The sequence below is a fragment of the Staphylococcus pragensis genome (assembly GCF_004785665.1).
In the GTDB taxonomy this organism is placed as follows: domain Bacteria; phylum Bacillota; class Bacilli; order Staphylococcales; family Staphylococcaceae; genus Staphylococcus; species Staphylococcus pragensis.
The window spans coordinates 288357-344164 of the sequence record NZ_SRPJ01000002.1; the positions used below are offsets into that span (position 1 = coordinate 288357).

A 55808-nucleotide genomic window follows, 5' to 3' on the forward strand; every position below is an offset into this window, starting at 1 on the left:
GGGGAAATATTATGAAAAGGAAACCAACATTTTTTGAAGCAATATCAACAATTATTGTAATGGTGATTGTTGTCACTACAGGCTTTATTTTATTTGATATACCTATTCAAGTTTTATTATTAATCTCTTCAGCCTATGCAGCATTAATTGCTTTTCGTGTAGGTCTTAGATGGGATGATTTAGAAGAAGGGATTACTCACAGATTAACGACTGCGATGCCTGCAATTTTTATTATATTAGCAGTAGGAATCATCGTGGGGAGTTGGATGTACTCAGGTACAGTTCCAGCATTAATTTATTATGGTTTAAAATTTCTTAATCCTAACTATTTCTTAATATCTGCATTTATTATTTCAGCAATTTGTAGTATTGCTACAGGTACGGCATGGGGTTCAGCTTCAACAGCTGGTATCGCTTTAATTTCAATAGCTGGTCAATTAGATATAAATTTAGGAATGGCAGCAGGTGCTATTATTGCAGGCGCTGTTTTTGGTGATAAAATGTCGCCATTATCAGATACTACTAACTTAGCTGCATTAGTCACTAAAGTTAATATCTTTTCACATATTAGAGCAATGATGTGGACTACTATTCCAGCTTCGATTATCGGTATGGTGGTATGGTTTTTCGCAGGTTTAAACTCTAAAAGCAGTGCCAATTCTAAACAAATTAAGGAATTATTAAATGAACTATCAACAGCCTATAATATAAATATTTGGGTTTGGGTACCTTTAATAGTCATTATTATATGCTTATTGTGTAAAGTATCTACAGTACCATCAATGCTAGCTTCTAGTTTAAGTGCACTTATTGTAGGCACATTGAATAATCATTTCAATATTATTGATGGTTTTAAAGCAACGTTTGATGGTTTCAAACCTGAAATGACTGGGATGAGTCATTTTTCTGATAATGCTAAGACCTTGATGGAACAAGGCGGAATGATGAGTATGACGGAAATTATTGTTACCATCTTCTGTGGTTATGCATTTGCAGGAATTGTAGAAAAATCAGGTTGTTTAGATGTGATGTTACAAACTGTAGCTAAAGGCGTAAAATCAGTTGGTACGTTAATACTGATTACGGTTGTATGCTGTTTAATGATGGTGTTCGCTGCAGGGGTAGCTTCTATCGTTATTATTATGGTCGGCGTGTTAATGAAAGACATGTTTGAAGATATGAACTTGGATAGAAGTAATTTATCAAGAACATTGGAAGATTCAAGTACTATGGTGCTTCCTTTAATACCTTGGGGAACATCAGGTATATACTATGCTCAACAGCTAGACGTTTCAGTTGATCAATTCTTTATTTGGACAGTACCATGTTATCTATGTGCTGTGTTAGCAATTATTTATGGTTTCACTGGTATAGGTATTCGTAAAAAAAGTTCAAGTGAAAATGTAAATAATTCGTAAATTAAATGTTTAAATTCTTTTTTAACGGATATAAATAAGTATGTTAGAACAGTACATAGATATTTTATAGCGATGATATCTTATATATTTGTTTTAACTAACAATATCCTCAAAATATAAGTAAGTAGTGGATTCAATTTTTGTAGCGAGAATTGAATCCATGAACGTGAAACTATTCAAATGAATTAGTATTATTGTTATATGTTATATGTAAAATGAAAAAGGTTAAGCAGAGACTTGTATGAGTTTCTGCTTAACCTTTTTTTTTAGCATTAAAAAAGGATTGTCGAGAGCGACAATCCTTTAATGAGTATATCTATAATTAGTGAATGTAGCTGAATGCAGCAGCTTGGCTAGCTGATAATGTACGTGAAGTTACAACACCAGGACCATAACCATAGTTCATTTCAGATACAGTTACTGAACCGTCGTTACCAACGCTTTCAACGTAAGCAACGTGACCATAAGCACCTGCAGTAGATTGCATAATTGCACCTGTAGAAGGTGTGTTATTTACTGTGTAACCAGCTGCTGAAGCGGCATTTGCCCAGTTATTAGCGTTGCCCCAAGTTGAGCCGATTTTACCGCCAACTCTGTCATATACATAATAAGTACATTGACCTGCAGTGTATAAGTTACTTCCAGCGCTTGCAGAGTTAGAAATTGAAACGCCGTTAGATGATGGTGCAGCTGTAGTAGTTACTTTAACGTTACTATTTGAAGTTGAGTAACTAGTAGTTGTGTTTCCAGTAGTTTGAGTACTTGCATTATAAGATTGAGTGCTAGTACGGCTATAGTTATTGCTAGCATAGTGATTGTAGCTATTGTAGTTGTAGTTACTGCTATTATTGTTGTTATTATAGCTATAATTGTAGTTGTAGTTATAGTTGTATTGATTAGAGTTATTATTGTTATAGTTATTGTTGTTATTTGAAGTATATGTTTGGTTAGAATGATTTAAACGATCTGGGCTCCAGTTACCTTTCCAAGTGTAATGATAATTACCTTGTTGGTCGATAGTGTAAGAGTAGCTGTATGAAGTTGGATCGTTTGGATTGTAACCTTGTTCAGCTGCTTGAGCTTCGTGACCATGTCCAGCGATAGCGATAGTAGCAACTCCTGCAGTAGCGATTGTAGCTGTAGCGATTTTTTTCATTGTTAAATATCCTCCTGAGAATTAAATTAATTTTTATTTATTTAATAGTCATTGGTTGACTTTAAGTCCGATTATTAACTTGTTTCTTTTCGACAAGGAATACTTTAGCAGAAAAAAGTAGATTTGTGGGCGTTGTTACCGTTTTGTAATTTTTTGCTAATATATATTAGTTGTATGAATAATAGCTGAAAATTTTTGTAATATTTAAAAATACTGTCATATCAGTTTTTAAAAGACTTTATTAAAAGAAAACTCATTTTGTTGTAATCTTACTGTAAAAAAATAGCAAAATTTATTTTTCTTTAAAAACAATAAATTTTATAATTTTTGAACTGTATTTTAACATTTGGTTAATGATTATTTGTTTATTGAACAATTTAGTTTAAGGGAAAAAATGAAAAAAATGGATAGTATTTGTATGAAAAATGATACTTTAAGAACGCTATATATGAAATAAACTAAAAATAAGATAATAAAGTGATATAATTAGTCAAAAGTTTGCTACTGGTAGTACCGAAATAAAACATACAATTATATATGAAGATAGACATTCGATGAAGAACGATTAAATGATACGTCGTATTAAGTAATCGTTGATAGGAAAGTGAGTTATAGGGGAAGTTAACTTAATTTCTATTTATGTCGTGTCTTTATATATTATAAAGTGAGAGGACATATGTATGATTAATAACTTTTCGGTAAAGCTATTAAAAAATATAAAGATAAGTAGGCAAAAGGAATCGAATATAAAATTAATCTATTGGTTAAAAGGAACAGGGCAGATTACGTTAAATTTGGATAAGTTTAAAATGAAAACACGTGATTTGATGTTTATTATGTTAAATGATCTTTATTCTATTGAAAGTAAAGAAGATTCAGTCGTTGTAGTAATGGAAATTGCTTTTAAAGATTATTTAAGATTTGCAGATGATTATATTAAATTACACGGTTATATATTTTCATCGATCGAAAGAAAACAAATGGAACCTTTCATTATTAATTTACTTGAATTTGAATGTCGGAAGCCCAGAATTCTTCATATAAAAGATAAACTAGTGAAGCACTTATGTGTAGAACTAGGATATATTCAACGCAAGCATCGTCAGAATTCTAAGTTAGAGAATGCATTAGTTGATGAAGTCCATGAATATATCATCGAACATCATAATCAAAAGATTAATAGACAGGACCTTGCGAATTCTCTAAATATGTCAAATAAAGAATTAAGTCAGGTCATTAAATATCATACGCCCTACAATAATATTACTCAGTATATTAATGATGTTAGGTTAAAGTTATGTTTAATAGATATTTTAAAGAGTAAAACACTTATTCAAGATATCGCATTTGAACATGGTTTTAATCATTTTCCACGTTTTATTGCGTTATTTAATGAAAAGTATGGCGCCACGCCTGGACAAGTAAGAAAAAATAAACAGCCCTTAAATTTAAACAATTTAAAAACAAAAGAAATGCCTTTTGATGAGGAAGCCCAACTTACTCATTGCCGAGGCAAAAAGTCATTATCATTAATTACGATAATAATTACTTCTATATAACTATAAGTGGTAAATGTGTACTGAATAATTATTACTAGAAAATTAATGCTTATCTAATTTTTAAAACATGAACATGATATATGAAGATATTGATATCTCAATTGAGGATAGAAATATAAACGTCTATCTTCTTTTCCAATGATTTTAAAATTGGGTTTATATGTAAAATCATGAGGTGACATATATCATGGAGAAAAGAAAATTAGAGCTGTTGTTATTTTATTTAATCTATATTAAAGCAATAAGCGAAGTTTTAAAGTATTCAAGAAACTTAACTTTAGAACAACTAAAGTTATTAAATGAAATTATTATTTATAATGAAACTCACGAACGTGGGGTATATATAGAAGATTTAATCAAGACTATGCATATGTCTAAACGAAATATTAGATATTATTTAGAACATTTGTATCATTTGAATTGGATTATTAAAGTGCGAGATGATGCGGATCAGCGACGTTTATTAATTCTACCAACTGACTTATATCATAAAAAACTAGACATTTTATTTATAGAAGTTGAAGAAGTAATTAAATTAAAATATTTCAGTCCAAATTTGAAACATCATCATTCTTTAAAACTATCCTATGTCATCATTATTTATAGTGCTTTAAATCAAGTGGAACAAATTGCCCAACAATTTAATTTAACATTAGATGAGTTATTTGTTTTAGGGAAATTAATCTACTATCATGATACTATTTCCTTAAAATCAGTATGTGATTTCTCTCATCATTGCCTAATAGGTATTCCTAATACCATTAACCATTTATCACAAAAAGGTTACATCACTAAATGTAGGAATAATAAAGATGAACGTTTAGTTAATATTAAAATAGTAGAATCACGAACATATGAAACAGAAACCTTATTCATTCAATGTTACAATAAACTTCAAATGGAAATGAAAATTAATGATTTAATATGAAACAAGAAGGAGTTTATTTTTATGATATTAGATAATGTAAATCCTAATGATTTATTCCCTACTGAAAAAAAGGGACCTTCAGTGTTAGGTATGATTGAATATAAAGTGCAAGGGCAAACTGAGTTTGAAGGCGCATTTATAGCCACATCTGAACGATTGATTATGAATGTAGATATGAATGGCCAATTTTATTATAGAAATATTCCATATAATGAAGTGCAACATATTGAATACGATGGTGAAAATATTATTTTCACATTTAATATTGGCAAAGTGCCGATGACACAAATTCAAACTGAAGATGTTCAATCTTTCGTGAATTACGTTAAAGAGAAGATAAATTAAATAAAACAAAGTGATAATATCTAGGATAGTTCTTAAAATTTTTATGTAAGAACTATCCTAGTATTTTTTTATTTCGGAGTATAGTACTTAATTGATTAAGCATAATTTAATTGAGTGAATTAGAAATTAATATATAATATCATTTTAAGTTCATAAAAATATTGAAATATTATACTTAAATGTTATAAAATAAATTTTATAGCATAAGAAATGTTTAGTTTAGTAGTAATAGTACAAATGAACCTTGTAGCAACGAGATGTACATCAAAGGAGTGGTTTAGAATATGGGACAAATTAAAGACATCAACGATTTAGTTAACGCAACATTTCAAGTGAAAAAATTTTTTAAGGATACTAAAAAGAAGTATAACTTAAATTATGAAGAAATTTATATTTTAAATTATATTGTTAAAAGTAAGACCAATGAAATAACTTCTAAAGAAATTGCTACTTATTCAGAGTTTAAACCTTATTACTTAACTAAAGCATTACAAAAATTAAAAGATTTACAGTTATTATCAAAAAAACGTAGCATACAAGATGAAAGAACAGTTATTGTTTATGTAACAGACGAACAACGCGAAAAGATTAACAAATTAATTGCTGAACTAGAAAAATACATTAAATAAAATTTCGGCATTAATATAATAAGTTTGTATGTAGACTAAGATATGGGGGCCATATCTTAGTCTTTTTTTATGTCCATTATTTTTGTGGTCTTACCAGTTGTCTTTAATTTGTTAAAGTCGAGTGTTAAACTAAGATTAAACGATACTTTATATAATGAATAGGTGAGGTAAGATGAAAGATTCATTTTTAATAAATTCTGAAATTCAGAGAAAGTGGATTAAAAAATTTCAAACGATAGAAGATACTTTTAAAGAAAGAGCGGCATATAATGATATCCATTCAAGTTTCCCTTTTAAAAATATTGAATGGTTAGTAAATGAAGGATATAGTTTGCTTACTTTACCAGTTGAATATGGTGGAGAGGGTGCCACAATTGAAGATATGGTTGTATTACAAAGTTATTTAGGATCGCTTGATGGCGCTACTGCACTCTCAATAGGATGGCATTTAAGTGTAGTAGGCCAGTTATATGAACAACATATGTGGGAAGAAGCGATGTTAAAACAATTTGCGGGTGACATCAGAAATGGTGCATTAGTGAATAGAGCGGTAAGTGAAGCGGATACAGGTAGCCCTACGCGTGGTGGACGCCCAGCGACGCATGCCACTAAAACTGAGAGTGGTTATAAATTAAATGGAGTAAAGACGTTCACTTCAATGAGTAAAGCACTTACACATTATATCGTTGCTGCCTATGTAGATGACATTGAGGAAGTAGGTTTCTTCTTAGTTCCTCGTGAAATAGAAGGCGTAGAAATCGCTGATAATTGGGATATGGTAGGGATGAGAGCCACAGAAAGTCATGACTTAGTACTCAATGATGTCTATGTTCCTTTTGAGAATTTTGTTGAAGGAAGACGTAAACCACAACCTAATGGGTGGATTTTACACATACCAAGTACGTATTTAGGCATCGCACAAGCCGCTAGAGATTATGCCATTGAATTTGCTAAACATCATTCACCTAATAGTATTAAAGGTACGATTGTAGAATTACCAACCGTACAACAAAATGTCGGCAAAATGGAATCTTTATTACTTTCAGCAAGACATTTTTTATGGAGTACTGCTAAGGGCTACCAAACTATTGAACAAAATCCAAATGTATGGAATGAAACGTCAGCAAGTAAGATTTTAGTAATGAATCAAGGGCTAGAGGTTATTGATTTAGCGATGAGAATTGTAGGCGCTAAAAGTTTAGAAATGGATAGACCATTGCAGCGTTATTATCGTGATATGCGTGCCGGTTTGCATAATCCGCCTATGGAAGATGCAGCATACACTAATATAGCGAAATCAGTTCTCGATTTATTTTAAAATTTAAAAATAGTAATTAAAATAATTAGCTTAAATCAACAATTATTGATTTGGCTAATTATTTTTTATTTAAATATTGAAATAATTTATTGTAATTTAGCAAGTCTTCTTGTATAATTTTGATGAAATTGATAATCGTTATCACTAGGAGGAAATATGAAAAAGTTAATTTTTCCATTAATCGCGTTAATTATCGTTTTAGCTGCATGTGGGAACGGTGGTTCAAACGATTCAAGTAAATCAGGTTCAAAAGAAGAAACAAAGTCATATAAGTTAGATAGTGGCAAAACAATTAAAATTCCTAAAGATCCACAACGTATTGCTGTTGTTGCTCCAACGTTTGCTGGTGGTTTACATAAATTAGGGGCTAATATCGTTGCTGTTAGTAATCAAGTAGATCAAAGTCCAATTTTAAAAGATAAATTTAAAGATGTGACTAAAATCGGTGATCAAGACGTAGAAAAAGTTGCTAAACAAAAGCCAGATTTAATTATCGTTTACTCAACTGATAAAAATATTAAAAAATATGAAAAAATCGCACCAACAATCGTTGTAGATTATGGTAAGCATAAATATTTAGAACAACAAGAAATGTTAGGTAAAATCGTTGGTAAAGAAGACGAAGTTAAAAAATGGGAAGATAAATGGAAAGAACAAACTGACAAAGATGGTAAAGAAATCAAAGATGCCATTGGTAAAGATTCAACTGTTTCTATCTTCGATGAGTTTGACAAAAAATTATACACATACGGCGATAACTGGGGTCGTGGTGGCGAAGTAATGTACCAAGCCTTTGGTTTAAAAATGCCTAAAGGTCAGCAAGAACTTGTTAAAAAAGAAGGCTGGGCTGAAGTAAGCCAAGAAAAAATTGAAGATGTAGCGGGAGATTACATCGTTTCAACAGGTGAAGGTAAATCTAAACCAAGTTATGAAAATACAAATATTTGGAAAAACTTACCAGCTGTTCAAAAAGGTCATGTAGTTGAAGTGAAAGCGGAAACGTATTGGTATAATGATCCATATACACTTGAATTCATGAGAAAAGATTTAAAAGATAAATTAATCAAAGCAAGTAAATAAAAATATATTTAATAGCGACTATCAATTTTAGTGATATTTAGTTATGGTTATGTAATGAGAGGCTGAGACAAATTAAAATGTCTCAGCCTTTGCTAATATATTGGCAGTAGCTGACTGGTTTGAAAATGCGCTTAAATCAGACTTTTTCAAATCTAGTCATCCTTGCCGGGGAGCGGGGCCCCAGCACAGAGAATTTCATTAAGAAATTCCACTAATAAAGCAAGCTGGGGTTGGACGACGAAATTTATTTAATTTCTGTCCCACTCCCTTTATTTTATAAATTAAAGGAGTTGTTATGATGACTAAAGTGTATTTCAATCATGATGGAGGCGTAGATGATTTAATTTCTCTCTTTTTACTTTTGCAAATGGAGAACATTGAACTTATTGGTGTGAGTACCATTGGAGCAGATTGTTACTTAGAACCCTCGCTCAGTGCGTCTTGTAAGATTATTAACCGCTTCTCTAATTCTTCATTAAAAGTTGCACCATCTTATGAACGTGGAGCTAATCCTTTTCCAAAAGAATGGCGCATGCATGCTTTCTTTATGGATGCCTTACCTATATTAAATGAACCAACGTCCAATACACAATCTACTATGAGTCATTTAGAGGCTTATCAAGATATCATCGAAACGTTAACGCATTCTGAAGAGCAGGTGACCTTACTGTTTACTGGTCCACTTACAGATTTAGCAAAAGCATTAAAAACGAATCCAGACATTACTAACAATATCGCTAAACTTGTTTGGATGGGTGGGACTTTTCTTGAAAAAGGAAATGTAGAAGAACCTGAACATGATGGCACAGCCGAATGGAATGCATTTTGGGATCCAGAAGCAGTAAAAATTGTATTCGACAGCGACATTGAAATAGATATGGTGGCCTTAGAAAGTACAAATCAGGTACCACTTACACCAGCTATACGACAAATGTGGGCAAACGAACGTTCATATATAGGCGTAGATTTCTTAGGCGTTAGTTACGCAGCAGTACCGCCACTCACACATTTTGTGACCAATTCAACTTATTTTTTATGGGATGTCTTAACGACAGCTTATGTAGGTAAAGCGGATTTAGTGCGCTCAACAGAAGTTAACGTTGATGTAGAAAGTCATGGACCGAGTCAAGGACGTACATACCGTACAGAACAGGGACGCCCAATCCATGTAATTACTGAAGTACAACATGATGAATTCTTTGATTACATTACTAATTTAGCTAAAAAATAGAAATGTAAATCAAATGTAAACTTTTTATACAAATAAGTTTACATTAGTGGTATAATCATCTTCGTAAAAGGAGGATGTATGATGAGTACAAAGAATTTAGTATATACAGCTTTAATGACAGCAATTATATGTGTCTTAGGATTAGTTCCTGGGATTCCACTTCCATTTATGCCTGTACCCATTGTTTTACAAAATATTGGGATATTTTTAGCAGGTATTATTTTAGGTAGAAAATATGGCGCACTAAGTGTCATTGTATTTTTATTACTAGCAGCTGCGGGTTTACCAGTCTTATCTGGAGGTCGTGGTGGTATTGGTGTATTTGCAGGACCATCAGCCGGTTTCTTATTCTTGTATCCAGTAGTAGCATTTTTAATAGGATTAGTAAGAGATCGCTATATTCAAAAAATTAATTTTATCGTGTTATTCATTCCAACAATTGTATGTGGCATTTTATTATTAGACATTGTAGGGACAATTATCATGGGCTTCATTATTGGAATGCCCGTAGGTAAAGCGATTGTCATCTCATTAACATTTATGCCTGGAGATTTAATTAAAGCTATCATAGCTTGTTTAATCGGTACAACAATGTTAAACCACTCTCGTTTTAAAAATTTGATACAATAAGCGTATTAAATTGTTTAAATACGTAGGGGATGAACGATATGGGCACAATATCTATGAAAAACATTGCTCAAGAAGGTCAACTTTATTTGGAAGATAAGCAAAAACTTATCTATTTAACACCTTCTCAACCACTGAAATATGATACAAACAAATGGGTTTATAAAACACTTCCCACTTTAGAACAATGGCATCAAGATATGGCACAACAATTTAAATTACATAAGCAACAATCATCTAATCACTTAGCATTTACTTTTCCGGAGAATGAATCACTCAATCCAACATGGCTTTCTGAAATTAAAAAAGCTGGCTTTCAATTAGGCGTATTAGAACTATATATAATAGATGGAACAGAGTTAGCTCAATTTAAACGACGACCTGATATAACAATACGTCGAGTAGATGTTAATAATATAGAAGATTATTTAGCTATCTATCGTTCGTTTGCTTTACCATACGGAGAAGCCTTCGCGAATGAGAGTGTTAACTCTACAAGAGAAACCATCTTAAATAAAGAAGATACGGTTTCAAGATGTGTTGCCTATTTAGAGGGAAAAGCAGTAGGAACTGTAGATGTTATTGAAACTGAAGAAACGGTAGAAATTGATAGCTTCGGTGTACTAGAAGGTCACCAACGCCAAGGTATAGGTACAACAATGCAATCTTATATTGGTGACATAGCAGGTGCACGTCCTGTTATACTCGTAGCAGATGGAGAAGATACCGCGAAAGATATGTATATTAAACAAGGCTACATCTATCAAAGTTTCATTTATCATATCGTTAAAGAAGATGTAGAATAAAAATAAAAAGAAGTGACGTCATCAAATATTTAATTTGACGACGTCACTTTTATTCTCTCTGGATGACTATAGACGTTAAAGTTACCGTCTCTTATAAAACCGATTGCTGTAATATTGAGATCGTTTGCGAGTGTAACTGCTAGAGTGGTAGGCGCTGATTTAGATAAAATCACACCTACGCCAATTTTAGCTGCTTTTAGCAATATTTCCGATGAGATACGACCGCTAAAGATAAGTACTTTATTTCTCACAGGAATATGACGTTGCAAGCAAAAGCCATAGAGTTTATCTAATGCATTATGACGACCAATATCTTGTCTGTGTTCGAAAAATTCGTTGCCATCACTAATAGCCGCGTTGTGTAAACCACCTGTTTTCTTAAATAAGGTACTTGCACTTTGTAGCGCAGTCATCATGTTCAACACTTGTTTAGGCGTTAAAGTGATTTTAGACATAGATGTTTTAGCAACAGCTGCATCATTATGAAAGTAAAACTCACGACTTTTCCCACAACAGGACGCAATCATTCGTTTAGTGGAGTATTCGAAACGATCGCCTAAATCTTTCGTCAACTCTACATGCGCAAATCCTTTACTATCATCAATTTGTAATGATTTTATTTCTTCTTTTTTGAAAATGGCGCCCTCAGAAGCTAAGAAACCAATGACTAATTCTTCCATATGAGTAGGACTACATATGACAGTCGCAAATTCAGTGCCGTTAACCATAATAGTTAATGGGAATTCAGTTACATAGCTATCGGTCGTTTCAATTAATTGTCCTTGTTCATAGCGAACAATAGATTGCCCTTGAAGTACATCTTTATCCATTTACGGATCTCCTTTATCGATAGATAGTTCTATAATAAAACTTTTTCCAATATTTCTAAAAGATTATGTTTATAATGATGATTGTATCTATATCAGAATAAGTTATAAATATTTAAAATATAATTTTAAAATATTTGTTATTGAACTTTTCAATAAATAAAAAAAAAAAGAGTATAATTAAAATTAGAACAATTTATTAGGAGGCTGAAGGAATGAATATAAAACATTTTGTTGCTGCAAGTGCTACATTTGCAGTTGTATTAGCAGGTTGTTCAAATTCTGGAAGTAGTGATGATAACAAGAAATCATCAGAGTCAAGCAATGATGGACAAAAACAAGAATTAAAAATTTCAGCGGCAGCTAGTTTAGGTGACGTGAGTAAAGAACTAGAAAAAGAATTCAAAAAAGATCATAAAAATGCGGATGTAACATTTAATTATGGCGGTTCTGGTGCTTTAAGAGAACAAATTGAAAAAGGTGCACCTGCGGATGTATTTATGTCTGCAAACACTAAAGATGTTGATAAGCTTAAAGATGAAAACAAAGCGCATGATACATATAAATATGCACATAATCAGCTTGTTTTAATCGGCGATAAAAATAGTGATGATGCGTCTGTTAAAGATTTAAAAGGTAACGAAAAATTAGCAATTGGTGAAGTGAAAACAGTACCAGCTGGTAAATATGCGAAACAATATTTAGAAGATCAAGGGTTATATAATCTAGTTAAAGATAAATTAGTATTCGCGAAAGATGTAAAACAGGTTCTAAATTACGTTGAAAAAGGTAATGCTCAAATGGGCTTTGTTTATGAAACTGATTTATACACTAATAATAAAAAAACAGATAAAGTAAACGAAATTAAAAAAGCAGACCTTAAGAAACCGATTACTTACGAAGCGGGTGCAACTTCAGATAATAAACTTGCTAAAGAATGGATGGATTTCTTAAAATCTGATAAAGCGAAAGACATCTTAAAAGATTATCATTTCGAAGTTTAAGGAGGTATAAAGTATGCCTGATTTAACACCTTTTTGGATATCCATTGAAGTGGCTGCGATAAGTACTATTATTGTCACAATCATAGGTATAGTTATTTGTCGGCTACTTTATAAAAAAAGAGGGCATTTTACTAAACTCCTTGAAAGTTTTATTCTATTACCTATTGTTTTACCGCCCACAGTGCTAGGGTTTATTTTATTAATTATATTTTCTCCTAGAAGTGCAGTAGGACAATTTTTTACAAATGTACTACATCTTCCAGTAGTATTTACAATGACAGGGGCAGTAATTGCGTCTGTCATTGTTAGTTTTCCATTGATGTATCAACATACGATTCAAGGATTTAGAAGTATCAACCCTAAAATGCTCAATACGGCACGTACTATGGGAGCTAGTGAGAATAAAATCTTCTTTCGTCTCATTCTGCCTTTATCTAAACGTTCTATTATTGCTGGTGTTATGATGAGCTTTGCACGTGCTATTGGTGAATTTGGTGCGACATTAATGGTTGCAGGTTATATCCCTAATCACACAAATACGCTACCGCTTGAGATTTATTTCTTAGTAGAACAAGGAAGAGAAAATCAAGCTTGGTTATGGGTGCTTGTGCTAGTGGCTTTTTCAATTACAGTTATTGGTATATTAAACTTTGCAAGCCGAGACCTTCCAGAGGAGGTAGAATAAATGTTAAAACTGAAATTACAGTATCAATTAAAAAAGACATTTATCGATATCAATATTAATGATGCTGCTCCTAAAATTTATGCTATACGTGGACCTTCAGGTATTGGTAAAACGACAGTACTTAATATGATTGCAGGTTTGCGTAAACCAGATAGTGCTTATATAAAAATCAATGATCATGTGATTTTAGATACAAATAAAAACGTCAATGTTAAGATTCAAGATAGACGTATCGGTTACTTGTTTCAGGATTATCAGTTATTTCCTAATATGACAGTAAGGAAGAATATTACATTTATGGCAAAACCTTCTGTACATATTGAGGACCTAACAAATCAATTAAATATACGTCATTTGATGGATCAGTATCCAGCTACACTTTCTGGTGGTGAGGCTCAACGTGTTGCTTTAGCACGTACGTTAAGTACTAAACCAGATTTAGTTTTACTAGATGAACCTTTTTCTAGTTTAGATGAAAATACGAGAGATGAAGGAATTAAACTTGTGAAACGTGTGTTTAAAGAGTGGAAGATTCCAATTATCTTTGTTACACACTCCAATTTCGAAGCCGAAGTATTGGCTGATAAAATAGTTAAGATTGACTAAAACAAGCACCTTTTTTTATTGAGGTGCTTTTTTAGTTTATAATTATATAATAAATTGACTTCAAATTAGAGAGGGTTTAATGAATGACACACGAGCGTTATTCAAGACAAATATTATTTAAAGCAATCGGTGAAAAGGGTCAAGAGATGATTGCTAATAAACACGTTTTAATTGTTGGGATGGGTGCATTAGGTACACATGTGGCTGAAGGTTTAACTCGTGCAGGTGTTAAAGCGCTAACGATTGTTGATAGAGATTATATTGAATTTAGTAATTTACAGCGTCAGACGCTTTTCACTGAAAAAGATGCTGAAAATATGCTACCTAAAGTCGTGGCTGCTAAACACCACCTTGAACAAATTAATTCAGATATTCACATTAACGAACATATTCAACATGTAGATTATTATTTTTTAGATACCCATGCTAAGGATATCGACTTAATTATAGATGCAACAGATAATTTTGACACACGACAGTTAATAAATGATTATGCTTATAAGATGGATATCCCATGGATATACGGAGGGGTAGTGCAAAGTACGTATGCACAAGCAACCTTTATTCCTGGAACAACGCCATGTTTTAATTGTGTGATGCCACAGTTACCATCTATTAATTTAACATGCGATACTGTGGGTGTGATTCAACCTGCTGTAACTATGACAACAAGTTTTCAACTAAGGGATGCACTTAAATTATTAACTAGTAATGACATACCAACGAAACTTACCTATGGTGATATTTGGGACGCTAGTCATTATACGATTGGTTTTAGTCGTATGCACCGTGAAGATTGTCCTACTTGTGGCAATGAACCAACTTTTCCGTATTTAAATCAAAATCACACATTATATGCTACTTTATGTGGTAGAGATACAGTACAGTATGAAAATCCGGATATTACTCAAGAGATGATAACGCAGTTTCTTGATAATCATCAATTAAAATATAAATCTAACCAATACATGGTAATGTTTGAGTTTAAAGGACATCGATTCGTAAGCTTTCAAGGTGGACGCATACTTGTACACGGTACAACAAAGACTTCAGAGGCGATCAATTTAATTAATCAATTATTTGGATAAAGGAGTGTTTAAGATGCACCAACATGAACATGAAAAAGTAGAAAGAAATATTCGTTGTGCAGTTTTAACAATTTCGGATACACGTGATAAAGAAAGTGATAAAGGCGGACAATTAGTCCAATCTTTATTACAAGATATGAATGTAGAAGTGGATGAGGAACATTATGCTATTGTCAAAGATAATAAAGAAGATATTCAATCTCAAATAGACAGTTGGTTGGCTTCTGATATCGATGTTATTATCACTACCGGAGGCACGGGTATTTCTCAAAAAGATATCACTATAGAAGCGATACGCCCATTACTGGATAAAGAAATTGAAGGCTTTGGCGAATTGTTTAGATATTTAAGTTATACAGAAGATGTTGGCACGAAATCACTTCTTTCAAGAGCGATTGCTGGTACTGTATTAAATAAATTAATCTTTACACTTCCTGGTTCAACTGGGGCAGTTAAACTAGCAATTGAGAAATTAATTAAGCCTGAATTAAATCATATGGTATATGAATTGAATAAATAATAAAAAGTCATGAGCGAGTAAAAATGATAGGTTTCCCTAATTTAATTACAAGCTCATGACTATTATAATTAAAAAGAACTTAACGTTGATAATCTCCTGATTTGCCACCAGATTTAGATTCAAGATAAGTTTCGCCAATAATCATACCTTTATCTACTGCTTTCGTCATGTCATAAATAGTTAAAGCAGTTGCTGAAGCTGCCGTTAATGCTTCCATTTCAACGCCAGTTTTACCAGTAGTAGATACGATGGTTGTGATATTTAATGTGTAAGTATGATCTTCATTAACTTGCCATGAGAAGTTGACATCAATACCAGTTAAAGGTAGTGGGTGGCACATTGGAATAATAGTGGCTGTATTTTTAGCAGCCATAATACCTGCAATTTGTGCAGTATTTAACACGTTACCTTTTTTATTTGTATTATCAATGATTTGTTGATAAATAGTTTGATTAACTGTAATGCTTGAATGGGCTTGCGCAGTACGCTTTGTAATGTTTTTATCTGAAACGTCTACCATTTTAGCATTACCTTGTTCGTTAATATGCGTGAATTCTGACATAATAACCCTCCTAGTAGAGTTAGTATATCACGAATTTTATTATTTTATGGAGATGAGAAGAATGGCTGTAGAAAAAAGAAATCCAATACCTGTAAAAGAAGCAATTCATCGAGTAGTACAACAAGATATTTTTACGAAGCATACTACTGTAGCTTTAGAAGATAGCTTAGGTCATATATTATCTGAAGATATCGTGGCAACTTATGATATTCCACGCTTTAATAAATCACCTTACGATGGCTTTGCGATTAGAAGTGAAGATTCAGCAGGGGCTTATTCTGAGAACCGTAAACAATTTAAAGTGATTGATCATATTGGTGCGGGCGCCGTATCTGAAAAAATAATAGGACAAAATGAAGCTGTACGTATTATGACAGGCGCGCAATTACCTGAAGGCGCTGATGCAGTAGTGATGTTCGAACAAACGGTTGAAGATGGTGATACATTTACTATTCGTAAACCTTTTGAAGAATATGAAAATGTGTCACTAAAAGGTGAGGAAACAACAACTGGCGATGTTGTTCTGAAAAAAGGACAGGTGATTAATCCGGGTGCTATAGCTGTGTTAGCTACTTATGGTTATACTGAAGTACCTGTTACTCAAAAACCAAGCGTAGCAATTATTGCTACAGGAAGTGAATTGTTAGATGTACATGAAGAGTTACAACCTGGTAAAATTCGTAACTCTAATGGTCCAATGATTCAAGCATTAGCTGAAAAATTCGGCTTAAAAGTAGAGACTTATAAAATTCAACAAGATGATTTACAAAGTAGTATTGAAGTTGTCAAAGATGCAATGGCTAAACATGATATTGTCATTACAACTGGTGGCGTATCAGTTGGAGATTTCGATTACTTGCCTGAAATATACAAAGCAGTAGATGCGGAAGTATTATTTAATAAGGTAGGAATGCGTCCTGGTAGTGTAACTACTGTTGCCGTAGCGAATGGTCAATATTTATTTGGTTTATCAGGTAACCCATCAGCTTGTTTTACTGGGTTTGAACTCTTTGTGAAACCAGCTGTTCAACATATGATGGGGGCTACAGCTTATTACCCGCAAGTCGTTAAAGCAACTTTAATGGAAGATTTTTCAAAAGCTAATCCATTTACACGTTTTATTCGTGCTCATGCATCTTTCTCTCGAAGTGGCGCGACAGTTGTACCATCAGGGTTTAATAAATCAGGCGCAGTAGTAGCGATTGCGCACAGTAACGCAATGATAATGTTGCCAGGAGGAACACGTGGATTTAAAGCTGGCCATACAGTCGATGTCATCCTTACTGAATCGAATGTTTTCGAAGAGGATATGACGTTATGATTTTTCAAATAGTAGGTTTTAAAAATTCTGGGAAAACAACGCTCATGCAACATACTATCAAATTTTTAAAATCACATGGCTATACCGTAGCTACTATTAAACATCATGGACATGAAGGAGAAGATATCACCCTACAAGACAGTCAAGTTGATCATATGAAACATTTTGAAGCGGGTGCCGATCAAAGTATCGTGCAAGGTAGCGAATATCAACAAACAGTTACACGTGCGCATAAACAAAACCTTACTCAAATTATTGACGAATCTGTTACAATAAGTTGTAATATCATTTTAGTTGAAGGCTTTAAAAATGAAGACTTTGATAAGGTGATTGTGTATCGTAACCAAGAAGAACTTAATGAATTATCAAATTTAAGTCGTGTGCGTTATCGTTATCATTTTCAAGAAGAGAATGCACTAGAACATTATGAAGAATGGTTACTAGATTGGATTAAACAAAAGGACTGACATATATAATGAAACAATTTGAAGTCGTTACTGAGCCAATTGAAACTGAACAGTATCGAGACTTTACTTTAAATGAACATCAAGGTGCGGTTGTAGTCTTTACAGGGCATGTACGTGAATGGACGAAAGGTGTTAAAACAGAATACCTAGAATATGAGGCATATGTCCCAATGGCAGAGAAGAAACTTGCACAAATTGGTGATGAGATAAATGAGCGTTGGCCTGGGACGATTGCTACGATAGTGCATCGTATTGGGCCACTTCAAATTTCTGATATAGCGGTACTTATCGCGGTATCATCACCTCATCGTAAAGATGCATATCGAGCGAATGAATATGCGATTGAACGTATTAAAGAAGTTGTGCCTATTTGGAAAAAAGAAATTTGGGAAGATGGCGCTGAATGGCAAGGCCATCAACGTGGTAGTCACGAAGAAGCAACTAAAGGAGATGTCTAACGTGAAGGTGTTATACTTCGCAGAAATAAAAGAGATATTACAGACTGACTCTGAAATGATAAATATTAATGAGGAGCTTAGCGTAGAGCGCTTTGAACAAATGTTATTTGAACGTCACCCCTCTATCAAAGATAAAAAATTTCAAGTTGCAGTCAACGAAGAATTTGTAAAAAAAGAGGATATCATACAGCCAACAGATGTCGTGGCATTGATTCCACCAGTTAGTGGGGGTTAAAAGGGAATGAAAGCAATTATATTAGCAGGCGGTCATTCAGAACGTTTCGGCAAAGCAAAAGCCTTTGCTGAGATTGATGGCCAAATGTTTTATCAACGTATTATTCATGTGCTAGAAGAAACGAACATGTTTAATGAGATTATTATTAGCACGAATGATCAGCTTGCTAACCAATTTAAACATGACAATATTATTGTCGATGATTCAGAAGAGAAAGATAAAGGTCCACTTGCAGGTATCTATACCGTAATGAAAGCGTATAGTGACGAAGAATTATTCTTTGTCGTATCTGTAGATACACCGATGATTACTGGGAAAGCGATTAGCGCGTTATATCAATTTATGGTTTCTAAATTAATTGAAGATCAAATTGATATTGCTGCTTTCTCTGAAAATGAAAAAATTATACCAACTATCGCATTCTATAGTCCAGACATCTTAAATATTATGGAACAAGCATTGAAATCAGATGATTATAGCTTACGACATGTCTATCAACAGGTGAATATTAAGACGTTAGACGTAAACGAAATTAACTCACCAGACTATTGGTATAAAAACATTAACTATCAACATGACTTGGACACTTTAAAACAACAAATAAATTATTAAGGAGGTCCGTGTTATGGTAGCTCAAATTAAGGATAAACTAGGACGCCCTATTCGAGATTTGCGTATATCAGTAACTGATCGTTGCAACTTTAGATGTGATTACTGTATGCCGAAAGAAATCTTTGGGGATGACTTCGCATTCTTACCGAAAGATGAATTATTAACGTTCGAAGAAATGGTCAGAATTGCTAAAGTTTATGCTGAATTGGGTGTGAAGAAACTACGTATTACCGGTGGAGAACCGCTACTAAGACGCAATTTATATCAATTGATTGAAGAACTTACGCGTATAGATGGTATTGAAGATATTGGAATGACGACGAATGGCTTATTATTAAAGAAACATGGTCAAAAACTCTATGATGCTGGTTTACGCCGTATTAACGTGAGTTTAGACGCGATTGATGATGAAGTCTTTCAAGCTATTAATAATCGTAATATTAAAGCTTCTACGATACTAGATCAAATTGATTATGCTGTATCGATCGGTTTCCATGTAAAAGTTAATGTGGTCATTCAAAAAGGTATTAATGATGATCAAATTATTCCAATGATTGAGTATTTCAAAGATAAAAACATCGAAATCAGATTTATAGAATTTATGGATGTCGGTAACGATAATGGTTGGGACTTTAGTAAAGTGGTTACTAAAGACGAAATGTTAGAAATGATTGAAGAACAATTTGATATAGAACCTTTACCTCCTAAATATTATGGAGAAGTGGCTAAATACTATAGACATAAAGATAATGGAGCGAAATTTGGGCTCATTACAAGTGTATCAGCTTCATTCTGTTCTACTTGCACGCGAGCACGTCTATCTTCAGATGGAAAATTTTATGGTTGCTTATTTAGTACAGTAGAAGGTTTTAATATTAAATCGTTTATTCGCTCAGGCGTTACAGATGATGAATTAAGAGAACAATTGATTCATTTATGGAATGTACGTGATGACCGCTATTCAGATGAACGAACAGAACAAACAGTGAAGAATCGTCAACGTAAAAAAATTAATATGAATTATATCGGTGGTTAAATGTTAAGCTATAGCAAAGTGATTAATTAATATCAATTGCTATAGCTTTTTAATTAAGTAATGATTTGCTCTCGATTAAATAGTTAGATGGAAAAAATATGGTTTAAGTATGGAATGTATGAGTAGAAAAGACCTCATGAAAATCAAGTTTTATATTAAATAAGTAATGATATTAAAATAAAATTTGTAATAGATTAAATTGTGTATATGTTATATAATTAAATTAAGCAATTTTAATTATGTAATGCAATTACTACAACAGAGAATCAACATTGGAGGCATTTTTATGAATAACAAAGTACAACGTTTTATAGCAGCTGAAAGAGAATTAAGTCAATTGAAACACTGGTTAAAATCATCATATAAAATTTCAATAGAAGAATTTGTCGTACTTTTTAAAGTCTACGAAGGTAAAAAAATTAGTGGTAAAGAATTACGTGATACATTACATTTTGAAATGTTATGGGATACAAGTAAAATAGATGTAATTATTCGTAAAATTTATAAAAAAGAACTTATTTCAAAATTACGTTCTGAAACAGATGAAAGACAAGTATTTTATTTCTTTAATGCAAAGCAACAACAATTATTAGATAAAATGAAAAGTGAAATTGAAGCAATTGGTATTGCTAACTAATAAATAATTAAAATACCGCAATGACGTTAAATTAATAACGTATTGCGGTATTTTTTTATAATTTAATTTGTTGTGCTTTTAACTTTTCGTCCATGTACAAAGAAGTAAAGGGCAGTACATAAAACAGCTACTACAGCCATAATAATATAAACTTGAGTATAAGTAATTGAATTAGTGAACAAGCCTAGTAATGAAGGTCCGAATCCAATACCTATATCTAAACCGATGAAGTAAGTAGAAGTAGCGATACCATATTTACTTGAAGGTGAAACTTTAATAGCAATGGCTTGCATTGAAGATGATAAGTTACCATATCCAACACCTAAAAATACACCTGAAAGTAACAACATCCAGCTGCTATGACTTATTACTAATAAAACGAAAGAAATGATTAAGGCTACAAATGCCGGATAGACTACCACATTTTCATTTTTAGCATCAATTAAACGACCAGCTATCGGACGAGTAATTAACGAAGCAACAGCATAACAAATAAAGAAATAACTAGACGCTTCTACTAAGTGACGTTGTTCAGCGAAGAATTTTAAGAACGTTAGAATTGAAGCGTAATTCAAACCGATAACCATCATCACAATAGCTACTGGCACGGCTTCTTTAGCAACAAAATTGTGAATACTGAAACTTGAAGCTTTTGAAATTTTTTTATCTGTATCATTCGTAACAGGGTTAAAGTCAATTTTAATAAAGATTGAAATAAGTAAGCTAATCACGCCAAGAATAACACAGATTACAAATAATAGATTAATTGAAAAAGATTTCATTAATAAAATCCCGAAAAATGGGCCAACTGCTGTTCCTAATACTAAACTTAAAGAAAATAAACTGATGCCTTCACTTTTACGTGATACAGGCGTTACATGTGCAGCAATTGTACCAGTTGCTGTTGTGGCTACTGCAGTAGCAATACCATTAATTAAACGTACAAACATAAGAAAGCCAATTGATCCAGGAATAAAATAAAGTAATTGCGTAATAACTAAGAAGATAAGTCCAGTAATTAATATCTTTTTAGGACCAAATTTATTGACATACTTCCCAGTAGCAAAACGTCCAATTAATGAGCCAACGATAAAGAGACCTACAACTAGACCTGAAAGGCTGTCAGAAGCATGAAACGATGTTTTACTATAATCAGCGATAATAACAAGTAATAAATACATGCATAAATACACAAAGAAGTTAATCGTAAAGTTCACAGTGAAACTCTTCGTAAAAATAGGTTGTTTTAAATTTTGAGCTTGGTTCATTCTTTCTCTTCCTCCTCAGATAATGTTTGATGTAATTTAGCCATAGTTGAAATAACATGTTCTAAATCTTCAGTAGTTAAATTTGATTTTTCAATCAAATGATTTTGAATAGGGATAATTCGATAATTCACCTCTGTAAAAAACTGTTGGCCTTTTTCAGATAGATTCAAAATCTTCTCTCTTTTATCTTGACCTGTTGTAATAGTGAGCAATTCTTTTTCAGATAACGCTTTAATAATCTTTCGAGTGGTAGGTTTTTCAATAAAACGGCGCTTAGAAATTTGAACTAGTGTAGTAGGAGCACTATTTGCTATATCTCTTAGTACTAACCACTGACCAGTATGCAAATCAAATTCATCTAATATAGGTTGCGTACGTTTAATATAAGGGCGATAAATACCAATAAAACTATTAAAGAATTCATTTGTAAGCATAAAATAACTCCTTTTATAAATAGTTAGCTAAGCTAACTATTGAAATGACAAATAATATTATACGACTAAGCTGTAAAATTTGCAATAGCAAGATAACAAGATAAATAGAAGTAATATTACCTACATTTTGATAAAATAAAATTGAATTGAAATATAAAAAAGGGGAAAAACTGATGGAATTGAGATTTGACCATATTATTCATTATGTTGATCAATTAAATAACTTTAAATATCCTGGTAATATTTTGAAATTAAGTGGTGGGGGGAAACATCATAAGTTTGGTACATTTAATCGTTTAGCATATATTAATGAAAATTACATTGAATTATTAGATGTAGAAGATGTTGAAAAGTTAAAAAAAGAAGCTAAAACGGAAGAAGGTCGAGTGGCATTTGCTACAAAGATTGTACATGATCATTTTCAACAAGGTTTTAAAACAATGGCTTTTAGAACAACAGATATAGAAGCGCTAAAACAAACACTTCATGAACATAATGTAGATACAATTGGACCTATTGAAATGCATAGAGAAAATAAAAAGGGAGATAAAACGGGCTGGAAATTATTGTATATTGCTGACCCTGATTATATGGTTAAACCTCCGTTCTTTATAGAGTGGGAAGATAGTGAGGAACAACGCAATGAAAAATTAGCAGATTTATATCAAAAGCATTTTACTATTGATCGCATTATTATTCATAGTTCTAAGCGTTCGAAGACACTATCAAAATGGCAGAAATGGTTTAAAATGCGCATTATAGATGAAGGTGAAGATTACACGGATTTACAACTCACTGATGACAACATCATTTATCGTGTTCAAGATGGCCAGACATCTGGCTATAAAACAGTCGTATTTAAAGATAAAGAAGCGACTGCACCTTATTCCATCATTGTGAAAGGTGCTAAATATCGCTTCGAACCAGTAGACTGAAATCTAATATAAATAAATATAAGTGCTATGTGCAATTAGGGCGATATGCACTATTGCTAATAATAATGATAGGATGCTTAACATTGTCGAAAGACGTGTGGTTCTAAGCAATAGAAATAGCACAGTTAATACTAAACTTAAGCCAACAAACATCACTCTTAGACTAAAGTATGCAATTGAAAGTGGTTGGCTTAACGTGATTATAATAGCAATGAGATTAATAATGATAAAGATAGCTAATAATATATTTCTCAATGTCCATTACCTCTTTTATATAAAAAATTGGAAATTTTAATTTTAGAGTCTATATAGTATAGCAGATTTTAAAGAAATTAAATAATCTCAAACTTCAATAGTATGTTTGTCGACACTCACTATTGTAGACTGTATAATGATAATTAATGTGAAAATAAAGGAGTTTTTTATAGCATGGAAAAGATGAATATCACTAATCAAGAACATGACGCATTTGTAAAAAACCATCCTAACGGCGACTTATTACAACTTACGAAATGGGCAGAAACAAAACGTTTAACAGGATGGTATTCAAAACGCGTTGCCGTTGGAGAAAATGGTGAGATAAAAGGTGTAGCTCAATTATTATTTAAGAAAGTACCGAAATTACCGTTTACATTATGCTATGTATCTCGTGGATTTGTAACGGATTATAGTAACAAAGCTGCACTTGAAACACTTTTAGAAGAAACAAAAAAAGTGGCTAAAGCTGAAAAAGCATATGCTATTAAAATCGATCCAGATGTTGAAGTGGAACATGGGACGGAAGCACTTAAAAACTTAAGAGCATTAGGCTTTAAACATAAAGGCTTTAAAGAAGGCTTATCAAAAGATTACATTCAACCACGTATGACAATGATTACGCCTATTGATAAATCAGATGATGAAATCTTTAAAAGTTATGAACGTCGTAACCGTTCAAAAGTACGTCTAGCTTTAAAACGTGGTACAAAAGTAGAACACTCAGACCGTGAAGGGTTAAAAACATTTGCTAATTTAATGAAGATTACTGGTGAACGTGATGGCTTCTTAACACGTGATATTAGTTACTTTGAAAATATTTATGATTCATTACATGAAGATGGCGATGCAGAATTATTCTTGGTTAAATTAGAACCTAAACCAGTTTTAGAACAAATTAATAAAGATTTAGCAGAACAAGAGGCTGAAAAAGAAAAACTTCAAACTAAATTAGAAAATAAACCAAATGATAAGAAAAATGCAAACAAACTTAACGATGTTGAGAACAAAATATCTAAAACAACTGAATTAAAAAATGATATGGAAGATTTAAAACAAAAACACCCAGAAGGCGTATATTTATCAGGTGCTTTACTTATGTTTGCAGGTAAAAAATCATATTACTTATATGGTGCATCATCAAATGATTATCGCGACTTTTTACCAAATCACCATATGCAATATGAAATGATGCGTTATGCAAGAGAACACGGCGCTACGACATATGATTTCGGAGGCACTGATAACAATCCGCCTAAAGGTTCAGAACACTATGGCCTATGGGCATTTAAAAAAGTATGGGGAACTTATTTAAGTGAAAAAATTGGTGAGTTTGATTATGTATTAAATCAACCGCTTTATCAGTTAATTGAACAAGTTAAACCTCGATTAACTAAAGCTAAAATTAAGCTTTCTCGCAAATTAAAACGTAAATAACGACACAGTATTCAAATAATGACATCTGAACGATTCTACAATGACAGAAGCGTTCAGATTTTTTTAGATAAAATGAAAACTCAAACTAAGCAATGAGTTTCTAAAACGTTTAGGGAAGTGACGTAATGATTAAGAAAATGCTTCAATTCTCATTAGGTAATAAGTTCGCTATCTTCTTAATGGTAGTATTAGTTATTTTAGGTGGCGTCTATTCAAGTGCAAAATTAAAACTTGAATTATTACCTGATGTGGAAAATCCAGTGATATCTGTACAGACAACAATGCCTGGTGCCACCCCACAGACCACACAGGATGAAATAAGTTCAAAGATAGATCAACAGGTAAGGTCTTTGGCTTATGTTAAAAGTGTTAAAACGCAATCGATTCAAAATGCTTCGATTGTAAGCGTAGAATATGACAATAACACTGACATGGACAAAGCTGAAGAAGTCTTGAAAAAAGAAATTGATAAAATAGATTTTAAAGATGGTATCAGTGAACCAGAATTAACACGTAATTCAATGGATGCATTCCCGATTGTCGCTTATTCATTTACTAATAGTAAAAATGATTTGAAAAAAACAACTAAAGAAATTAATGAGCAATTAATTCCCAAACTACAAACTGTAGATGGAGTACAAAATGCACAATTAAATGGTCAAACAACACGTCAAGTGACATTGAAATTTAAGCAAGATAAACTTGATGAAGCAGGATTAACTGCCGATGATGTTGAGAATTATATTAAAACAGCTACTCGTGAAACACCACTTGGTTTATTCCAATTTGGTAATAATGAAAAATCACTAGTCGTTGACGGACAATTTAAATCCGTTGATGCACTGAAAGATTTAAAAATACCACTAACTATAGGTGGGCAAGGTCAATCAAGTAGTGGAGACGATGATTCTGATAGTAATAGCATGAGTAGTACAGGAGACGATGCTTCTACCTCAAGTAGCGGTCAAAAATCTCAAAGTAGTTCAATGTCAATGGGCGATAGTGGCGAGATGCCAAGCGTACCATTAAAAGAGCTGGCTAAAGTCACTGTTGGAGATGAACGCTCATCTATTTCTAACACAAATGGTAAAGATGCAGTGAACGTTCAAGTGATGAAAGCGCAAGATGCAAATACAGTTCAAGTCGCTCGCGAAACGCAGAAAAAAATTGATGAGTTCGTAAAAAATAATAGTGATATTAAAGCTACTAAAACGATGGACACTGCTAAGCCAATTCAAGATTCACTGTATACTATGGTTGAAAAAGCAACATTAGGTACAATAGTAGCAATTATCGTTATCCTATTATTCTTAAGAAATATTAAAACAACTGCGATTTCAATTGTTTCGATACCATTATCAATCTTAATCGCGTTGATTGCTTTGAAATTAAGTAACGTATCGTTAAACATTTTAACGTTAGGTGCGTTAACTATTGCAATTGGACGTGTGATAGACGACTCAATTGTTGTCGTAGAAAATATTTATCGACGCTTATCTGATTCTGATGAATCATTAAAAGGCGATCATTTAGTGATTAGTGCGACACGTGAAGTATTTAAACCTATTTTATCTTCAACTATCGTTACCATCATTGTATTCTTACCGCTTGCCTTTGTATCTGGTTCAGTGGGTGAGATGTTTAGACCGTTTGCATTAGCGATTGCTTTCAGTTTATTAGCTTCATTATTAGTTTCTATTACAGTTGTGCCGGCGTTGGCTTCTACATTTTTCAAAAAGGGAATTAAAACAAAACAACGTCCGACTAGTACAAATGAGACTAAAGGTCTTGGGGCGATTAGTAGAGGCTATCGAAGCGTATTAAGTTGGTCACTGAATCATAAATGGATTGTTATTATTATCAGTTTAGTCATCTTAGTTGGAAGTGTCGTGCTCGGCGGTGCAAAATTAGGTACAAGTTTCATTTCAGAAGGGGAAGATAAATTCTTAGCTGTAACGTATACACCTAAACCTGGTGAAACGAAAGAAGCGGTACTTGATCACGCGAAAGAAGCACAACAATACTTACAAAGTAAGAAAAAAGTTAAAACCGTGCAATATTCAGTAGGAGGACCTTCTCCAGCGGATCCAACAGGTAGTACTAATAGTATGGCTATTATGGTTGAATACGATAAAGATACGCCTAACTTTGATGAGGAACCTGACAAAGTTGTTTCTCATTTAGCGAAAATGAAGGACCCAGGAGAATGGAAAAATCTAGATATGGGTACGGGTGCTGGTAATAACTCAATAGAAGTAACCGTTAAAGGTCCGTCGCCTGATGCAATTAAAGATACAGTTGCTAAAGTTGAAGATAAAATGAAATCTGTCGATGGCGTAGCAAATGTTAAATCAGATTTATCTCAAACTTATGATCAATATGAAATTAAGGTTGATCAAAACAAAGCGACAGACAAAGGTATTTCAGCTGGACAATTGGCATTAAATTTAAATGAAAATTTACCAGAGAAAACAATTACCACTGTCAAAGAAGCTGGTAATAAAGTAGATGTTAAAGTAAAACAAAATAAACAAACAGACTGGTCACGCGATAAGATCAATAATATCGAATTACAGTCGCCAACTGGTGAGAAAGTAAAACTCAAAGATATTGCTAAACTTGAACATACGACAACACCAAGTCAACTTAATCAAGAAGATGGCGATTATTCAACTACTGTTTCAGGTAAAGTCATTGCTTCTGACGTAGGTGGCACATCAAGTAAAGTCATGCAAAAAGTGAATCGTATCGATAAACCAGATAATGTGAAGATTAATGTTGGTGGCGCGACCGATGATATCAATCAAGCTATTAGTCAATTGGCCTTTGCGATGTTAGTTGCTATCGTGATTGTATACTTGGTATTAGTTATTACATTTAAAGGTGGTTTAGCACCATTTACAATACTATTCTCATTACCATTTACAATCATCGGTGTAGTGCTTGCATTACTCATTACAGGTGAAACGATTTCAGTACCAAGTTTAATTGGTTTATTAATGTTAATTGGTATCGTAGTAACCAATGCAATTGTGTTGATTGATAGAGTAATTACGAATGAGAAGCAAGGTATGCCTATGAAAGAGGCGTTACTCGAAGCGGGTGGCACACGTATTCGACCTATCTTAATGACTGCGATTGCTACAATCGGTGCATTATTACCGCTTCTATTCGGACAAGACAGTTCAATCCTTATTTCTAAAGGTATGGCAGCTACGGTTATTGGTGGTTTAATATCATCAACATTACTCACATTAATTGTAGTACCAGTTATTTATGAAATTTTATTTACTTTGAAAAATAAATTAACACGTAGATAAATAAAAAGAGAGGGTGGCGCCTGTTTCTAAAACAGGCGCACACCCTCTCTATTTTTTAAATTTAAAAATGTTGTATCATTCGAATATTAATACATTACAAAAGTTAAAATAATGTATATCACGAATAAAATTAATGATAATATATTTAGAATTGAAACACCTTTGTGATCATTCTTTAAGGCTTTGAATGCAGTAACTTCTACATTACCTACTAAAAGAACTAGAACGACGAAGACCCACCAATTCTCTGCAGGGAATTTTAAAGTAGTAATGGCTACTACAAATAATAATAATATGCCCATCACGATTCTTAAAATGCGTGTGAATACAGAGTGCATTTTAAAAATAGTGATGTAACTAACGATAAGATATAATATAGGTAATAAAAGTAGGTAGAGTTTCACCTGATAACATCCTTTCTATCATGACTAATATCATAGCATTCTGATATCTTTCTGACTAGAGGCTTATACCTCTTATTTCTGACGTAATTTTGAACGAATGTTAGCAATTTCTTTCTCGATATCTTCAAGTTGTTTCAATAAAGGGTCTATATTTTGATTTAATGATTCACGTTTCTCTAAATCATTTTGCAAACGCGTGTAATCATATTTGAGTTCATCTAATTGTGATTCTAAATCCATTATGTATGGCACTCCTTTTTATTTTTGGCTTTATAATTTAGTTGAATTATAGCATGAACAAGACACTTCTAAAAATTATGGAAATTGTGTTACAGTTATTAACTGTAATAAAACAGTAAATAAGAAAGAAGGAATTGATGTGACAGAGCAATTTGTAATGATCATTTTATTAATTGCATTAGGATATCTCTTAAAGAAAATTAATTTCTTAAAAGCAGCAGACAGTCAAGTACTTTCTACACTCGTATTAAATGTCACATTACCTTCTTTAGTTATCGTTAATCTAAATAGTGCTGATTTAGATTTTTCTTTTTCAATTCTACCCATTATGATGATTGTTTATGGTGTAATTGCTAAGTTAATCGTTATCATGCTATTTAGGAAATATGATAACCATATTAAAGGTTCAGTAGGAATGATGACAGCTTCATTAAATATTGGTTTATTTGCCTATCCATTAGTCAATACGATTTGGCCTAAGAATGGTATGGTTTATTTTGGTATGGCGGATATAGGCGGTGCCATTATCATGTTTGGTATTACGTACTTTGTAGGAAGTTATTTTAGTGAAGGGGCCGACCAATTCAATTTTAAATTTTTAGGGAAAAAGTTAATTACCTCTGTGCCATTAGTGACATATATCGTCATGTTTATATTAAATATGTCTAATCTTCACTTACCGCACGTAGCTATTGATTTCTTTACTATTATTTCAAAAGCTAACATGCCTTTATCTATGATATTACTAGGCGTGATGCTTAACTTTAAGATTGAACGTCACTTTTTACCAATCGCAATCAAGTATTTAGTCGCACATTACGGTCTAGGACTATTTGCCGGTCTGATGGTACACTACTTCTTACCAGTTTCAGATAATATGATTAAAACGACATTACTCATTGCTTGGTTATTACCAGTAGGGGTAGCTATTATTCCATATTCTATTCAATTTAAATATAAGACGCTACCACTTGTAGGTATGGTAACCAACATTTCTATCGTAATAAGTATTATTATCTTGTATGTATATCAAGCATTATTTGTATAATGAATTATTTAAATATGTAAAAAGCAAGCAACTCAAGGGGCGAGTTGCTTGCTTTTTTATAAGTATGAAACTTTTTAAAATGGAAGTTGCACTCTTAGGTGAATTGGACACATAAGTAGTTTGATTATCCTTTTCCACCCATAAAGGCAGGATAATTCATCATTCCACCATCCACATAGATAGTTGTACCGTGGATATAGCTTGCCAAATCAGAAGCTAAGAATAATGCTACGTTTGAAATGTCTTGTGCTTCACCAATTTCTCTAGCTGGAATCATTTCTAGTGTTTCAGCTCTAGTGTCAGGATCAGAGAATTTTTCTTTCGTATGTTCAGTAACAATTGCACCTGGTGAGATGTTATTAATGCGAATGCCGTATTGAGCATATTCCATAGACATTGTTTCCATCATTAATTTCAAACCGCCTTTACTGGCAGCATAGTTAACATAGTTTGGCCATGGGATTGTATCATGAACACTTGATGTATTAATAATGACACCTTTTTTATCTTCTTTTAAGAATTGGTTAACCGCTTCACGTGAACCAATGAAAGCACCTGTTAAATTTATATCAATCACTTTTTGCCATTCATCTAATGGCATTTTATGAGAAGGGATAGGTTTCTCAAAACCAGCATTATTAATCATAATGTCTAACGTACCAAATTCATTTACAGCTGATTGAACTAAATTTTTAACATCATCTTCTACAGATACATCGCCCTGAACAGCAATCGCTTGTCCACCTGCATTAGTAATCGTCTTTTTAAGGTCTTCAATCTCATCTAAATTACGATCAGAACGATAATTTAAAACGACTTTTGCTTTTGCTTTACCAAAGTTTTCGGCGAATGATTTACCAATACCGCTACTTGCACCTGTAATAACAACTACTTTATTTTCTAAATCTGGAAACATCTTAATTCCTCCTTAATATTTAAACGTAATTATTTTAAGTTACCTAAGATCACTGCAGCAACAATGATTAATACGATACCTGACCAAATACCAATCATTTGGCGTTTATCTTTTCTCTCACCTAATAGGAATATACCACCAAGTGTAGAAACAATAACAAGTAATTGTGATAATGAGAAACTTGTAGCAACACCGACTTTAGGTTGTGAATAGAACATAAACAGGTTACCAACAGCCCACACTATACCAGGGATAAGGTTTAATGCAGTTGATTTGATATTTGTTTCGTGTTTCATAGATAGTAAGAAACCACCAATAGCCATACCGATTGATTGGAAGAATAAAGCGTCCGTACCACTGACACCAAAGATATCACCAATAACTACATAACCGACATAGCCAATTGTAGAAATGATTAATATCATCATCGCTTTTTTAAATTCAGGGTCATTCGATTTTCTTTCATTCTTAGCTTTTAATGAGGTTAGGGCGATACCAGTAACAAGTAATACCATAGCGATAAGTCCCATAGTTACTTGCGTGCCTGTACTCCATTCTCCTAAGAAAATGGCACTAAATAATGTTGTACCTACTAATTGCATTCCTGTTGAAATAGGCATCGTTTTAGATACACCAATGAGTTGTACAGAACGTAACTGGTTACCTTGACCAAATGCCCAAAGTGCACCAGAAATTAAACCAACAATAATAACAGTGATGTTATTAAATTCAGCTTTACCGCATAGTAGTAATATAATCCCAACGATTAAAGTACCTAGCGTAGTACCACGAATTTGGTTGTAAGGTCCGCCGCCTACGAACACATTGATTAAGACAACGCTCCCCCAAAATAACGCTGGTAATAATGCGATTAAGAAATCAATAAATTGCATTATTGACTCACTCTCCTTATGTATTTATTACAGTGTTCCTTTCTTATAACACTTGAAATTAGTGTATCTGAAATTATATTATGTGAGAATTGAATTGCTCACGAATATCCAAATTTTTTGAAAATAAAAAATGCCTACGATTTCGAATTTTTGAAAATCGTAGGCATATTATATTCAGTTTATTCTTAATGAGCGTTTGAAGAGAGATATTTGTATTTCTTGTATTCAGTGTCTATTTTAAAACCCAATTCATTAAAGCGTTCAACTAATGTAGCATTTTTACTGCGAATTTTAAAATATACTTTTTCTAAATCATAATGGTTAAATGCATAATCAATAGCGAAGGATAATAGATCAAAGGCAATCCCCATTAAACGATAATCTGTGTGCGAACTAAAATAACGAATTTCAGCGACTGAAGTTTGAGGAGACACTTGTAAATATAAGTAACCTTTTAATAATCCTTCACTTACAAATAAGAATAAATGATTATTCTCATCAAGGGAATTTATAATTTCTTGACCTGATAGTACGTTATGTTTAAAAGTTTGTTGATGTAATTTAGTAAAAGCGCGTTGAAAACCTGGCTGATATTCAATAATATTTTGGAGGTGATTAGAACGTTGTATAGGTGACGCTACATTGAGATAGTAATCGGTAAAATTGTAACTGGCATCTATATTTTTCATTAAAGGCTTGGAAGTTTGAATACATTCATTATATGAAAAGTTAAATACCGCCTCAGTATCTTGAGAATCACGAAGTGCATTAAACAATGATTGATAGTCATTTTGACTAAAGGACACTTCAGAGTTTACGAATGGTCCCACTACTTTAAATTTATGCTTTTCATATTCAATAGCAGTTATCATGGCATAAGTAGTATCATTTTCACTTAATGAGAATATACTAGGAGATGTAAGAGACTGTTCCAATAAAGCTTTCATTTCAACTTGATCTGTAGGTAATTTGTATACATAAGAGGCGAATTCGGTTGACGATGTTTCTAAAAAAGACAGAACTTGGTTTAAATCGCTTAATTTAATGATATCCATAGCGTACCTCCATTTCGGTCTGATTTTCTAAATTAATTATAAATTTATTTACATTTAAATGAAAGTTATGTCTATTGTTTTACATGTTACAATGAGAGACATATGAATGAAATTTGTCTATAACCAATTGTTATATTGAAAGGAAAGTTTTATGAAATCACTTATCTTAGCAGAAAAGCCCTCAGTAGCACGTGATATTGCCGAGGCTTTAAATATAAGCGGAAAACGTAATGGCTTTATTGAAAATGAGCGTTACATTGTGACTTGTGCATTAGGGCATCTTGTGACCAATGCGCAACCAGAACATTACGATAAAGCGTATAAAGAATGGAAACTTGAAGATTTACCTATTATTCCAAAACATATGCAAACAATTGTTATTGGAAAGACGAGTAAGCAATTTAAAACAGTTAAATCCCTCATTTTAAAAAATGAAGTAAAAGACATCATTATTGCGACAGACGCTGGTCGAGAAGGAGAACTAGTAGCACGTCTTATATTGGACAAAGTAAGAAATAAAAAACCGATTAAACGTTTATGGATTAGTTCGGTGACTAAAAAGGCGATTCAACAAGGCTTCAAACATTTAAAAGATGGTAGAGCCTACAATGATTTATACCGTGCTGCGTTAGCACGTAGTGAAGCGGATTGGATTGTGGGTATCAACGCGACACGCGCGTTAACTACGAAATATGATGCTCAATTATCATTAGGTAGAGTACAAACACCAACGATTCAACTTGTGCAATCTCGTCAACAAGACATTAATCATTTCAAACCACAGAAATATTATACATTGGGTGTACAAGTTAATGGTGTTACTTTCCAATTAAAAACAGACAAGCGAATAGGAAATAAAGACGACATTGAAATGATTGCTGAAAAGGTTAAACATGCTCAAGGACGCATTGATTATGTAGAGTCTAAAGTGAAGAAAAGTTATCCTAGACCACTTTATAGTTTAACTGATTTACAACAAGAAGCCTATCAACGATATAAAATGGGTCCTAAAGAGACGTTAAACACTATTCAAAATTTATATGAACGTCATAAAATATTAACGTATCCACGTACAGATTCTAACTATTTATCTGAAGACATGGCTGACACTATTAAGGAACGTTTACAAGCATTATTAGCTACTGACTATAAAGAGAATATCCGTCCGTTAATTAATAAATCGTATTCATCTAAAATGCGTATCTTTAACAATCAGAAAGTATCGGATCACCATGCTATTATTCCAACAGAAGTCCGTCCAAATATGCAAAGCTTGAGTAATAGAGAAGAGAAAATTTATTTAATGGTAGCCGAAAGATTTTTAGAATCATTGATGATGCCACATGAATACGAAGCGGTTAAAGTCACTTTAAACGTAAACAATGATACGTTTGAGTTTAATGACAAGGTGACTCGTCAATTAGGATTTAAAGCACTTAGAAAAGATTCAGATCATCAAGTACAAGAACTTCATTTTCAAAAAGGGGAAACGTATAAAATTCAAAGCACTAAAGTGAATGAACGTGAAACGACACCTCCAGAGTACTTTAATGAAGGTACATTACTTAAAGCGATGGAGAATCCTCAAAACTATATTCAGTTAAATAATAAAAAACATGCCAATACGCTTAAGCAAACTGGTGGTATTGGGACTGTGGCGACTCGAGCGGACATTATTGAAAAACTGTTTAATATCAATGCGATTGAATCAAGAGATGGCAAAATTAAAGTCACTTCAAAAGGTAAACAAATATTAGAGCTAGCACCTCAAGAACTAACTTCACCATTACTAACGGCTGAATGGGAAGAGAAGTTATTGATGATTGAAAAGGGAAAATATAACGCCCAACAATTTATCAATGAAATGAAAGGTTTCACGAAAGATATCGTCAATAAAATTAAAAATAGTGAACAAAAATATAAGCATGATAACTTAACGACGACAGAATGCCCAACATGTGGGAAATTCATGATAAAAGTAAAAACGAAAAATGGTCAGATGCTTGTCTGTCAAGATCCGTCATGTAATACGAAGAAGAATGTACAACATAAAACCAATGCGCGGTGTCCAAACTGTAAAAAGAAAATGACATTATTCGGTAGAGGGAAAGATGCGGTCTATCGTTGTGTCTGTGGTCATACAGAGACGCAAGCGCATATGGATCAACGATTAAAAAATAAATCAAACGGCAAAGTTTCTAAAAAAGATATGAAGAAGTATATGAACAAAGAGGAAACAATCGATAATAATCCGTTTAAAGATGCACTGAAAAATTTAAAACTTTAGATAAAATCGAACTTAAAGCGTTATCTTTTGATAAAAGTTCGTTTTTAGTATTGTATTTTTCGAAAAGTAATATTAAAATATTAAAGTATTTCAAAAAAAGGAGTTTAAAGCCGTGAAAAAATACTTCCAATTCGACAAGTATGGTACTAACTACAAGAAAGAAATCATCGGTGGTATCACAACTTTCTTATCAATGGCATATATCTTAGCCGTTAACCCACAAGTTCTAAGTTTAGCTGGAGTAAAAGGCGTTTCTGCGGATATGAGAATGGATCAAGGCGCAATTTTTGTGGCGACAGCATTAGCCGCTTTCGTTGGTTCATTATTCATGGGTCTTATTGCTAGATATCCAATTGCTTTAGCACCAGGTATGGGACTTAACGCATTCTTCGCCTTTACTGTTGTTTTAACAATGGGCATTCCTTGGCAAATTGGTTTAACTGGTGTGCTCTGTTCAGGAATATTCTTCGCTATCCTAACTGCTACTGGGTGGCGAGAGACAATTATTAATGCGATTCCTTATCAGATGAAAATGGCTGTCTCAGCAGGTATCGGGTTATTTATTACATTTGTAGGTTTACAAAGTGCTGGAATTATTGTGAAAAATGATTCTACATTAGTAACACTTGGACATTTAACTAAAGGACCAGTATTATTAGCAATCTTTGGTATCGTTGTAACAATTATTCTTTATGCTAAAAAAGTACCTGGTTCAATCTTCATTGGTATGATTATTACTGCAGTTACAGGTATGTTAACTGGTTTAATTCACCCACCATCAGGAGTGGTAGGGAAGATTCCAAGTATTACACCAACATTTGGTGCTGCATTTGAAGCATTCAAAGATCCAAGCCAATTATTTACGATTCAATTTTTAATCGTTATCTTAACATTCTTCTTTATTGATTTCTTTGATACTGCAGGAACACTAGTTGCCGTTGCAACACAAGCAGGAATGATGAAAGATAACAAATTACCAAGAGCAGGTAGAGCGTTATTTGCCGATTCATTAGCAACGATTGTAGGGGCTATCTTCGGTACAACAACTACTACATCATATATTGAATCAACTTCAGGTGTGGCTGTAGGCGCACGTACTGGCTTTGCGAGTGTAGTTACAGGTTTCTGTTTCTTATTAGCTTTATTCTTTAGTCCATTAATTGAAGTGGTTACAAGTGCTGTAACTACGCCAGCATTAGTAGTAGTTGGTATTTTAATGGCTGCTAACTTTGCAGAAATTAATTGGAAAAAATTTGAAGTAGCTGTACCAGCATTTATCACAATCATTATGATGCCATTATCGTATTCAATTGCGACTGGTATTGCATGTGGATTCGTATTTTATCCTATTACAATGTTAATTACTAAAAAACATAAAGAAGTACATCCGATTATGTATGTATTAATGGTACTATTCATTTTATACTTTGTATTTGTACACGGTTAAAATTAAAGACGAGGTAGCCTTGAAAGAAGGCTACCTCGTCTTTTATCTATTATTTAAACATTATCTATGACGTTCATCTCTGTTTTTATGTTGAGTATAGATTACGCGAGCGTCTTTATTAGGAAGATAAGTTGGTGCGCTTAAAACGATAAATACGAAAAATACCATTAAAAAGAAGAGCACCCAGTGTGTAAACATACCGACTACAGGGATAAACGCAATAAAAGAACCAATTATACCTATTAAAGGAATAAGTGCCATTGGCTTAATAGCGTTCTGAGAATCAACTAGTAAAACAATTCCTACTATTAAATATAAGAAAGCATTCAGTAAGAGAGGATGCCAGCCAAAACTTAAAATGACACTGCCTCCTAAAAATGGAATGCCGTAGAAAAATTCACATGCTAATAAAAAGATACTTAAAATCGCTAATGTTACTTTAACACTGCTTTTCATTCATTATTCACCTCCATATGATTCATGAGTACGAAAGAAACTAAATAATTTAAATACTAAAAACTTTCATTAAAGTATTAAATTGCTTTCATCTCATTACTTTATATACCTATTATAATGAAATTTAGAAAAAAGGGAAAAAATTTACCCAAAATGGTTGAACTACATAAACATTTCCAGTACAATACTAAAGTATGTGTTAGACAAGAACATAAAAAGTTACAGAAAAACCTTGATTTATCAATGTTTTTCATGTATCATATCTAATGTTGGACTTGAAGAAAGCGATGAAGCGAAAGGTTACTGACACACCCGGCCGCTTTGCCATGGCGTTGTGTGAGATAGTTTTCGTGGAGAAGTCTATCACTTAAATGTAGACGAACAAGGAGGGAAAATTATGGCAAAACAAAAAATCAGAATCAGATTAAAAGCTTATGATCACCGAGTGATTGATCAATCAGCAGAGAAAATTGTTGAAACTGCAAAACGTTCTGGTGCAGATGTTTCTGGACCAATTCCATTACCAACTGAGAAATCAGTTTATACAATCATTCGTGCGGTACACAAGTACAAAGATTCTCGTGAACAATTCGAACAACGTACACATAAACGTTTAATCGATATTGTTAACCCAACACCAAAAACAGTTGATGCTTTAATGGGCTTAAACTTACCATCTGGTGTAGACATCGAAATTAAATTATAATAGATAAATTTTAGGAGGTGGACTTTCGATGACCAAAGGAATCTTAGGAAGAAAAATTGGGATGACTCAAGTATTCGGAGAAAACGGTGAATTAATCCCAGTTACAGTAGTAGAGGCAAGCCAAAACGTAGTATTACAAAAGAAAACTGAAGAAGTTGATGGTTATAACGCTATCCAAGTAGGTTTTGAAGACAAAAAAGCATATAAAAAAGATGCTAAATCAAATAAATATGCTAACAAACCAGCTGAAGGTCACGCTAAAAAAGCAGGCACAGCACCTAAGCGCTTCATTCGTGAATTCAGAAACGTTAACGTTGATGAATACGAAGTAGGTCAAGAAGTCACAGTTGATACTTTTGAAGCTGGAGACATCATTGATGTAACAGGTACTTCAAAAGGTAAAGGTTTCCAAGGTGCAATTAAACGTCATGGCCAAGCACGTGGACCAATGGCTCACGGTTCTCATTTCCACAGAGCGCCAGGTTCAGTAGGTATGGCTTCAGATGCTTCAAGAGTATTCAAAGGCCAAAAAATGCCTGGACGTATGGGTGGTAACACAGTTACAGTTCAAAACTTAGAAGTAGTTCAAGTTGACACTGATAACAACGTTATTTTAGTAAAAGGTAATGTACCTGGACCTAAAAAAGGTTTCTTAGAAATCCAAACTTCAATTAAAAAAGGTAATAAATAATAAGTAGCGAAAGGAGGAAAAGCATAATGGCTAATTATGATGTATTAAAAGTAGACGGATCTAAATCAGGTTCAGTTGAATTAAGCGATTCAGTATTCGCTATTGAACCAAACAACAGTGTTCTTTTCGAAGCAATTAATTTACAACGTGCTTCATTACGCCAAGGAACTCACGCAGTTAAAAATCGCTCAGCAGTTCGCGGCGGTGGACGTAAACCTTGGAGACAAAAAGGTACAGGACGTGCGCGTCAAGGTACTATTCGTGCTCCACAATGGCGCGGTGGTGGTATCGTATTCGGACCAACTCCAAGAAGTTACGCATACAAAATGCCTAAGAAAATGCGTCGTTTAGCATTACGTTCAGCATTATCATTCAAAGTTCAAGAAAACAGCTTTACAATCGTTGATACTTTTGGTTTTGATGCTCCAAAAACAAAAGAATTCAAAAATGTATTAACTACACTTGAACAACCTAAAAAAGTTTTAGTTGTTACTGAAAATGATGACGTAAATGTTGAATTATCTGCACGTAACATCCCTGGTGTACAAGTAAGCACTGCACAAGGTTTAAACGTATTAGATATTACTAGCGCTGATAGTGTTATTATCACTGAATCAGCTGCTAAAAAAGTTGAGGAGGTGCTCGGATAATGGAAGCAAGAGATGTTCTTAAGCGCCCCGTAATCACTGAAAAATCTTCTGAAGCTATGGCTGAAGATAAATATACTTTTGACGTAGATACTCGTGCTAATAAAACACAAGTTAAAATTGCAGTTGAAGAAATTTTCGACGTAAAAGTTGAAAGTGTTAACATCATCAACTACAAACCTAAGAAAAAACGTATGGGCCGTTACCAAGGCTATACAAATAAAAGAAGAAAAGCGATTGTTAAACTAAAAGAAGGTTCAATCGATTTATTCAACTAAAAAATAAAATAAATGTTACCATTAAGGAGGTAAGCGACAATGGCTCTTAAAAAATATAAGCCAATAACAAATGGTCGTCGTAATATGACTAGCTTAGATTTCGCAGAAATTACGAAATCAACACCTGAAAAGTCATTATTACAACCGCTACCGAAAAGAGCGGGCCGTAACAACCAAGGTAAATTGACTGTTCGCCATCATGGTGGAGGACACAAACGTCAATACCGTGTTATCGATTTTAAACGTAATAAAGATGGAATCACTGCAAAAGTTGATTCAATTCAATATGATCCAAACCGTTCAGCAAACATTGCATTATTAGTATATGCAGATGGTGAAAAACGTTACATCATCGCTCCTAAAGGATTACAAGTAGGCCAAACAGTTGAAAGTGGTGAAAATGCAGATATCAAAGTTGGTAATGCATTACCATTACAAAACATTCCAGTTGGTACTGTAATTCACAATATCGAATTAAAACCTGGTAAAGGTGGACAACTTGCTCGTTCAGCAGGTGCAAGTTCACAAGTACTTGGTAAAGAAGGTAAATACGTATTAATCAGATTACGCTCTGGTGAAGTTCGTATGATTTTATCAACATGCCGTGCTACAATCGGTCAAGTTGGTAACTTACAACATGAATTAGTTAACGTTGGTAAAGCCGGACGTTCAAGATGGAAAGGTATCCGTCCTACAGTTCGTGGTTCTGTAATGAACCCTAACGATCACCCACACGGTGGTGGTGAAGGTCGTGCTCCTATCGGTAGACCATCTCCAATGTCACCATGGGGTAAACCAACGCTTGGTAAGAAAACTCGTCGTGGTAAAAAATCATCAGACAAACTTATCGTTCGTGGACGTAAGAAAAAATAATAACAACTTATTTGGGTGTGCGGCGTAACAGCTGCACGCACACAATAAGAAGGGAGGCGCCCAAATGGCTCGTAGTATTAAAAAAGGACCTTTCGTCGATGATCATTTAATGAAAAAAGTAGAAGCTCAAGACGGAAGTGAAAAGAAACAAGTAATCAAAACATGGTCACGTCGTTCTACAATTTTCCCAAATTTCATCGGTCATACTTTTGCAGTATACGATGGTCGTAAACATGTACCTGTATATGTAACTGAGGATATGGTAGGTCACAAATTAGGTGAATTTGCTCCAACTCGTACATTCAAAGGACATGCTGCAGACGATAAAAAAACTAGAAGATAATAAATAGAAGTAGAGGAGGAAATCCTAATGGAAGCAAAAGCGGTTGCTAGAACAATCAGAATCGCACCTCGTAAAGTAAGATTAGTTCTTGACTTAATTAGAGGAAAAAGCGCTGGAGAAGCTATTGCAATTTTAAAATTAACTAACAAAGCTTCATCACCAGTAATCGAAAAAGTATTAATGTCCGCTTTAGCAAATGCTGAACACAACTATGATATGAACACTGATGAGTTAGTTGTTAAAGAAGCATATGCAAATGAAGGACCAACTTTAAAACGTTTCCGTCCACGTGCACAAGGTCGTGCAAGTGCAATCAACAAACGTACAAGCCACATTACAATCGTCGTAAGTGACGGTAAAGAAGAAGCTAAAGAAGCTTAATAATTATTTAAGGAGGGAATACTGTGGGTCAAAAAATTAATCCTATCGGACTTCGTGTCGGAGTCATCCGTGACTGGGAAGCTAAATGGTATGCTGAAAAAGACTTCGCTTCACTTTTACACGAAGATTTAAGAATCCGTAAATTTATTGATAACGAATTAAAAGAAGCATCAGTTTCTCACGTTGAAATCGAACGTGCTGCTAACCGTATTAACATTGCTATCCACACTGGTAAACCAGGTATGGTAATTGGTAAAGGCGGTTCTGAAATTGAAAAACTTCGTAACAAATTAAACACATTAACTGATAAAAAAGTACACATCAACGTTATCGAAATCAAAAAAGTTGATATCGATGCTCGTTTAGTTGCTGAGAACATCGCACGTCAATTAGAAAACCGTGCTTCATTCCGTCGTGTACAAAAACAAGCTATTTCAAGAGCTATGAAACTTGGTGCTAAAGGTATCAAAACTCAAGTATCAGGTCGTTTAGGCGGAGCTGACATCGCTCGTGCTGAACAATATTCAGAAGGAACTGTTCCACTTCATACTTTACGTGCTGACATTGATTATGCACACGCTGAAGCTGACACTACTTACGGTAAATTAGGTGTCAAAGTATGGATCTATCGTGGTGAAGTTCTTCCTACTAAGAATACTAGTGAAGGAGGAAAATAATAATGTTACTACCAAAACGTGTTAAATATCGTCGTCAACATCGTCCAAAAACAACTGGTCGTTCAAAAGGCGGTAACTTTGTAACATTTGGTGAGTTTGGTTTACAAGCAACTACAACGTCTTGGATCACTTCTCGTCAAATCGAATCTGCTCGTATTGCTATGACACGTTACATGAAACGTGGCGGGAAAGTTTGGATCAAAATCTTCCCTCATACACCATATACTAAAAAACCTTTAGAAGTACGTATGGGTGCCGGTAAAGGTGCTGTTGAAGGCTGGATCGCAGTTGTGAAACCAGGTAGAATTTTATTTGAAGTTGCGGGTGTATCTGAAGAAGTAGCTCGTGAAGCATTACGTTTAGCAAGTCACAAACTTCCTGTAAAAACTAAGTTTGTAAAACGTGAAGAATTGGGTGGTGAAACAAATGAAAGCTAAGGAAATTAGAGACTTAACCACTTCAGAAATCGAAGAACAAATCAAATCTTCAAAAGAAGAGCTTTTTAACCTACGCTTTCAGTTAGCTACAGGTCAATTAGAGGAAACTGCACGTATTCGTACAGTTAGAAAAACGATTGCACGTCTAAAAACTGTTGCTCGTGAAAGAGAAATCGAACAAAGTAAAGCTAATCAATAATTTATATGAAAGAGGAGGTTACAAAAGTGAGTGAAAGAAACGATCGTAAAGTTTATGTAGGTAAAGTTGTTTCAGATAAAATGGACAAAACTATTACTGTACTTGTTGAAACTTACAAAACACACAAATTATACGGCAAACGAGTAAAATACTCTAAAAAATATAAAACTCATGATGAAAACAACTCAGCTAAATTAGGGGACATTGTTAAAATTCAAGAAACTCGTCCTTTATCAGCATCTAAACGTTTCCGTTTAGTAGAAATTGTTGAAGAATCAGTAATTATTTAATACAAGATTAGAGATAAGGGAGGTTTAACTAATGATCCAACAAGAAACACGTTTAAAAGTAGCAGACAACTCTGGTGCTCGTGAAGTTCTTACAATTAAAGTATTAGGTGGATCTGGTCGCAAAACAGCGAACATCGGTGATGTTATCGTATGTACTGTTAAAAATGCAACACCAGGTGGCGTTGTTAAAAAAGGTGACGTAGTCAAAGCTGTTGTAGTTAGAACTAAATCAGGCGTACGTCGTAATGATGGTTCTTATATCAAATTTGATGAAAATGCATGTGTTATCATTCGTGATGACAAAGGCCCACGTGGTACTCGTATCTTTGGTCCTGTTGCTCGTGAATTACGTGAAGGTAACTTCATGAAAATCGTATCATTAGCACCAGAAGTACTTTAATATATAAAAACCAAATCATTTAAGGAGGTGCCCACATGCATATCAAAAAAGGTGACAACGTAAAAGTTATCGCAGGTAAAGACAAAGGTAAAGAAGGTAAAGTTATCGCTACTGAACCTAAAAAAGACCGTGTCGTTGTGGAAGGTGTTAACGTTATTAAAAAACACCAAAAACCAACTCAATTAAATCCTGAAGGTGGAATCTTAGAAACAGAGGCAGCTATCCATGTTTCTAACGTACAATTATTAGACCCTAAAACAAATGAACCTACTCGTGTTGGTTACAAATTTGTTGATGGTAAAAAAGTTCGTATCGCTAAAAAATCAGGCGAAGAAATCAAAACTAATAATTAATAACTAGTTGAAAGGAGGATCCACTTTGAACCGTTTAAAAGAAAGATATAATACTGAAGTTACTGAAAACTTAGTGAAAAAATTTAACTATAGTTCTGTAATGGAAGTACCAAAAATCGAAAAAATCGTTGTAAATATGGGTGTAGGTGATGCAGTTCAAAACTCAAAAGTATTAGATAATGCTGTAGAAGAGTTAGAATTAATCACTGGTCAAAAACCATTAATCACAAAAGCTAAAAAATCAGTTGCAACATTCCGTTTACGTGAAGGTATGCCAATCGGTGCAAAAGTTACTCTTCGCGGAGAAAGAATGTATGAATTCTTAGATAAATTAATCGCAGTTTCATTACCTCGTGTACGTGACTTCCAAGGTGTTTCTAAAACAGCATTCGATGGTCGCGGTAACTACACTCTAGGAGTTAAAGAACAATTAATTTTCCCAGAAATCGATTATGATAAAGTAAGTAAAGTAAGAGGAATGGATATTGTTATCGTAACAACTGCTAACACTGACGAGGAAGCTCGTGAATTGTTAACAAACTTCGGTATGCCATTTCGTAAATAATCTCTAAAAAGGAGGCTAATTAAGTGGCTAAAACTTCTATGGTTGCTAAGCAACAGAAAAAACAAAAATATGCAGTACGTGAATATACTCGTTGTGAACGTTGTGGTCGTCCACATTCTGTATATCGTAAATTCAAATTATGCCGTATTTGTTTCCGTGAATTAGCTTACAAAGGCCAAATTCCTGGCGTACGCAAAGCTAGCTGGTAATATAAAGAGTCTGAAAGGAGGCAACAATCAATGACAATGACAGATCCAATCGCAGATATGCTTACTCGTGTAAGAAACGCAAACATGGTGCGTCACGAGAAATTAGAATTACCTGCGTCTAACATTAAAAAACAAATTGCTGAAATCTTAAAAAATGAAGGTTTCATTAAAAACGTAGAATATGTTGAAGATGATAAACAAGGTGTTATTCGTTTATTCTTAAAATATGGACAAAACAATGAACGTGTTATCACAGGATTAAAACGTATCTCTAAACCAGGTTTACGTGTTTATGCTAAAGCAAACGAAGTACCTAAAGTATTAAACGGTTTAGGTATTGCATTAGTTTCAACTTCTGAAGGTGTTATCACTGATAAAGAAGCTAGAAAACGTAATGTTGGTGGAGAAATTATCGCATACGTTTGGTAATAATAAATAAGGAGGTGCCATAACATGAGTCGTGTTGGTAAAAAAATTATTGACATTCCTAGCGACGTTACAGTAACTTTTGATGGTCATACTGCTACTGTAAAAGGTCCTAAAGGTGAATTAACTAGAACATTTAATGAAAGAATGACTTTCAAACAAGAAGAAAACACATTAGAAGTTGTAAGACCTACTGATTCTAAAGAAGACAGAACAGTTCACGGTACAACTCGTGCTTTATTAAACAATATGGTACAAGGTGTTTCTCAAGGTTTTGAAAAAACACTTGAACTTGTTGGTGTAGGTTACCGTGCTCAAATGCAAGGTAATGACTTAGTATTAAACGTTGGTTACTCTCATCCTGTTGAAATTAAAGCTGAAAATGGCATTACTTTCGCAGTAGAGAAAAACACAACAGTACGCGTATCTGGTGTATCTAAAGAACAAGTTGGAGCTATCGCTTCTAACATCCGTTCAATAAGACCTCCAGAACCTTATAAAGGAAAAGGTATCCGTTACCAAGGTGAATATGTTCGCCGTAAAGAAGGTAAAACTGGTAAATAATAGATAACTCTCTCAAGAAAGGAGTAATAATATGATCAGTAAAATTGATAAAAACAAAGTGCGTTTGAAAAGACATGCTCGTGTGCGTACTAAATTATCAGGTACAGCTGAAAAACCACGTTTAAATGTATATCGTTCAAACAAACACATTTATGCTCAAATTATTGATGACGTTAATGGTCAAACATTAGCTCAAGCTTCATCAAAAGATAAAGACATTGCTAACGAATCTTCTTCAAAAGTTGATTTATCAACTAAAGTAGGAGAAGCAATTGCTAAAAAAGCATCTGACAAAGGTATTAAAGAAATCGTATTTGATCGTGGCGGTTACTTATACCATGGTCGTGTGAAAGCATTAGCAGAAGCTGCTAGAGAAAGCGGATTAGAATTTTAATTTAAAGGAGGGACAAACACATGGCTCGTAGAGAAGAAGAAACGAAAGAATTTGAAGAACGCGTTGTTACAATCAACCGTGTTGCTAAAGTTGTTAAAGGTGGACGTCGTTTCCGTTTCACTGCATTAGTAGTAGTTGGAGATAAAAATGGTCGTGTAGGTTTCGGTACTGGTAAAGCACAAGAGGTACCAGAAGCTATCAAAAAAGCTGTAGAAGCAGCTAAAAAAGATTTAGTAGTCGTTCCACGTGTTGAAGGAACTACTCCTCATACAATTACTGGTCGTTATGGTTCAGGTAGCGTATTCATGAAACCAGCTGCACCTGGTACAGGAGTTATCGCTGGTGGTCCAGTACGTGCCGTATTAGAATTAGCAGGTATCACTGATATCTTAAGTAAATCATTAGGATCTAACACACCAATTAACATGGTTCGTGCTACAATCAATGGTTTACAAAACCTTAAAAACGCTGAAGATGTTGCTAAATTACGCGGCAAATCAGTTGAAGAATTATATAATTAAGGAGGGAAAATAAATAATGGCTAAATTACAAATTACCCTCACTCGTAGTGTTATTGGTCGTCCTGAAACACAACGTAAAACTGTTGAAGCTTTAGGTCTTAAAAAGACTAATAGCTCAGTAGTTGTTGAAGATAACCCTGCAATCCGTGGGCAAATCAACAAAGTTAAACACTTATTAACAGTTGAAGAAAAATAATTAAGGAGGTGCCTATAAAATGAAATTACATGAGTTAAAAGCAGCTGAAGGTTCACGTCGTGTACGTAACCGTGTTGGTCGTGGTGCTGGTACAGGTAATGGTAAAACTAGTGGTCGCGGTCAAAAAGGTCAAAAAGCACGTTCAGGTGGTGGCGTAAGACCTGGATTCGAAGGTGGTCAATTACCTTTATTCCGTCGTTTACCAAAACGAGGTTTCACTAACATCAACCGTAAAGAATATGCTATTGTTAACTTAGACCAACTTAATAAATTTGAAGATGGTACTGAAGTAACTCCAGCTTTATTAGTAGAAACTGGTGTAGTTAAGAATGAAAAATCTGGTATTAAAGTACTAGGTAATGGTTCACTTGACAAAAAGTTAACAGTGAAAGCTCACAAATTCTCAGCTTCAGCAGTTGAAGCTATCGATGCTAAAGGTGGAGCACACGAGGTGATCTAATGTTCCAAACGCTAGTGAGCTTCTTTAAAACTAAAGAAGTTCGAAATAAGATTTTCTTTACCTTAGCAATGTTAGTTATATTCAAAATAGGAACTTATATTCCGGCTCCTGGTGTAAATCCAGAGCCTTTTGAACAACAAGGTTCTGATCAAGGTGTCGCTGCTCTTCTTAACACGTTTGGTGGCGGAGCCTTAAAGAACTTTTCAATATTTGCTATGGGTATTATGCCCTACATCACAGCATCTATCGTAATGCAATTGTTACAGATGGATATTGTGCCTAAGTTCTCTGAATGGGCAAAACAAGGTGAAGTAGGTAAAAGAAAACTTAGCAATGTAACACGTTATTTCGCTATCATATTGGCTTTTATTCAGTCAATTGGTATGGCATTCCAATTTAATAACTATCTTGGCGGTCGATTAATTATTCATCAGTCTGTCATGAGTTATTTATTGATTGCTATTGTATTAACAGCAGGAACTGCATTTTTAATTTGGCTTGGTGACCAAATCACTCAATTTGGCGTTGGTAATGGTATTTCAATTATTATCTTCGCTGGTATCTTGTCAACATTACCATCATCAATTATCCAATTTGCACAACAGGCATTTGTTGGTAATGATGATACAACGTTGGCATGGTTAAAAGTAATTGGGTTAATTGTCGGTTTAATTTTGCTAACAATGGGAGCAATTTACGTATTAGAAGCTAAACGTAAAATTCCGATTCAATATGCAAAAAAACAAACAGGTCAAAGATTAGGTTCACAGGCAACTTATCTACCTTTAAAAGTTAACTCAGCAGGGGTTATCCCAGTAATCTTTGCGATGGCATTTTTCCTATTGCCAAGAACATTAACATTGTTCTTCCCTAAAGCTGACTGGGCGCAAACAATATCTGAATATGCTAACCCTTCAAACACTTACGGCATGATAGTTTATGTAATTTTAATTATTGCATTTACTTATTTCTATGCCTTTGTTCAAGTTAATCCTGAAAAAATGGCAGATAACTTGAAGAAACAAGGTAGCTATGTACCAGGAATTAGACCTGGTGACCAAACGAAAAAATATATTACTAAAGTACTTTATCGCTTAACTTTTGTAGGCTCTATTTTCTTAGCTGTTATTGCTATCTTACCAATCTTAGCTACTAAGTTTATGAACTTACCTCAATCAATTCAAATTGGTGGTACAAGTTTATTAATCGTTATTGGTGTAGCAATTGAAACTATGAAATCACTTGAAGCCCAAGTGAGTCAGAAAGAATATAAAGGCTTTGGTGGTAGATAATTTGTAGGAGGGCAATTTATGAATATCATTTTAATGGGTTTACCTGGCGCAGGTAAAGGAACTCAAGCGAGTGAAATTGTTAAGAAATTCCCAATACCACATATATCTACTGGTGACATGTTCAGAAAAGCGATTAAAGATGAAACAGATTTAGGAAAAGAAGCTAAATCTTACATGGATCGTGGAGAATTAGTCCCTGATGAAGTTACTGTAGGTATCGTTAAAGAAAGAATCTCTGAAGACGATGCAAAAAAAGGATTCTTATTAGATGGTTTCCCTAGAACAATCGATCAAGCTGAGGCATTAAATAATATTATGTCTGAGCTTGGTAGAAACATTGATGCTGTAATTAACATCGAAGTTCCTGAGGAAGAATTAATGAATCGTCTTACAGGTCGTCGTATCTGTGAGAAATGTGGTACAACTTATCATCTTGTATTTAATCCTCCAAAGGTTGATGGTGTATGTGATATCGATGGTGGAAAGCTTTATCAACGTGAAGATGATAATCCAGAAACAGTATCTAATCGTTTAAGCGTGAATGTTAAACAATCTAAACCTATTTTAGAGTACTATGAAGAAAAAGGTGTATTGAAAAACATTGACGGTGCGAATGATATTGATCAAGTAACCAAAGATGTCATTGATATCTTAGATCAATTAAAATAGATCAACTTAGTACGGTCTATGTGTAAGTGAATTTTGATTAGGTTTCTCTGGCAAGAATTAATTTTCTGAGTGTCGAAAGACGATAATAATTCCCGCATTTTGTTAAACTTATAATAACTAGTCACTATATTAGATTCGTATCGTTGAAGTTGTCTATTGACGATTACCTTACTATTGTAAAAAGGGGGAAGTTAATCAATGGCGAAACAAGATGTAATTGAATTAGAAGGTACAGTACTTGATACTTTACCAAATGCTATGTTTAAAGTAGAATTAGAAAATGGTCATGAAATTTTAGCGCATGTTAGTGGTAAAATTAGAATGAATTATATTCGAATTCTACCTGGCGACAAAGTAACTGTAGAAATGTCTCCGTATGATTTATCACGCGGTAGAATTACTTATCGTTATAAATAATCGTCACTCCATAATATAGGGAGGTATAAAAATGAAAGTAAGACCATCAGTTAAACCAATTTGCGAAAAATGTAAAGTCATTAAACGTAAAGGTAAAGTAATGGTAATTTGTGACAATCCTAAGCACAAACAAAGACAAGGTTAATAAAAGAGAGGTGTAAATATATATGGCACGTATTGCAGGAGTAGATATTCCACGTGAAAAACGCGTTGTTATTTCATTAACTTATGTATACGGTATCGGTACTTCAACAGCTAAAAAAATCGTTGAAGATGCTAACGTATCAGCTGACACACGCGTAAAAGATTTAACAGATGACGAATTAGGTCGTATCCGTGAAGTTGTAGACGGTTATAAAGTTGAAGGTGACTTACGTCGTGAACAAAACTTAAATATCAAACGTTTGATGGAAATTTCATCATACCGTGGTATCCGTCACCGTCGTGGTTTACCAGTTCGTGGACAAAAAACTAAAAACAACGCTCGTACTCGTAAAGGCCCAGTTAAAACTGTAGCTAACAAGAAAAAATAATAGGTAAAGGAGGCAAAATATAAATGGCACGTAAACAAGTATCTCGTAAACGTAGAGTTAAAAAGAATATTGAAAATGGTGTAGCTCACATCCGTTCAACATTCAATAATACAATCGTAACTATCACTGATGAATTTGGTAATGCTTTATCTTGGTCATCAGCTGGTGCATTAGGTTTCAAAGGATCTAAAAAATCAACACCATTCGCAGCTCAAATGGCATCTGAAACTGCTTCAAAATCAGCAATGGAACATGGTTTAAAAACTGTAGAAGTTACAGTAAAAGGACCTGGACCTGGTCGTGAATCAGCTATCCGTGCATTACAATCAGCTGGTTTAGAAGTAACTGCAATCAGAGACGTTACTCCAGTACCACACAACGGTTGTCGTCCACCAAAACGTCGTCGCGTCTAATTTTTAATGATTGTTATTGTTACAGGTCACTGAGCGAAACAGTTTAAAAAATAAGTCGACGTATTTAAGGAGGATTTTTGTAAATGATAGAAATTGAAAAACCTAGAATTGAGACAATTGAAATTAGTGAAGATGCTAAATTCGGTAAGTTCGTTGTTGAACCACTTGAACGTGGCTACGGTACTACACTAGGAAACTCCTTACGTCGTATCCTACTATCTTCATTACCAGGTGCTGCCGTTAAGTACATTGAGATCGAAGGTGTTTTACACGAATTCTCAGCTATAGATAATGTCGTTGAAGATGTTTCAACTATTATTATGAACATCAAAAAATTAGCGTTTAAAATCTATTCTGAAGAAGATAAAACATTAGAAATCGATGTTAGAGATGAAGGCGAAGTAACTGCAAGTGACATTACGCATGATAGTGATGTTGAAGTTCTAAACCCAGAACTTAAAATCGCAACAGTGTCTAAAGGTGGACATTTAAAAATTCGTCTTGTTGCTAATAAGGGTAGAGGTTACGCATTAGCAGAACAAAATAATACTAGTGATTTACCAATTGGTGTAATTCCTGTTGATTCACTATATTCACCTGTTGAACGTGTTAACTATACAGTTGAAAATACACGTGTAGGTCAAAGTAGTGATTTTGATAAATTAACTTTAGATGTTTGGACTAATGGTTCAATCACTCCACAAGAGTCAGTATCATTAGCTGCTAAAATTATGACTGAACATTTAAATATTTTCGTTGGTCTTACTGATGAAGCTCAAAATGCTGAAATCATGATTGAAAAAGAAGAAGACCAAAAAGAAAAAGTACTTGAAATGTCTATCGAAGAATTAGACTTATCAGTACGTTCATATAACTGTTTAAAACGCGCAGGAATCAATTCTGTACAAGAATTAGCTGACAAATCAGAAGCTGATATGATGAAAGTGCGTAATTTAGGTCGTAAATCTCTTGAAGAAGTTAAATACAAATTAGAAGATTTAGGATTAGGTTTAAGAAAAGAAGATTAATAAGTTAAAGGAGGTCAACTCATGGGTTACAGAAAATTAGGTCGTACTTCTGATCAACGTAAAGCTATGTTACGTGACTTAGCTACTTCACTTATCGTTAGTGAACGCATTGAAACTACAGAAGCTCGTGCAAAAGAAGTTCGTAGTGTTGTTGAGAAATTAATCACTTTAGGTAAAAAAGGAGATTTAGCTTCTCGTCGTAATGCTGCTAAAACATTACGTAATGTTGAAATCTTAAACGAAGATGAAACTACACAAACTGCACTTCAAAAATTATTTGGTGAAATTGCTGAACGTTATACAGAACGTCAAGGTGGTTACACTCGCATCCTTAAAGTAGGCCCTCGTCGTGGTGACGGTGCTGAATCAGTTATTATCGAATTAGTAGATTAATTCTATATATAAATACACTAACTACTTATATTAAAGCAAATGAGTGCAACGATAATGTTTGCCACATACAAATATTGTCTAGCTCAGAGTGCCCCATCAATTAAATATTATTTTAAAGCGTGAACTCAACTAAAATATGATGGGGTGCGCGCTTTTTTATTTTATATAATCCCTAAAGAGAGACATAGATATTTCCATGTCTCTCTTTTATTTATGCTTTGTGATTCGCTCATATACAGAATGCAAGTAATCATGTAAAATATGATAATAAATATATTTTTAGGAGGACAAACACAGTGGAGGTACAACGACAGAATATAATTGAGCTTAAGCATGTTGACTTTCGATATCAAGGAGATTCATCCTTCACACTAAAAGATGTTTCCTTCACTATCCCTAAAAATAAGTGGACGTCAATTGTAGGACATAATGGATCTGGTAAATCAACACTTGCTAAACTTATCGTTGGCATTGAAACAGCTACTGAGGGAAATATTTATTTCAACAACCAGAAGTTGACAGATGACAATCTCAGAGACATAAGAAATCATATTGGAATTGTTTTTCAAAACCCTGAGAATCAATTTGTAGGATCAATTGTGAAATATGATGTTGCATTTGGTTTGGAGAATCACTCAGTTTCTCATGAAGCAATGCATGAAATTGTAAACCAGGCATTGGAAGATGTTGGGATGTTAGACTATGAAGATTATGAACCTCAATCTTTATCAGGTGGACAAAAGCAAAGAGTAGCGATTGCTGGCGTTTTAGCATTAAGTCCTTCAGTAATTATTCTTGATGAAGCCACATCGATGTTAGATCCTTCCGCTAAACAATCACTCCTTAAACTCATTCATAAAGTGAAGCAAGAAAAAGATGTGACAATTATTTCAATTACCCATGACTTAACAGAAGCCATGGAAAGTGACTATATGGTAGTAATGAATCAAGGGCAAGTGTATAAAGAAGGTACGCCTCAATCTATCTTTAAAGATGTTCATGAATTGAAAGAGATTGGATTAGATTTACCTTTCTCTATGAAAATGAATCAACTATTAGGATTTAAAGATGAGTATACTACCTATGAAGGGTTGGTAGATAAATTATGACGATTACATTTAATGATGTGACTTATACTTATCAAATTGGGACCCCTTATGAATATCCAGCATTAAAAGATATCAATTTGACTTTAGAACAAGGGAAATATTATGCGATTGTAGGTCAAACTGGAAGTGGGAAATCTACTCTGATTCAACACTTTAATGGCTTACTAAAACCTACAACAGGGTCTATAGAATTTAACGATTTTACTATCACCCATAAAACTAAAGATAAATATATTAGAGCGCTACGCCAAAAGGTAGGATTAGTGTTTCAATTTCCTGAATCTCAACTTTTCGAGGACAACGTAGAACGAGAGATTGAGTTTGGTCCACGTAACTTTAAAATGGACATAGAACAAGTTAAAGCACGTGCATATGATTTATTATTAGAACTTGGCTTTTCTAGAGATGTCATGGCTTTGTCTCCATTCCAAATGTCAGGAGGACAAATGCGTAAGATTGCAATTGTTTCTATTTTAGCAATGAATCCGGATATTATTATATTGGATGAACCCACAGCAGGTCTAGATCCTAAAAGTCGTCACCAAGTGATGGAATTATTTAAAAAAATACAACTTGAACATAATAAGACGATTATTCTTGTTTCTCATGATATGAATGATGTGGCTAAATACGCTGATGAAATCATTGTGATGAAAGAAGGAAGAATAGTTGAACAAGTATCTCCAAGAAAGTTATTTAAGAACGAAGCGCAACTTAATGAATGGCATATTGCGTTGCCAGATATTGTTCGCTTACAAAAAGACTTTGAACACAAGTATCAAATGGAGTTAAGTGACGTAGCTTTAACAGAAGAAGAATTTGCAAAATTGTATCAGGAGTGGCATCAACATGAAAAATAAATTAATTATTGGACGCTATCTTCCTCTAGATTCATGGGTACATCACTTAGATCCAAGAGCAAAGATAATATTTGCTTTCTTGTTCATTGTGCTCATCTTCTTCGCTCATTCGTTTGCGACATTCGGTTGGATTATATTATTAATATTACTTATTATGATGCTATCCAAAATTAAATTTTGGTTTTTAATTAAAGGGTTAACACCTATATTTATCTTTTTAATATTTACTTTTTTAATGCATATCTTCTTTACCCATGGTGGCACAAGATTAGTAGAGTTTGGATTTATTAAAATTGATAGTGAAGGTGTATTGGAAGGTATTTTTATCTCTTTACGTTTAATTACTATCGTTATGATTGCGACAATCATGACGCTTTCAACAAGCCCAATTGATTTAACCGATGCTTTTGAAAAGTTATTAACCCCATTAAAATGGTTTAAAGTACCAGTGCATCAATTGAGCATGATTATGTCTATTGCATTAAGATTTATTCCAACATTAATGGATGAATTAGATAAAATTATCCTAGCTCAGAAGTCACGTGGCTCTGAAATCAGTTCAGGTAATCTCACAACGCGTATTAAAGCATTTATACCTTTAATGATTCCATTATTTATTTCAGCTTTTCAAAGAGCAGAGGAGCTCGCTATTGCAATGGAAGTGCGTGGGTATGACGCTAATATTAAAAGAACAAGCTATAGAAAATTACAATGGAGCTTAAGAGATACGATTTGTTTATTAAGCATCGTTCCGATAGCTATTGTACTATTTATATTAAAATATATTGGAGTGTAATATCGTGCGAATTCTAGTCAATATTTCGTACCAAGGAAGTCAATTTTTAGGCTTTCAAATTCAACAGCAAGGACGAACAGTCCAGCAACAATTTGAAAAAATATTAAAACGTATGCACCGTCGTCATGTACGCATTCATCCTTCGAGCCGTACAGACCGTGGTGTACATGCCTATGAACAGTATTTCCACTTCGATACTGAATTAAATATTGCGCCTCAGCAGTGGAAGTATGCCATGAATAGTGCGTTACCTGACGATATTTATGTTAAAGAGGTGCAACAAGTCGATGAAGAATTTCATTGCCGTTATGACTGCGTAGGCAAACGATATCGTTATAAAGTCTATCAAGCCGAACATCGCAATCCATTCGAAAGTGGATTAAAGACTTTCATTAAAGATGATTTAGATTTTGAAAAGATGAACGAAGCGGCACAACACTTTATTGGCACACATGATTTCACAGGATTTTGTTCTCAAAAGACAGAAGTAGAAAGTAAAGAACGTACATTGTATCAAAGCGAAATAGTGAAGACTGCTGAAAGCTTTGACTACATCGTTACAGGATCGGGCTTTTTATATAATATGGTGCGCGTATTAGTAGCATTTCTTATTGAAGTTGGAAAAGGTAAACGCCAACCTGACGAGGTGCCAACACTTTTAAAAGAAAAAAATCGTAATAACGTACCATTTACAGCACCGGCAGAAGGACTGTACTTAGAAAAGATTTATTTAGCTCCAGAAGAGCTTATTAGCGACTTTGGAAACGATATAAAAATTCATTATAAAAAATCGTTACAAAATCACTAATTTGCATTGACAAACAAGAGTAAAAAATATAACATAGTTAACGGTATTGTTTTATATCATCCCACGATAAGCCCCGGAAACTTATTGTGTTACAAGATATATAAGCAGATTATACAGGATAAAATAAATGAACATTTACGCTTTAAAATCGTAACAGAATTTACTAGGTTGCAGGCCTCGTTCGTAGGTTCGACTGCGATGAGTACCTGCAATCTAAGACGAAGCATTTATTTTTAGGAGGACAATTATTATGCGTCAAACATTTATGGCAAATGAATCAAACATTGAGCGCAAATGGTATGTTATTGATGCTGAAGGCCAAACATTAGG

At 33.7% G+C, this 55808-nt stretch carries 74 protein-coding genes (1 of these 74 only partly in view); 62 read left to right on the forward strand and 12 right to left on the reverse strand.

What is annotated here, in order from left to right:
* The first annotated feature begins 8 nt into the window (after window positions 1–8).
* The gene (gene nhaC / locus E2558_RS07135) at window positions 9–1418 is read left to right on the forward strand and encodes a Na+/H+ antiporter NhaC (protein ID WP_188349588.1); all 1410 of its coding nucleotides are present in this window, start codon (window positions 9–11) and stop codon (window positions 1416–1418) included.
* A gap of 322 nt (window positions 1419–1740) precedes the next feature.
* Here the strand turns inward: nhaC and E2558_RS07140 are convergent, their stop codons facing one another.
* Complete coding sequence (locus E2558_RS07140) at window positions 1741–2574, reverse strand: CHAP domain-containing protein (RefSeq protein ID WP_126565840.1); 834 nt, start codon at window positions 2572–2574, stop codon at window positions 1741–1743.
* A 680-nt stretch (window positions 2575–3254) separates the two neighbouring features.
* Here E2558_RS07140 and E2558_RS07145 point away from each other — a divergent pair.
* From E2558_RS07145 to E2558_RS07185, 9 genes are all read left to right on the forward strand, one after another.
* The gene (locus tag E2558_RS07145) at window positions 3255–4133 is read left to right on the forward strand and encodes a helix-turn-helix transcriptional regulator (RefSeq protein WP_126565839.1); all 879 of its coding nucleotides are present in this window, start codon (window positions 3255–3257) and stop codon (window positions 4131–4133) included.
* 187 nt (window positions 4134–4320) lie between these two features.
* Window positions 4321–5061, forward strand: a complete 741-nt coding sequence (locus tag E2558_RS07150; protein ID WP_126565838.1) for a transcriptional regulator, SarA/Rot family — start codon at window positions 4321–4323, stop codon at window positions 5059–5061.
* Window positions 5062–5082: 21 nt separating this feature from the next.
* A complete protein-coding gene (locus tag E2558_RS07155; RefSeq protein WP_126565837.1) occupies window positions 5083–5406 on the forward strand; it encodes a PH domain-containing protein in 324 nt (107 codons plus the stop codon).
* A 284-nt stretch (window positions 5407–5690) separates the two neighbouring features.
* Window positions 5691–6035, forward strand: coding sequence for a transcriptional regulator, SarA/Rot family (locus tag E2558_RS07160; RefSeq protein ID WP_103298870.1), 345 nt, complete (start codon window positions 5691–5693; stop codon window positions 6033–6035).
* 172 nt (window positions 6036–6207) lie between these two features.
* Complete coding sequence (locus E2558_RS07165) at window positions 6208–7353, forward strand: acyl-CoA dehydrogenase family protein (RefSeq protein ID WP_126565836.1); 1146 nt, start codon at window positions 6208–6210, stop codon at window positions 7351–7353.
* Window positions 7354–7509: 156 nt separating this feature from the next.
* A complete protein-coding gene (locus E2558_RS07170) occupies window positions 7510–8433 on the forward strand; it encodes an ABC transporter substrate-binding protein (RefSeq protein WP_126565835.1) in 924 nt (307 codons plus the stop codon).
* A 295-nt stretch (window positions 8434–8728) separates the two neighbouring features.
* Window positions 8729–9664 (forward strand): nucleoside hydrolase, encoded by a 936-nt coding sequence (locus E2558_RS07175; protein WP_126565834.1) that lies wholly within the window; start codon window positions 8729–8731, stop codon window positions 9662–9664.
* Window positions 9665–9745: 81 nt separating this feature from the next.
* Window positions 9746–10294: a biotin transporter BioY gene (locus tag E2558_RS07180; protein ID WP_126565833.1), complete on the forward strand. Its 549-nt coding sequence runs from the start codon at window positions 9746–9748 to the stop codon at window positions 10292–10294.
* Between the two features lie 38 nt (window positions 10295–10332).
* Window positions 10333–11097, forward strand: coding sequence for a GNAT family N-acetyltransferase (locus tag E2558_RS07185; protein WP_126565832.1), 765 nt, complete (start codon window positions 10333–10335; stop codon window positions 11095–11097).
* Window positions 11098–11126: 29 nt separating this feature from the next.
* On the opposite strand, the gene fdhD is transcribed toward E2558_RS07185, so the two are convergent.
* Window positions 11127–11927, reverse strand: a complete 801-nt coding sequence (fdhD, locus tag E2558_RS07190; protein ID WP_126565831.1) for a formate dehydrogenase accessory sulfurtransferase FdhD — start codon at window positions 11925–11927, stop codon at window positions 11127–11129.
* Between the two features lie 212 nt (window positions 11928–12139).
* Here fdhD and modA point away from each other — a divergent pair, with 212 nt between their 5' ends.
* The 5 genes from modA (at window position 12140) to E2558_RS07215 (ending at window position 15827) form a co-directional block, all read left to right on the forward strand.
* The gene (gene modA / locus E2558_RS07195; RefSeq protein WP_126565830.1) at window positions 12140–12928 is read left to right on the forward strand and encodes a molybdate ABC transporter substrate-binding protein; all 789 of its coding nucleotides are present in this window, start codon (window positions 12140–12142) and stop codon (window positions 12926–12928) included.
* A gap of 13 nt (window positions 12929–12941) precedes the next feature.
* Window positions 12942–13613 (forward strand): molybdate ABC transporter permease subunit, encoded by a 672-nt coding sequence (gene modB, locus E2558_RS07200; protein ID WP_126565829.1) that lies wholly within the window; start codon window positions 12942–12944, stop codon window positions 13611–13613.
* Window positions 13614–14219: an ATP-binding cassette domain-containing protein gene (locus E2558_RS07205; protein WP_126565828.1), complete on the forward strand. Its 606-nt coding sequence runs from the start codon at window positions 13614–13616 to the stop codon at window positions 14217–14219.
* Window positions 14220–14302: 83 nt separating this feature from the next.
* Entirely contained in the window at window positions 14303–15307 is a 1005-nt protein-coding gene (locus E2558_RS07210; RefSeq protein WP_126565827.1) for a ThiF family adenylyltransferase, read from the forward strand.
* A 13-nt stretch (window positions 15308–15320) separates the two neighbouring features.
* On the forward strand, window positions 15321–15827 hold the full coding sequence (locus tag E2558_RS07215; RefSeq protein WP_126565826.1) for a MogA/MoaB family molybdenum cofactor biosynthesis protein: 507 nt from the start codon (window positions 15321–15323) through the stop codon (window positions 15825–15827).
* Between the two features lie 79 nt (window positions 15828–15906).
* Here E2558_RS07215 and moaC read toward each other — a convergent pair whose 3' ends face one another.
* Entirely contained in the window at window positions 15907–16389 is a 483-nt protein-coding gene (gene moaC / locus E2558_RS07220) for a cyclic pyranopterin monophosphate synthase MoaC (RefSeq protein WP_126565825.1), read from the reverse strand.
* A gap of 61 nt (window positions 16390–16450) precedes the next feature.
* On the opposite strand from moaC, the gene E2558_RS07225 reads away from it, so the two are divergent.
* The 7 genes from E2558_RS07225 to E2558_RS07255 all read left to right on the forward strand — a co-directional run bounded on the left by E2558_RS07225 (window position 16451) and on the right by E2558_RS07255 (window position 21155).
* Window positions 16451–17710, forward strand: coding sequence for a molybdopterin molybdotransferase MoeA (locus E2558_RS07225; RefSeq protein WP_126565824.1), 1260 nt, complete (start codon window positions 16451–16453; stop codon window positions 17708–17710).
* Window positions 17707–18177: a molybdopterin-guanine dinucleotide biosynthesis protein B gene (gene mobB / locus E2558_RS07230; protein ID WP_126565823.1), complete on the forward strand. Its 471-nt coding sequence runs from the start codon at window positions 17707–17709 to the stop codon at window positions 18175–18177. Before E2558_RS07225 ends, mobB begins: the two co-directional genes overlap by 4 nt.
* Before the next feature lie 8 nt (window positions 18178–18185).
* On the forward strand, window positions 18186–18635 hold the full coding sequence (locus tag E2558_RS07235) for a molybdenum cofactor biosynthesis protein MoaE (protein WP_126565822.1): 450 nt from the start codon (window positions 18186–18188) through the stop codon (window positions 18633–18635).
* Between the two features lies 1 nt (window position 18636).
* Window positions 18637–18870: a molybdopterin converting factor subunit 1 gene (gene moaD / locus E2558_RS07240; protein ID WP_126565821.1), complete on the forward strand. Its 234-nt coding sequence runs from the start codon at window positions 18637–18639 to the stop codon at window positions 18868–18870.
* A gap of 6 nt (window positions 18871–18876) precedes the next feature.
* Window positions 18877–19482, forward strand: a complete 606-nt coding sequence (gene mobA / locus E2558_RS07245) for a molybdenum cofactor guanylyltransferase MobA (protein WP_126565820.1) — start codon at window positions 18877–18879, stop codon at window positions 19480–19482.
* A 13-nt stretch (window positions 19483–19495) separates the two neighbouring features.
* Window positions 19496–20518, forward strand: a complete 1023-nt coding sequence (gene moaA / locus E2558_RS07250; RefSeq protein ID WP_126565819.1) for a GTP 3',8-cyclase MoaA — start codon at window positions 19496–19498, stop codon at window positions 20516–20518.
* Between the two features lie 286 nt (window positions 20519–20804).
* On the forward strand, window positions 20805–21155 hold the full coding sequence (locus tag E2558_RS07255; protein WP_103329052.1) for a SarA family transcriptional regulator: 351 nt from the start codon (window positions 20805–20807) through the stop codon (window positions 21153–21155).
* A gap of 62 nt (window positions 21156–21217) precedes the next feature.
* Here the strand turns inward: E2558_RS07255 and E2558_RS07260 are convergent, their stop codons facing one another.
* On the reverse strand, window positions 21218–22423 hold the full coding sequence (locus tag E2558_RS07260; RefSeq protein WP_126565818.1) for an MFS transporter: 1206 nt from the start codon (window positions 22421–22423) through the stop codon (window positions 21218–21220).
* Window positions 22420–22857, reverse strand: a complete 438-nt coding sequence (locus E2558_RS07265; RefSeq protein WP_126565817.1) for a MarR family winged helix-turn-helix transcriptional regulator — start codon at window positions 22855–22857, stop codon at window positions 22420–22422. The genes E2558_RS07260 and E2558_RS07265 overlap by 4 nt, the downstream gene beginning before the upstream one ends.
* A 173-nt stretch (window positions 22858–23030) precedes the next feature.
* Between E2558_RS07265 and E2558_RS07270 the strand changes: the two genes are divergently transcribed.
* The gene (locus E2558_RS07270; protein ID WP_126565816.1) at window positions 23031–23792 is read left to right on the forward strand and encodes a VOC family protein; all 762 of its coding nucleotides are present in this window, start codon (window positions 23031–23033) and stop codon (window positions 23790–23792) included.
* Window positions 23793–23795: 3 nt separating this feature from the next.
* On the opposite strand, the gene E2558_RS07275 is transcribed toward E2558_RS07270, so the two are convergent.
* Entirely contained in the window at window positions 23796–24047 is a 252-nt protein-coding gene (locus E2558_RS07275) for a hypothetical protein (protein WP_126565815.1), read from the reverse strand.
* A 174-nt stretch (window positions 24048–24221) separates the two neighbouring features.
* Here E2558_RS07275 and E2558_RS07280 point away from each other — a divergent pair, with 174 nt between their 5' ends.
* A complete protein-coding gene (locus E2558_RS07280; protein WP_126565814.1) occupies window positions 24222–25484 on the forward strand; it encodes a lipid II:glycine glycyltransferase FemX in 1263 nt (420 codons plus the stop codon).
* A 125-nt stretch (window positions 25485–25609) separates the two neighbouring features.
* Entirely contained in the window at window positions 25610–28804 is a 3195-nt protein-coding gene (locus E2558_RS07285; RefSeq protein WP_126565813.1) for an efflux RND transporter permease subunit, read from the forward strand.
* A gap of 86 nt (window positions 28805–28890) precedes the next feature.
* Here E2558_RS07285 and mspA read toward each other — a convergent pair whose 3' ends face one another.
* Both mspA and E2558_RS07295 read right to left on the reverse strand, forming a co-directional pair.
* Window positions 28891–29208 carry a membrane stabilizing protein MspA gene (mspA, locus tag E2558_RS07290; protein ID WP_126565812.1) on the reverse strand — a complete coding sequence of 106 codons (318 nt, stop codon included), beginning with the start codon at window positions 29206–29208 and terminating at the stop codon, window positions 28891–28893.
* A gap of 72 nt (window positions 29209–29280) precedes the next feature.
* Window positions 29281–29448 (reverse strand): SE1832 family protein, encoded by a 168-nt coding sequence (locus E2558_RS07295; protein WP_126565811.1) that lies wholly within the window; start codon window positions 29446–29448, stop codon window positions 29281–29283.
* Between the two features lie 139 nt (window positions 29449–29587).
* Here E2558_RS07295 and E2558_RS07300 point away from each other — a divergent pair, with 139 nt between their 5' ends.
* Window positions 29588–30496, forward strand: a complete 909-nt coding sequence (locus E2558_RS07300; protein WP_126565810.1) for an AEC family transporter — start codon at window positions 29588–29590, stop codon at window positions 30494–30496.
* 124 nt (window positions 30497–30620) lie between these two features.
* On the opposite strand, the gene E2558_RS07305 is transcribed toward E2558_RS07300, so the two are convergent.
* The 3 genes from E2558_RS07305 to E2558_RS07315 all read right to left on the reverse strand — a co-directional run bounded on the left by E2558_RS07305 (window position 30621) and on the right by E2558_RS07315 (window position 33360).
* Window positions 30621–31412, reverse strand: coding sequence for a glucose 1-dehydrogenase (locus E2558_RS07305; RefSeq protein ID WP_126565809.1), 792 nt, complete (start codon window positions 31410–31412; stop codon window positions 30621–30623).
* A 29-nt stretch (window positions 31413–31441) separates the two neighbouring features.
* Window positions 31442–32305 carry a GRP family sugar transporter gene (locus tag E2558_RS07310; RefSeq protein WP_126565808.1) on the reverse strand — a complete coding sequence of 288 codons (864 nt, stop codon included), beginning with the start codon at window positions 32303–32305 and terminating at the stop codon, window positions 31442–31444.
* Window positions 32306–32490: 185 nt separating this feature from the next.
* Window positions 32491–33360, reverse strand: coding sequence for a GNAT family N-acetyltransferase (locus tag E2558_RS07315; protein ID WP_126565807.1), 870 nt, complete (start codon window positions 33358–33360; stop codon window positions 32491–32493).
* Between the two features lie 151 nt (window positions 33361–33511).
* Between E2558_RS07315 and E2558_RS07320 the strand changes: the two genes are divergently transcribed.
* Window positions 33512–35647 (forward strand): DNA topoisomerase III, encoded by a 2136-nt coding sequence (locus tag E2558_RS07320; RefSeq protein ID WP_126565806.1) that lies wholly within the window; start codon window positions 33512–33514, stop codon window positions 35645–35647.
* Window positions 35648–35759: 112 nt separating this feature from the next.
* Complete coding sequence (locus E2558_RS07325; RefSeq protein WP_126565805.1) at window positions 35760–37094, forward strand: NCS2 family permease; 1335 nt, start codon at window positions 35760–35762, stop codon at window positions 37092–37094.
* A gap of 60 nt (window positions 37095–37154) precedes the next feature.
* Here the strand turns inward: E2558_RS07325 and E2558_RS07330 are convergent, their stop codons facing one another.
* The gene (locus tag E2558_RS07330) at window positions 37155–37550 is read right to left on the reverse strand and encodes a hypothetical protein (RefSeq protein WP_126565804.1); all 396 of its coding nucleotides are present in this window, start codon (window positions 37548–37550) and stop codon (window positions 37155–37157) included.
* A 397-nt stretch (window positions 37551–37947) separates the two neighbouring features.
* Here E2558_RS07330 and rpsJ point away from each other — a divergent pair, with 397 nt between their 5' ends.
* The 34 genes from rpsJ to rplM all read left to right on the forward strand — a co-directional run.
* On the forward strand, window positions 37948–38256 hold the full coding sequence (gene rpsJ / locus E2558_RS07335; protein WP_001118667.1) for a 30S ribosomal protein S10: 309 nt from the start codon (window positions 37948–37950) through the stop codon (window positions 38254–38256).
* Between the two features lie 28 nt (window positions 38257–38284).
* On the forward strand, window positions 38285–38947 hold the full coding sequence (gene rplC / locus E2558_RS07340; RefSeq protein ID WP_053028556.1) for a 50S ribosomal protein L3: 663 nt from the start codon (window positions 38285–38287) through the stop codon (window positions 38945–38947).
* Between the two features lie 26 nt (window positions 38948–38973).
* Complete coding sequence (gene rplD, locus E2558_RS07345; RefSeq protein WP_126565803.1) at window positions 38974–39597, forward strand: 50S ribosomal protein L4; 624 nt, start codon at window positions 38974–38976, stop codon at window positions 39595–39597.
* A complete protein-coding gene (gene rplW, locus E2558_RS07350; RefSeq protein ID WP_002448403.1) occupies window positions 39597–39872 on the forward strand; it encodes a 50S ribosomal protein L23 in 276 nt (91 codons plus the stop codon). Before rplD ends, rplW begins: the two co-directional genes overlap by 1 nt.
* A 39-nt stretch (window positions 39873–39911) precedes the next feature.
* On the forward strand, window positions 39912–40745 hold the full coding sequence (gene rplB / locus E2558_RS07355; RefSeq protein WP_103297684.1) for a 50S ribosomal protein L2: 834 nt from the start codon (window positions 39912–39914) through the stop codon (window positions 40743–40745).
* A gap of 64 nt (window positions 40746–40809) precedes the next feature.
* A complete protein-coding gene (gene rpsS / locus E2558_RS07360) occupies window positions 40810–41088 on the forward strand; it encodes a 30S ribosomal protein S19 (protein WP_001829710.1) in 279 nt (92 codons plus the stop codon).
* Between the two features lie 27 nt (window positions 41089–41115).
* The gene (rplV, locus tag E2558_RS07365; protein WP_103297685.1) at window positions 41116–41469 is read left to right on the forward strand and encodes a 50S ribosomal protein L22; all 354 of its coding nucleotides are present in this window, start codon (window positions 41116–41118) and stop codon (window positions 41467–41469) included.
* A 23-nt stretch (window positions 41470–41492) separates the two neighbouring features.
* Window positions 41493–42146 carry a 30S ribosomal protein S3 gene (rpsC, locus tag E2558_RS07370; RefSeq protein ID WP_103297686.1) on the forward strand — a complete coding sequence of 218 codons (654 nt, stop codon included), beginning with the start codon at window positions 41493–41495 and terminating at the stop codon, window positions 42144–42146.
* A 2-nt stretch (window positions 42147–42148) separates the two neighbouring features.
* Complete coding sequence (gene rplP, locus E2558_RS07375; protein WP_103329034.1) at window positions 42149–42583, forward strand: 50S ribosomal protein L16; 435 nt, start codon at window positions 42149–42151, stop codon at window positions 42581–42583.
* Window positions 42573–42782 (forward strand): 50S ribosomal protein L29, encoded by a 210-nt coding sequence (gene rpmC, locus E2558_RS07380; RefSeq protein ID WP_000644737.1) that lies wholly within the window; start codon window positions 42573–42575, stop codon window positions 42780–42782. The genes rplP and rpmC overlap by 11 nt, the downstream gene beginning before the upstream one ends.
* Before the next feature lie 26 nt (window positions 42783–42808).
* Window positions 42809–43072 (forward strand): 30S ribosomal protein S17, encoded by a 264-nt coding sequence (gene rpsQ / locus E2558_RS07385; protein ID WP_011275131.1) that lies wholly within the window; start codon window positions 42809–42811, stop codon window positions 43070–43072.
* Window positions 43073–43103: 31 nt separating this feature from the next.
* Window positions 43104–43472 (forward strand): 50S ribosomal protein L14, encoded by a 369-nt coding sequence (gene rplN, locus E2558_RS07390; protein WP_002466492.1) that lies wholly within the window; start codon window positions 43104–43106, stop codon window positions 43470–43472.
* A gap of 35 nt (window positions 43473–43507) precedes the next feature.
* Entirely contained in the window at window positions 43508–43825 is a 318-nt protein-coding gene (gene rplX / locus E2558_RS07395; RefSeq protein WP_033079619.1) for a 50S ribosomal protein L24, read from the forward strand.
* A 25-nt stretch (window positions 43826–43850) separates the two neighbouring features.
* A complete protein-coding gene (rplE, locus tag E2558_RS07400) occupies window positions 43851–44390 on the forward strand; it encodes a 50S ribosomal protein L5 (RefSeq protein ID WP_103329033.1) in 540 nt (179 codons plus the stop codon).
* Window positions 44391–44413: 23 nt separating this feature from the next.
* Complete coding sequence (locus tag E2558_RS07405; RefSeq protein ID WP_001140799.1) at window positions 44414–44599, forward strand: type Z 30S ribosomal protein S14; 186 nt, start codon at window positions 44414–44416, stop codon at window positions 44597–44599.
* Between the two features lie 30 nt (window positions 44600–44629).
* A complete protein-coding gene (gene rpsH, locus E2558_RS07410; RefSeq protein ID WP_002448514.1) occupies window positions 44630–45028 on the forward strand; it encodes a 30S ribosomal protein S8 in 399 nt (132 codons plus the stop codon).
* Between the two features lie 24 nt (window positions 45029–45052).
* Window positions 45053–45589, forward strand: a complete 537-nt coding sequence (rplF, locus tag E2558_RS07415; RefSeq protein ID WP_126565802.1) for a 50S ribosomal protein L6 — start codon at window positions 45053–45055, stop codon at window positions 45587–45589.
* A 31-nt stretch (window positions 45590–45620) separates the two neighbouring features.
* The gene (gene rplR, locus E2558_RS07420; RefSeq protein WP_103297690.1) at window positions 45621–45983 is read left to right on the forward strand and encodes a 50S ribosomal protein L18; all 363 of its coding nucleotides are present in this window, start codon (window positions 45621–45623) and stop codon (window positions 45981–45983) included.
* A 20-nt stretch (window positions 45984–46003) separates the two neighbouring features.
* Entirely contained in the window at window positions 46004–46504 is a 501-nt protein-coding gene (rpsE, locus tag E2558_RS07425) for a 30S ribosomal protein S5 (protein ID WP_011275137.1), read from the forward strand.
* 16 nt (window positions 46505–46520) lie between these two features.
* Window positions 46521–46700, forward strand: coding sequence for a 50S ribosomal protein L30 (gene rpmD, locus E2558_RS07430; RefSeq protein ID WP_001096576.1), 180 nt, complete (start codon window positions 46521–46523; stop codon window positions 46698–46700).
* Window positions 46701–46719: 19 nt separating this feature from the next.
* Window positions 46720–47160, forward strand: coding sequence for a 50S ribosomal protein L15 (gene rplO, locus E2558_RS07435; RefSeq protein WP_126565801.1), 441 nt, complete (start codon window positions 46720–46722; stop codon window positions 47158–47160).
* Window positions 47160–48452, forward strand: a complete 1293-nt coding sequence (secY, locus tag E2558_RS07440; RefSeq protein ID WP_126565800.1) for a preprotein translocase subunit SecY — start codon at window positions 47160–47162, stop codon at window positions 48450–48452. The genes rplO and secY overlap by 1 nt, the downstream gene beginning before the upstream one ends.
* An 18-nt stretch (window positions 48453–48470) precedes the next feature.
* Window positions 48471–49121, forward strand: a complete 651-nt coding sequence (locus E2558_RS07445) for an adenylate kinase (protein WP_126565799.1) — start codon at window positions 48471–48473, stop codon at window positions 49119–49121.
* Between the two features lie 198 nt (window positions 49122–49319).
* Window positions 49320–49538 (forward strand): translation initiation factor IF-1, encoded by a 219-nt coding sequence (gene infA / locus E2558_RS07450; protein WP_001829792.1) that lies wholly within the window; start codon window positions 49320–49322, stop codon window positions 49536–49538.
* A gap of 31 nt (window positions 49539–49569) precedes the next feature.
* Window positions 49570–49683 (forward strand): 50S ribosomal protein L36, encoded by a 114-nt coding sequence (gene rpmJ, locus E2558_RS07455; RefSeq protein ID WP_001829709.1) that lies wholly within the window; start codon window positions 49570–49572, stop codon window positions 49681–49683.
* A 22-nt stretch (window positions 49684–49705) separates the two neighbouring features.
* On the forward strand, window positions 49706–50071 hold the full coding sequence (gene rpsM, locus E2558_RS07460; protein ID WP_126565798.1) for a 30S ribosomal protein S13: 366 nt from the start codon (window positions 49706–49708) through the stop codon (window positions 50069–50071).
* A gap of 23 nt (window positions 50072–50094) precedes the next feature.
* Entirely contained in the window at window positions 50095–50484 is a 390-nt protein-coding gene (gene rpsK, locus E2558_RS07465; RefSeq protein ID WP_000101625.1) for a 30S ribosomal protein S11, read from the forward strand.
* An 83-nt stretch (window positions 50485–50567) separates the two neighbouring features.
* Window positions 50568–51512, forward strand: a complete 945-nt coding sequence (locus tag E2558_RS07470) for a DNA-directed RNA polymerase subunit alpha (protein ID WP_126565797.1) — start codon at window positions 50568–50570, stop codon at window positions 51510–51512.
* A gap of 21 nt (window positions 51513–51533) precedes the next feature.
* Entirely contained in the window at window positions 51534–51905 is a 372-nt protein-coding gene (gene rplQ / locus E2558_RS07475) for a 50S ribosomal protein L17 (RefSeq protein ID WP_011275144.1), read from the forward strand.
* Between the two features lie 296 nt (window positions 51906–52201).
* Window positions 52202–53014 (forward strand): energy-coupling factor transporter ATPase, encoded by an 813-nt coding sequence (locus tag E2558_RS07480; protein ID WP_126565796.1) that lies wholly within the window; start codon window positions 52202–52204, stop codon window positions 53012–53014.
* Window positions 53011–53874 (forward strand): energy-coupling factor transporter ATPase, encoded by an 864-nt coding sequence (locus E2558_RS07485; RefSeq protein WP_126565795.1) that lies wholly within the window; start codon window positions 53011–53013, stop codon window positions 53872–53874. The genes E2558_RS07480 and E2558_RS07485 overlap by 4 nt, the downstream gene beginning before the upstream one ends.
* Window positions 53864–54670: an energy-coupling factor transporter transmembrane component T family protein gene (locus E2558_RS07490; protein WP_126565794.1), complete on the forward strand. Its 807-nt coding sequence runs from the start codon at window positions 53864–53866 to the stop codon at window positions 54668–54670. Before E2558_RS07485 ends, E2558_RS07490 begins: the two co-directional genes overlap by 11 nt.
* A gap of 4 nt (window positions 54671–54674) precedes the next feature.
* Entirely contained in the window at window positions 54675–55478 is an 804-nt protein-coding gene (truA, locus tag E2558_RS07495; RefSeq protein WP_126565793.1) for a tRNA pseudouridine(38-40) synthase TruA, read from the forward strand.
* Between the two features lie 250 nt (window positions 55479–55728).
* Window positions 55729–55808, forward strand: the 5' end (the start) of a protein-coding gene (rplM, locus tag E2558_RS07500; RefSeq protein WP_103329027.1) for a 50S ribosomal protein L13. It continues 358 nt past the right edge of the window; the window shows 80 of its 438 coding nt (coding positions 1–80); the start codon lies at window positions 55729–55731; its stop codon lies off the right edge, out of view.

Excerpts from the sequence above, each read along its gene's own strand:
- rplF (WP_126565802.1), top strand. The coding sequence starts at position 45,053 with ATGAGTCGTGTTGGTAAAAAAATTATTGACATTCCTAGCGACGTTACA.
- rpmD (WP_001096576.1), top strand. The coding sequence starts at position 46,521 with ATGGCTAAATTACAAATTACCCTCACTCGTAGTGTTATTGGTCGTCCT.
- rpsS (WP_001829710.1), top strand. The coding sequence starts at position 40,810 with ATGGCTCGTAGTATTAAAAAAGGACCTTTCGTCGATGATCATTTAATG.
- rplX (WP_033079619.1), top strand. The coding sequence starts at position 43,508 with ATGCATATCAAAAAAGGTGACAACGTAAAAGTTATCGCAGGTAAAGAC.
- modB (WP_126565829.1), top strand. The coding sequence starts at position 12,942 with ATGCCTGATTTAACACCTTTTTGGATATCCATTGAAGTGGCTGCGATA.
- rplN (WP_002466492.1), top strand. The coding sequence starts at position 43,104 with ATGATCCAACAAGAAACACGTTTAAAAGTAGCAGACAACTCTGGTGCT.
- rpsJ (WP_001118667.1), top strand. The coding sequence starts at position 37,948 with ATGGCAAAACAAAAAATCAGAATCAGATTAAAAGCTTATGATCACCGA.
- E2558_RS07270 (WP_126565816.1), top strand. The coding sequence starts at position 23,031 with ATGGAATTGAGATTTGACCATATTATTCATTATGTTGATCAATTAAAT.
- rpsM (WP_126565798.1), top strand. The coding sequence starts at position 49,706 with ATGGCACGTATTGCAGGAGTAGATATTCCACGTGAAAAACGCGTTGTT.
- secY (WP_126565800.1), top strand. The coding sequence starts at position 47,160 with ATGTTCCAAACGCTAGTGAGCTTCTTTAAAACTAAAGAAGTTCGAAAT.
- mobB (WP_126565823.1), top strand. The coding sequence starts at position 17,707 with ATGATTTTTCAAATAGTAGGTTTTAAAAATTCTGGGAAAACAACGCTC.
- E2558_RS07280 (WP_126565814.1), top strand. The coding sequence starts at position 24,222 with ATGGAAAAGATGAATATCACTAATCAAGAACATGACGCATTTGTAAAA.
- infA (WP_001829792.1), top strand. The coding sequence starts at position 49,320 with ATGGCGAAACAAGATGTAATTGAATTAGAAGGTACAGTACTTGATACT.
- E2558_RS07170 (WP_126565835.1), top strand. The coding sequence starts at position 7,510 with ATGAAAAAGTTAATTTTTCCATTAATCGCGTTAATTATCGTTTTAGCT.
- rplD (WP_126565803.1), top strand. The coding sequence starts at position 38,974 with ATGGCTAATTATGATGTATTAAAAGTAGACGGATCTAAATCAGGTTCA.
- E2558_RS07485 (WP_126565795.1), top strand. The coding sequence starts at position 53,011 with ATGACGATTACATTTAATGATGTGACTTATACTTATCAAATTGGGACC.
- E2558_RS07320 (WP_126565806.1), top strand. The coding sequence starts at position 33,512 with ATGAAATCACTTATCTTAGCAGAAAAGCCCTCAGTAGCACGTGATATT.
- fdhD (WP_126565831.1), bottom strand. The coding sequence starts at position 11,927 with ATGGATAAAGATGTACTTCAAGGGCAATCTATTGTTCGCTATGAACAA.
- E2558_RS07205 (WP_126565828.1), top strand. The coding sequence starts at position 13,614 with ATGTTAAAACTGAAATTACAGTATCAATTAAAAAAGACATTTATCGAT.
- rplQ (WP_011275144.1), top strand. The coding sequence starts at position 51,534 with ATGGGTTACAGAAAATTAGGTCGTACTTCTGATCAACGTAAAGCTATG.
- moaA (WP_126565819.1), top strand. The coding sequence starts at position 19,496 with ATGGTAGCTCAAATTAAGGATAAACTAGGACGCCCTATTCGAGATTTG.
- E2558_RS07305 (WP_126565809.1), bottom strand. The coding sequence starts at position 31,412 with ATGTTTCCAGATTTAGAAAATAAAGTAGTTGTTATTACAGGTGCAAGT.
- E2558_RS07490 (WP_126565794.1), top strand. The coding sequence starts at position 53,864 with ATGAAAAATAAATTAATTATTGGACGCTATCTTCCTCTAGATTCATGG.
- E2558_RS07210 (WP_126565827.1), top strand. The coding sequence starts at position 14,303 with ATGACACACGAGCGTTATTCAAGACAAATATTATTTAAAGCAATCGGT.
- rplB (WP_103297684.1), top strand. The coding sequence starts at position 39,912 with ATGGCTCTTAAAAAATATAAGCCAATAACAAATGGTCGTCGTAATATG.
- E2558_RS07150 (WP_126565838.1), top strand. The coding sequence starts at position 4,321 with ATGGAGAAAAGAAAATTAGAGCTGTTGTTATTTTATTTAATCTATATT.
- mobA (WP_126565820.1), top strand. The coding sequence starts at position 18,877 with ATGAAAGCAATTATATTAGCAGGCGGTCATTCAGAACGTTTCGGCAAA.
- E2558_RS07160 (WP_103298870.1), top strand. The coding sequence starts at position 5,691 with ATGGGACAAATTAAAGACATCAACGATTTAGTTAACGCAACATTTCAA.
- rplO (WP_126565801.1), top strand. The coding sequence starts at position 46,720 with ATGAAATTACATGAGTTAAAAGCAGCTGAAGGTTCACGTCGTGTACGT.
- E2558_RS07470 (WP_126565797.1), top strand. The coding sequence starts at position 50,568 with ATGATAGAAATTGAAAAACCTAGAATTGAGACAATTGAAATTAGTGAA.
- E2558_RS07285 (WP_126565813.1), top strand. The coding sequence starts at position 25,610 with ATGATTAAGAAAATGCTTCAATTCTCATTAGGTAATAAGTTCGCTATC.
- rpsH (WP_002448514.1), top strand. The coding sequence starts at position 44,630 with ATGACAATGACAGATCCAATCGCAGATATGCTTACTCGTGTAAGAAAC.
- rplP (WP_103329034.1), top strand. The coding sequence starts at position 42,149 with ATGTTACTACCAAAACGTGTTAAATATCGTCGTCAACATCGTCCAAAA.
- rpsE (WP_011275137.1), top strand. The coding sequence starts at position 46,004 with ATGGCTCGTAGAGAAGAAGAAACGAAAGAATTTGAAGAACGCGTTGTT.
- E2558_RS07165 (WP_126565836.1), top strand. The coding sequence starts at position 6,208 with ATGAAAGATTCATTTTTAATAAATTCTGAAATTCAGAGAAAGTGGATT.
- E2558_RS07185 (WP_126565832.1), top strand. The coding sequence starts at position 10,333 with ATGGGCACAATATCTATGAAAAACATTGCTCAAGAAGGTCAACTTTAT.
- E2558_RS07295 (WP_126565811.1), bottom strand. The coding sequence starts at position 29,448 with ATGGATTTAGAATCACAATTAGATGAACTCAAATATGATTACACGCGT.
- E2558_RS07145 (WP_126565839.1), top strand. The coding sequence starts at position 3,255 with ATGATTAATAACTTTTCGGTAAAGCTATTAAAAAATATAAAGATAAGT.
- E2558_RS07260 (WP_126565818.1), bottom strand. The coding sequence starts at position 22,423 with ATGAACCAAGCTCAAAATTTAAAACAACCTATTTTTACGAAGAGTTTC.
- E2558_RS07225 (WP_126565824.1), top strand. The coding sequence starts at position 16,451 with ATGGCTGTAGAAAAAAGAAATCCAATACCTGTAAAAGAAGCAATTCAT.
- E2558_RS07265 (WP_126565817.1), bottom strand. The coding sequence starts at position 22,857 with ATGCTTACAAATGAATTCTTTAATAGTTTTATTGGTATTTATCGCCCT.
- E2558_RS07180 (WP_126565833.1), top strand. The coding sequence starts at position 9,746 with ATGAGTACAAAGAATTTAGTATATACAGCTTTAATGACAGCAATTATA.
- E2558_RS07235 (WP_126565822.1), top strand. The coding sequence starts at position 18,186 with ATGAAACAATTTGAAGTCGTTACTGAGCCAATTGAAACTGAACAGTAT.
- rpsK (WP_000101625.1), top strand. The coding sequence starts at position 50,095 with ATGGCACGTAAACAAGTATCTCGTAAACGTAGAGTTAAAAAGAATATT.
- rplV (WP_103297685.1), top strand. The coding sequence starts at position 41,116 with ATGGAAGCAAAAGCGGTTGCTAGAACAATCAGAATCGCACCTCGTAAA.
- E2558_RS07445 (WP_126565799.1), top strand. The coding sequence starts at position 48,471 with ATGAATATCATTTTAATGGGTTTACCTGGCGCAGGTAAAGGAACTCAA.
- modA (WP_126565830.1), top strand. The coding sequence starts at position 12,140 with ATGAATATAAAACATTTTGTTGCTGCAAGTGCTACATTTGCAGTTGTA.
- moaC (WP_126565825.1), bottom strand. The coding sequence starts at position 16,389 with ATGTCAGAATTCACGCATATTAACGAACAAGGTAATGCTAAAATGGTA.
- rpmJ (WP_001829709.1), top strand. The coding sequence starts at position 49,570 with ATGAAAGTAAGACCATCAGTTAAACCAATTTGCGAAAAATGTAAAGTC.
- E2558_RS07310 (WP_126565808.1), bottom strand. The coding sequence starts at position 32,305 with ATGCAATTTATTGATTTCTTAATCGCATTATTACCAGCGTTATTTTGG.
- E2558_RS07330 (WP_126565804.1), bottom strand. The coding sequence starts at position 37,550 with ATGAAAAGCAGTGTTAAAGTAACATTAGCGATTTTAAGTATCTTTTTA.
- E2558_RS07215 (WP_126565826.1), top strand. The coding sequence starts at position 15,321 with ATGCACCAACATGAACATGAAAAAGTAGAAAGAAATATTCGTTGTGCA.
- E2558_RS07255 (WP_103329052.1), top strand. The coding sequence starts at position 20,805 with ATGAATAACAAAGTACAACGTTTTATAGCAGCTGAAAGAGAATTAAGT.
- E2558_RS07155 (WP_126565837.1), top strand. The coding sequence starts at position 5,083 with ATGATATTAGATAATGTAAATCCTAATGATTTATTCCCTACTGAAAAA.
- rplW (WP_002448403.1), top strand. The coding sequence starts at position 39,597 with ATGGAAGCAAGAGATGTTCTTAAGCGCCCCGTAATCACTGAAAAATCT.
- rpmC (WP_000644737.1), top strand. The coding sequence starts at position 42,573 with ATGAAAGCTAAGGAAATTAGAGACTTAACCACTTCAGAAATCGAAGAA.
- rplR (WP_103297690.1), top strand. The coding sequence starts at position 45,621 with ATGATCAGTAAAATTGATAAAAACAAAGTGCGTTTGAAAAGACATGCT.
- E2558_RS07315 (WP_126565807.1), bottom strand. The coding sequence starts at position 33,360 with ATGGATATCATTAAATTAAGCGATTTAAACCAAGTTCTGTCTTTTTTA.
- rplC (WP_053028556.1), top strand. The coding sequence starts at position 38,285 with ATGACCAAAGGAATCTTAGGAAGAAAAATTGGGATGACTCAAGTATTC.
- E2558_RS07175 (WP_126565834.1), top strand. The coding sequence starts at position 8,729 with ATGATGACTAAAGTGTATTTCAATCATGATGGAGGCGTAGATGATTTA.
- E2558_RS07140 (WP_126565840.1), bottom strand. The coding sequence starts at position 2,574 with ATGAAAAAAATCGCTACAGCTACAATCGCTACTGCAGGAGTTGCTACT.